This window comes from Planobispora rosea (assembly GCF_014648175.1).
Lineage (GTDB): Bacteria > Actinomycetota > Actinomycetes > Streptosporangiales > Streptosporangiaceae > Planobispora > Planobispora rosea.
Genome location: NZ_BMQP01000017.1, coordinates 1 through 57,671, shown reverse-complemented (window position 1 = coordinate 57,671; position 57,671 = coordinate 1). Strand labels below are relative to the sequence as shown.

General features: G+C 71.2%; 48 protein-coding genes and 1 tRNA gene (1 of these 49 running past the window's edge). 24 read left to right on the top strand and 25 right to left on the bottom strand.

Annotated features, from left to right (window positions below; genetic code table 11):
- The 4 genes from IEZ08_RS18475 to topA form a co-directional block, all read right to left on the bottom strand.
- Positions 1–876, bottom strand: the 5' portion of a protein-coding gene (locus tag IEZ08_RS18475) for a DNA polymerase III subunit delta' (protein WP_068928136.1). 315 nt of this gene lie to the left of the window's left edge; 876 of the gene's 1,191 nt are visible here — the first part of the coding sequence; its start codon is at positions 874–876; the stop codon falls past the left edge of the window.
- Positions 877–984: 108 nt separating this feature from the next.
- Positions 985–3,051: a dTMP kinase gene (gene tmk / locus IEZ08_RS18470; RefSeq protein ID WP_068928137.1), complete on the bottom strand. Its 2,067-nt coding sequence runs from the start codon at positions 3,049–3,051 to the stop codon at positions 985–987.
- 174 nt (positions 3,052–3,225) lie between these two features.
- Positions 3,226–4,569, bottom strand: a complete 1,344-nt coding sequence (locus tag IEZ08_RS18465; protein WP_229803251.1) for a metallophosphoesterase — start codon at positions 4,567–4,569, stop codon at positions 3,226–3,228.
- A gap of 199 nt (positions 4,570–4,768) precedes the next feature.
- The gene (gene topA, locus IEZ08_RS18460) at positions 4,769–7,540 is read right to left on the bottom strand and encodes a type I DNA topoisomerase (RefSeq protein ID WP_189242568.1); all 2,772 of its coding nucleotides are present in this window, start codon (positions 7,538–7,540) and stop codon (positions 4,769–4,771) included.
- Positions 7,541–7,654: 114 nt separating this feature from the next.
- Here topA and IEZ08_RS39620 point away from each other — a divergent pair, with 114 nt between their 5' ends.
- The gene (locus IEZ08_RS39620; protein ID WP_444544056.1) at positions 7,655–7,885 is read left to right on the top strand and encodes a DUF5703 family protein; all 231 of its coding nucleotides are present in this window, start codon (positions 7,655–7,657) and stop codon (positions 7,883–7,885) included.
- Between the two features lie 248 nt (positions 7,886–8,133).
- Here the strand turns inward: IEZ08_RS39620 and IEZ08_RS18455 are convergent, their stop codons facing one another.
- The 3 genes from IEZ08_RS18455 to IEZ08_RS18445 all read right to left on the bottom strand — a co-directional run bounded on the left by IEZ08_RS18455 (position 8,134) and on the right by IEZ08_RS18445 (position 11,905).
- On the bottom strand, positions 8,134–9,612 hold the full coding sequence (locus tag IEZ08_RS18455) for a chaplin family protein (RefSeq protein WP_189242567.1): 1,479 nt from the start codon (positions 9,610–9,612) through the stop codon (positions 8,134–8,136).
- A gap of 254 nt (positions 9,613–9,866) precedes the next feature.
- Positions 9,867–10,481, bottom strand: coding sequence for a hypothetical protein (locus IEZ08_RS18450; protein WP_229803275.1), 615 nt, complete (start codon positions 10,479–10,481; stop codon positions 9,867–9,869).
- 116 nt (positions 10,482–10,597) lie between these two features.
- Positions 10,598–11,905 (bottom strand): M20/M25/M40 family metallo-hydrolase, encoded by a 1,308-nt coding sequence (locus IEZ08_RS18445; protein ID WP_068928141.1) that lies wholly within the window; start codon positions 11,903–11,905, stop codon positions 10,598–10,600.
- Between the two features lie 164 nt (positions 11,906–12,069).
- On the opposite strand from IEZ08_RS18445, the gene IEZ08_RS18440 reads away from it, so the two are divergent.
- Positions 12,070–12,154: transfer RNA gene (locus tag IEZ08_RS18440), tRNA-Leu, on the top strand.
- A gap of 138 nt (positions 12,155–12,292) precedes the next feature.
- On the opposite strand, the gene IEZ08_RS18435 is transcribed toward IEZ08_RS18440, so the two are convergent.
- Both IEZ08_RS18435 and IEZ08_RS18430 read right to left on the bottom strand, forming a co-directional pair.
- Positions 12,293–12,976, bottom strand: coding sequence for a LuxR C-terminal-related transcriptional regulator (locus IEZ08_RS18435; protein ID WP_068928142.1), 684 nt, complete (start codon positions 12,974–12,976; stop codon positions 12,293–12,295).
- Positions 12,967–14,160, bottom strand: a complete 1,194-nt coding sequence (locus tag IEZ08_RS18430; protein ID WP_068928143.1) for a sensor histidine kinase — start codon at positions 14,158–14,160, stop codon at positions 12,967–12,969. The genes IEZ08_RS18435 and IEZ08_RS18430 overlap by 10 nt, the downstream gene beginning before the upstream one ends.
- Positions 14,161–14,448: 288 nt before the next feature.
- Here IEZ08_RS18430 and IEZ08_RS18425 point away from each other — a divergent pair, with 288 nt between their 5' ends.
- The 14 genes from IEZ08_RS18425 (at position 14,449) to IEZ08_RS18360 (ending at position 28,500) form a co-directional block, all read left to right on the top strand.
- On the top strand, positions 14,449–15,288 hold the full coding sequence (locus IEZ08_RS18425; protein WP_203863158.1) for a hypothetical protein: 840 nt from the start codon (positions 14,449–14,451) through the stop codon (positions 15,286–15,288).
- A gap of 248 nt (positions 15,289–15,536) precedes the next feature.
- Positions 15,537–16,991, top strand: coding sequence for an MDR family MFS transporter (locus IEZ08_RS18420; protein WP_229803248.1), 1,455 nt, complete (start codon positions 15,537–15,539; stop codon positions 16,989–16,991).
- A gap of 436 nt (positions 16,992–17,427) precedes the next feature.
- A complete protein-coding gene (locus IEZ08_RS18415) occupies positions 17,428–19,071 on the top strand; it encodes a TIGR04028 family ABC transporter substrate-binding protein (RefSeq protein WP_068928145.1) in 1,644 nt (547 codons plus the stop codon).
- Positions 19,072–20,007 (top strand): ABC transporter permease, encoded by a 936-nt coding sequence (locus tag IEZ08_RS18410; protein ID WP_068928146.1) that lies wholly within the window; start codon positions 19,072–19,074, stop codon positions 20,005–20,007.
- Complete coding sequence (locus tag IEZ08_RS18405; protein WP_189242566.1) at positions 20,004–20,912, top strand: ABC transporter permease; 909 nt, start codon at positions 20,004–20,006, stop codon at positions 20,910–20,912. Before IEZ08_RS18410 ends, IEZ08_RS18405 begins: the two co-directional genes overlap by 4 nt.
- A complete protein-coding gene (locus IEZ08_RS18400; RefSeq protein WP_189242565.1) occupies positions 20,909–22,462 on the top strand; it encodes a dipeptide ABC transporter ATP-binding protein in 1,554 nt (517 codons plus the stop codon). The genes IEZ08_RS18405 and IEZ08_RS18400 overlap by 4 nt, the downstream gene beginning before the upstream one ends.
- Complete coding sequence (locus IEZ08_RS18395) at positions 22,459–23,451, top strand: putative FMN-dependent luciferase-like monooxygenase (protein ID WP_068928148.1); 993 nt, start codon at positions 22,459–22,461, stop codon at positions 23,449–23,451. The genes IEZ08_RS18400 and IEZ08_RS18395 overlap by 4 nt, the downstream gene beginning before the upstream one ends.
- A 100-nt stretch (positions 23,452–23,551) precedes the next feature.
- The gene (locus IEZ08_RS18390; protein ID WP_141704316.1) at positions 23,552–24,145 is read left to right on the top strand and encodes a CMD domain protein; all 594 of its coding nucleotides are present in this window, start codon (positions 23,552–23,554) and stop codon (positions 24,143–24,145) included.
- Positions 24,142–24,711, top strand: coding sequence for an alkylhydroperoxidase domain protein (locus IEZ08_RS18385; RefSeq protein ID WP_068928149.1), 570 nt, complete (start codon positions 24,142–24,144; stop codon positions 24,709–24,711). The genes IEZ08_RS18390 and IEZ08_RS18385 overlap by 4 nt, the downstream gene beginning before the upstream one ends.
- 66 nt (positions 24,712–24,777) lie before the next feature.
- Entirely contained in the window at positions 24,778–25,425 is a 648-nt protein-coding gene (locus IEZ08_RS18380) for a VOC family protein (protein ID WP_068928150.1), read from the top strand.
- 55 nt (positions 25,426–25,480) lie between these two features.
- On the top strand, positions 25,481–26,038 hold the full coding sequence (locus IEZ08_RS18375) for an OsmC family protein (RefSeq protein WP_068928151.1): 558 nt from the start codon (positions 25,481–25,483) through the stop codon (positions 26,036–26,038).
- Between the two features lie 35 nt (positions 26,039–26,073).
- Entirely contained in the window at positions 26,074–26,598 is a 525-nt protein-coding gene (locus IEZ08_RS18370; protein WP_068929301.1) for a GNAT family N-acetyltransferase, read from the top strand.
- A 205-nt stretch (positions 26,599–26,803) separates the two neighbouring features.
- The gene (locus tag IEZ08_RS18365) at positions 26,804–27,661 is read left to right on the top strand and encodes an alpha/beta fold hydrolase (RefSeq protein WP_229803246.1); all 858 of its coding nucleotides are present in this window, start codon (positions 26,804–26,806) and stop codon (positions 27,659–27,661) included.
- A 161-nt stretch (positions 27,662–27,822) separates the two neighbouring features.
- Positions 27,823–28,500: a TetR/AcrR family transcriptional regulator gene (locus IEZ08_RS18360; RefSeq protein WP_068928152.1), complete on the top strand. Its 678-nt coding sequence runs from the start codon at positions 27,823–27,825 to the stop codon at positions 28,498–28,500.
- 105 nt (positions 28,501–28,605) lie between these two features.
- On the opposite strand, the gene IEZ08_RS18355 is transcribed toward IEZ08_RS18360, so the two are convergent.
- The 13 genes from IEZ08_RS18355 to IEZ08_RS18295 form a co-directional block, all read right to left on the bottom strand.
- The gene (locus IEZ08_RS18355; RefSeq protein ID WP_141704317.1) at positions 28,606–30,186 is read right to left on the bottom strand and encodes an RICIN domain-containing protein; all 1,581 of its coding nucleotides are present in this window, start codon (positions 30,184–30,186) and stop codon (positions 28,606–28,608) included.
- Between the two features lie 2 nt (positions 30,187–30,188).
- A complete protein-coding gene (locus IEZ08_RS18350; protein WP_068928154.1) occupies positions 30,189–30,941 on the bottom strand; it encodes a PilW family protein in 753 nt (250 codons plus the stop codon).
- A complete protein-coding gene (locus IEZ08_RS18345; protein ID WP_268249343.1) occupies positions 30,941–32,638 on the bottom strand; it encodes a putative Ig domain-containing protein in 1,698 nt (565 codons plus the stop codon). The genes IEZ08_RS18350 and IEZ08_RS18345 overlap by 1 nt, the downstream gene beginning before the upstream one ends.
- A gap of 6 nt (positions 32,639–32,644) precedes the next feature.
- Positions 32,645–33,220: a type IV pilus inner membrane component PilO gene (locus tag IEZ08_RS18340; protein WP_068928156.1), complete on the bottom strand. Its 576-nt coding sequence runs from the start codon at positions 33,218–33,220 to the stop codon at positions 32,645–32,647.
- Positions 33,220–33,924, bottom strand: a complete 705-nt coding sequence (locus IEZ08_RS18335; protein WP_189242564.1) for a PilN family protein — start codon at positions 33,922–33,924, stop codon at positions 33,220–33,222. The genes IEZ08_RS18340 and IEZ08_RS18335 overlap by 1 nt, the downstream gene beginning before the upstream one ends.
- Positions 33,924–34,952, bottom strand: a complete 1,029-nt coding sequence (gene pilM / locus IEZ08_RS18330) for a type IV pilus assembly protein PilM (protein ID WP_189242563.1) — start codon at positions 34,950–34,952, stop codon at positions 33,924–33,926. Before pilM ends, IEZ08_RS18335 begins: the two co-directional genes overlap by 1 nt.
- Before the next feature lie 56 nt (positions 34,953–35,008).
- Entirely contained in the window at positions 35,009–35,797 is a 789-nt protein-coding gene (locus IEZ08_RS18325; RefSeq protein WP_068928159.1) for a prepilin peptidase, read from the bottom strand.
- A gap of 83 nt (positions 35,798–35,880) precedes the next feature.
- Entirely contained in the window at positions 35,881–36,297 is a 417-nt protein-coding gene (locus IEZ08_RS40515; protein ID WP_068928160.1) for a prepilin-type N-terminal cleavage/methylation domain-containing protein, read from the bottom strand.
- A gap of 116 nt (positions 36,298–36,413) precedes the next feature.
- Positions 36,414–37,643 carry a type II secretion system F family protein gene (locus IEZ08_RS18315; RefSeq protein WP_068928161.1) on the bottom strand — a complete coding sequence of 410 codons (1,230 nt, stop codon included), beginning with the start codon at positions 37,641–37,643 and terminating at the stop codon, positions 36,414–36,416.
- Between the two features lie 2 nt (positions 37,644–37,645).
- A complete protein-coding gene (locus IEZ08_RS18310; RefSeq protein WP_189242562.1) occupies positions 37,646–38,851 on the bottom strand; it encodes a type IV pilus twitching motility protein PilT in 1,206 nt (401 codons plus the stop codon).
- 103 nt (positions 38,852–38,954) lie between these two features.
- A complete protein-coding gene (locus IEZ08_RS18305; protein ID WP_068928162.1) occupies positions 38,955–40,631 on the bottom strand; it encodes a GspE/PulE family protein in 1,677 nt (558 codons plus the stop codon).
- An 89-nt stretch (positions 40,632–40,720) separates the two neighbouring features.
- On the bottom strand, positions 40,721–41,212 hold the full coding sequence (locus tag IEZ08_RS18300) for a DUF5709 domain-containing protein (protein WP_068928163.1): 492 nt from the start codon (positions 41,210–41,212) through the stop codon (positions 40,721–40,723).
- Between the two features lie 88 nt (positions 41,213–41,300).
- A complete protein-coding gene (locus IEZ08_RS18295) occupies positions 41,301–42,605 on the bottom strand; it encodes a PP2C family protein-serine/threonine phosphatase (RefSeq protein WP_189242561.1) in 1,305 nt (434 codons plus the stop codon).
- 288 nt (positions 42,606–42,893) lie between these two features.
- Between IEZ08_RS18295 and IEZ08_RS18290 the strand changes: the two genes are divergently transcribed.
- Positions 42,894–44,564 carry a hypothetical protein gene (locus IEZ08_RS18290; protein ID WP_141704319.1) on the top strand — a complete coding sequence of 557 codons (1,671 nt, stop codon included), beginning with the start codon at positions 42,894–42,896 and terminating at the stop codon, positions 44,562–44,564.
- Between the two features lie 36 nt (positions 44,565–44,600).
- Here IEZ08_RS18290 and IEZ08_RS18285 read toward each other — a convergent pair whose 3' ends face one another.
- Positions 44,601–46,256, bottom strand: coding sequence for an SMI1/KNR4 family protein (locus IEZ08_RS18285; protein ID WP_189242560.1), 1,656 nt, complete (start codon positions 46,254–46,256; stop codon positions 44,601–44,603).
- A gap of 429 nt (positions 46,257–46,685) precedes the next feature.
- On the opposite strand from IEZ08_RS18285, the gene IEZ08_RS18280 reads away from it, so the two are divergent.
- The 5 genes from IEZ08_RS18280 (at position 46,686) to IEZ08_RS18260 (ending at position 53,204) form a co-directional block, all read left to right on the top strand.
- Entirely contained in the window at positions 46,686–47,840 is a 1,155-nt protein-coding gene (locus IEZ08_RS18280; protein ID WP_189242559.1) for a DUF8094 domain-containing protein, read from the top strand.
- A gap of 30 nt (positions 47,841–47,870) precedes the next feature.
- On the top strand, positions 47,871–49,565 hold the full coding sequence (locus IEZ08_RS18275) for a hypothetical protein (protein ID WP_189242558.1): 1,695 nt from the start codon (positions 47,871–47,873) through the stop codon (positions 49,563–49,565).
- Complete coding sequence (locus tag IEZ08_RS18270; protein ID WP_189242557.1) at positions 49,562–51,292, top strand: hypothetical protein; 1,731 nt, start codon at positions 49,562–49,564, stop codon at positions 51,290–51,292. Before IEZ08_RS18275 ends, IEZ08_RS18270 begins: the two co-directional genes overlap by 4 nt.
- A 119-nt stretch (positions 51,293–51,411) precedes the next feature.
- Entirely contained in the window at positions 51,412–52,458 is a 1,047-nt protein-coding gene (locus tag IEZ08_RS18265; RefSeq protein ID WP_084780829.1) for a MinD/ParA family ATP-binding protein, read from the top strand.
- Positions 52,458–53,204, top strand: coding sequence for a hypothetical protein (locus IEZ08_RS18260; RefSeq protein WP_068928172.1), 747 nt, complete (start codon positions 52,458–52,460; stop codon positions 53,202–53,204). The genes IEZ08_RS18265 and IEZ08_RS18260 overlap by 1 nt, the downstream gene beginning before the upstream one ends.
- 137 nt (positions 53,205–53,341) lie before the next feature.
- Here the strand turns inward: IEZ08_RS18260 and IEZ08_RS18255 are convergent, their stop codons facing one another.
- Positions 53,342–54,259 carry a hypothetical protein gene (locus IEZ08_RS18255; RefSeq protein ID WP_189242556.1) on the bottom strand — a complete coding sequence of 306 codons (918 nt, stop codon included), beginning with the start codon at positions 54,257–54,259 and terminating at the stop codon, positions 53,342–53,344.
- 372 nt (positions 54,260–54,631) lie between these two features.
- Between IEZ08_RS18255 and IEZ08_RS18250 the strand changes: the two genes are divergently transcribed.
- Positions 54,632–55,411 carry a glycoside hydrolase family 16 protein gene (locus IEZ08_RS18250; RefSeq protein WP_068928174.1) on the top strand — a complete coding sequence of 260 codons (780 nt, stop codon included), beginning with the start codon at positions 54,632–54,634 and terminating at the stop codon, positions 55,409–55,411.
- Between the two features lie 56 nt (positions 55,412–55,467).
- Here the strand turns inward: IEZ08_RS18250 and IEZ08_RS18245 are convergent, their stop codons facing one another.
- Positions 55,468–55,923 (bottom strand): GNAT family N-acetyltransferase, encoded by a 456-nt coding sequence (locus tag IEZ08_RS18245; protein WP_307815249.1) that lies wholly within the window; start codon positions 55,921–55,923, stop codon positions 55,468–55,470.
- A gap of 202 nt (positions 55,924–56,125) precedes the next feature.
- On the opposite strand from IEZ08_RS18245, the gene IEZ08_RS18240 reads away from it, so the two are divergent.
- Complete coding sequence (locus tag IEZ08_RS18240; RefSeq protein ID WP_229803244.1) at positions 56,126–57,526, top strand: LCP family protein; 1,401 nt, start codon at positions 56,126–56,128, stop codon at positions 57,524–57,526.
- Positions 57,527–57,671: the final 145 nt, after the last annotated feature.

The window sequence follows — 57,671 nt, the reverse complement described above, 5'->3', positions numbered from 1 at the left end:
GAGCGCCCCCGCCCCGCCCCGGACGAGCCCCTTGTTGAGCCCCTTTCCGGTGGAGCCCTCCCCGTAGACCTTGCGGAGCTCGGCGGTCTCCGCCTCGTCCAGCACCGAGGTGACCGCGGCTGCCTCCTCCTCGGCCGTCTTCACCAGCCGCTCGGCCGCCGCCACGCACTCTCCCACCCCGGTGAGCGAGGCCGGGATGGACAGCACCGACTCCCGCCGCCCGCGCGCGTCGGCGTCCAGGGCGAGCCTGCGGGCCCGGTCGAGGTGCCCCTGGGCCGCCCGGGCGGCGAAGGCCGCCATGTCCGGCGGCACGTTCTCACGCGTGGCCAGCACGTGGGCGACCGCCGCGACGGGCGGGGTGACGAGCGTGACCACCCGGCAGCGCGACCTGATAGTGATCATCATGTCGTCCGGGGAGGGGGCGCAGAGCAACCAGACCGTCCGCGGCGGCGGCTCCTCAATCGCCTTGAGCAGCGCGTTGGAGGCGCCCTCGGTGGCCCGGTCGGCGTCCTCGAACAGGACCACCCGCCAGCGGCCCAGGGTCGGCGCCCCGGCCGCGCGGAGGATGAGCTGGCGGGTGTCCTTGATGCCGTAGGAGAGCCCCTGCGGGCGCACGGTCTCCAGGTCCGGGTGCGAGCCGACCATCACCTGGTGGCACATGTCGCAGTGGCCGCAGCCCCCGTCGGCGCAGAACAACGCGGCGGCGAACGCCCGCGCGGCCTCCTCCCGCCCGGATCCGGGCGGCCCGGTGAACAGCCACGCGTGGGTCATCCCCGCTCCCGAACCCCCCGCCAGCACCTCCGCCGCCGCGGCGGCGGCCCGGCGGAGCGTCTGCGCGGCGCGTTCCTGACCCACGAGGTCATCGAAGACTCCCACGCGGTCAAACCTACCGTCGCGGTCGCCGAGGTCGGTCGTGGACGGCGGGTTCCGCCGGCCGTCGGCGGGCTCGGCGGGCTCGGCGGGCTCGGCGGCTCCGGCAGAGGATCAGTCGCGGATGGCCGGTATGGTCCCGGTGATGTCCTCGGCCTCCCGCGGTACCGGGTCGGGCAGGATCTCGTGGACCCGGTCCTGGATGAGCCGGGAGATCTGCTCCTGCTCCAGAGTGCCGTCGACGACCAGGTAGCGGTCGGGATCGGCGGCGGCCAGGGCGCGGAACTCACGGCGTACCCGCTCGTGGAACTCCAGCGGCTCGGATTCGATCCGGTCGGCGGCCCCGCCCAGCCGGGTCAGTCCGATCGACGGCGGGGTGTCGATGAGCACGGTCAGGTCCGGGACCAGCCCGCCGGTGGCCCAGGTGTTGATCAGCGTCACGTCCTCCTTCGCCAGCGACCGGCCCGCCCCCTGGTAGGCCAGCGAGGAGTCCACGTAGCGGTCGGAGATCACCATCGCTCCCCGGTAGAGCGCCGGGAGGATGACCTTCTCCACGTGCTCGGCACGGTCGGCGGCGTACAGCAGCGCCTCGGAGCGGGCCGACAGGCCCTGGTGGACGGCGTCCAGCAGGATGGCCCGCAACCGCATGCCCACCTTCGTCGAGCCGGGCTCCCGGGTCTGCACGACGTCGTAGCCCTGGTCACGCAGCCAGATCGCGAGCAGCCGCGACTGGGTGGTCTTCCCCGACCCCTCACCGCCCTCGAACGCGATGAAGACCCCGCGTGGCGGCTCGACGTGCCCGGTCGCGGGCCGCTCGCCCCGGACCGCCGCGATCAGGTCGGTGACGATCGGGACGCCCTTGCGGTCGTCCATGTGCCGCAGCGCGAGCAGGCCGACGCCGACCGCGAGCAGCGCACCGACCACCATCACCAGGTTGGAGCCGTCGAACCGGTAGACCTCCTCCCCGCCGAACACGACCTCGTGGGAGCCGTACAGGCCCGCCAGCATCGGCGCGGCCGAGACGACCGCCAGCAGCGTGACGCGGGCCAGCGACTGCAGGAAGGAGAACGTACGGCCCCGCAGGTGGTCCTCCACCTCCAGACCGATCATGGTGTAACCGATGATCCAGGCGATCCCGGCGCACGCGCCGAGCACCACGGTCAGCATGACCACGATCACCAGGTTGTGGACGAGCGCGACGGCGGCGAGGACCACACCGGCCAGGATGATCGAGAGCCCGAACAGCCGCCGCCGCGACAACCCCCGCAGCAGCCGGGTGCCGAAGAACATGCCGAACGCCATACCGGCGAAGACCGCGCCGAACACCACGCCGTAGGCCGCGTCGCCGCCGCCCAGCCCCTGCTGCACATAGATCTTGGCCACGCCGATCACCGCGCCGCCCGCGGCGAACGCGCCGAGCATGCCGATGACCAGGCCCCGCACCAGCTGGTCGCCGCCGACGAAGCGCCATCCCTCGATGATCTGCCGCAGCACCGACGGCGTGGCGACGCCACCGGTGCTGCTCCTGGGGATGTCCCGGAGCGTGAAGATGAGGAACGCCGAGATCAGGTAGGCGAAGGCGTTGACGAACAGCGCGAGGTGGGTGTCACGCTCGGCGAAGTAGGGGATGAGGTTGCCCAGGCCGTCGCCGGCGACCGACAACATCGCGAACAGCAGCGCCGCGACCGGGGCGGTGCCGTACGTGACCAGCAGGCTGAGCTGGTTGGCCGCCTCCAGCCGCTCCTTGGGCACCAGGTTCGGCACCGTGGCGTCCTTTGCCGGGACCCAGAACAGGTTGACGCACTCGACCAGGAGCGTGGCGATGATCAGCCACTGGTAGCTGGCGTCCGTCAGCGGGATCGACACCACCAGCGCGAACCGCGACAGGTCCGCGAAGAACATCGTCAGCCGCCGGTCGAACCGGTCGGCGAACGCGCCCGCCAGAGGGCCGAGCACGATCGCCGGGAGCAGTTTCACGACGAAGACGCCGCCGACGGCGAGGCTCTGCGTCCGGTAGTCCTCCTCCGCGGTGAGGTTGCCCGCCAGCGCGGTCAGTGCCAGGAGGTTCAGCCAGTCGCCCAGGCTGCACACGGACATGGCCGTCCACAACTTGCGGAACGGGGCGTTGGCCAGCACGTGGGGGGGCTTGCGACGCGCGGTGCCCCGGCCAGGGGAGGTCATGGTCTCAGCGTATCCAGGTGCTTGCCGGACTGGGGAAAACACGAGCCAGACTGATATGTCTGCGTGCTCACCGCATGAGGCTAGTACGTCGCGCTTGTTCCCGACAGGTACGGCGGGGACCGGTGTGGCGGCTCATGCACGCAGTACCGCCGCCCATGCACGCAGTACCGCCGCTCAGGCGCGGAGTTCGAGAAGAGTGATCTCCGGGGGCGCGCCGACCCTGACCGGAGGACCCCAGAAGCCCGCGCCGCGGGTGACGTAGACCCGCGTGCCGTCCACCTCGCCGAGCCCCGCGACGACCGGCTGCTGCACCGGGACGACCAGGTTGAAGGGGACCATCTGGCCGCCGTGGGTGTGCCCGGACAACTGGAGGTCCACGCCGTACCCGGCCGCGTCCCGCGCCTGGATCGGCTGGTGGGCGAGCAGGACCGTGGAGCGGGAGCGGTCCCGTCCACCGAGCGCCCGCTCGAAGTCGGGGCCCGCGTCGACCGTGCCGCCGGCGATGTCGTTGACCCCGGCGAGGTCGAGTACGGCCCCCGCGTGACCGATCTCGACCCGTTCGTTCTGGAGCGGGCGGATGCCGAGACCGCGGAGCTCCTCGATCCACTCGCCGGGGCCGTTGGCGGTGTAGTACTCGTGGTTGCCGGTGACGAAGTAGGCCCCGTAGCGGGACTCCAGGTCCGCCAGCGGGCGGGCCATCGAGCCGAGCTCGGCCACCGTGCCGTCGACCAGGTCGCCGACGACCGCGACCACGTCGGCCTCCAGCTCATTGATCATCCGGACGATGCGCTCGGTGTGCCTGATGCCGGTGAGCGGGCCGAGGTGGATGTCGCTGACCACGGCGAAGCGCAGGCCGGACAGGCGCGGGTCCAGCCGGGGCAGGGTGACCCCGACCCGCTCGATCACCGGGTCGCCCAGGGCGGTCCGGATGCCGGACCCGACCGTGACGAGCGCGCCGGCCCCGGCGACGGCCGCGGCCGTACGGGCGATGAACAGCCTGCGGCCGATCGCCGTCGGCGCGCCGTCGCGTGCTCCGGCCCCGGGACGGGGGGAGTCCTGCCCGGCGTCCTGTGCGAGGTTTCGCTGCCGGTCCCCGTTCCCCTCCCCGTTCCCGTCCTCGGCCTCGCTCCCGGCCTGCGTCCCGGTACCCGCCGAGGCGGCCGTGACGGGGGCGGCGACGCGGGCGCCGGAGCGCTGTGCGGCGGGTCCGGTGACGGCGCGGCGCTCCGAACGGCGTACGGCGAGCAGGGCCAGCGCCCGGGGGATCTCCAGGATCACCAGGAAGACGAACAGGTAGAACATCACGGCGAGCCAGAAGAAACCCGGCCAGGCCAGGAAGTGTCCCCAGTCGGTGCGCGAGCCGATGAGGGTCACCGGGACGAGCAGGCCCATGCCGACCAGGACCCAGGTCAGCACCCGGCGGGTCCGGCCCGGGATCGTGGTGGCACGGACCAGGCGGCGCCACAGGTAGTAGTGGACCAGCGCCACCACGCTGAAGACCATTGCCACGAATCCCACGACCGCCACCCTTGCCCCATTCGTACCCGCCCGCCGTGCCGCGCGCGTTGGACAGAACGCCGGGAACCGCGGATGCGTTCCCGGCGTTCTGAGAACCCTCTCAGGCTCCGGCGGTCCGAGCGATCAAGCCACGGACCTGCACGATCGAGGCACGGCCGGCCCGCCGGGTCCGGTCAGCCCGCCGGGTCCGGTCAGCGCGTCACGCCTTGGTGCCCTTGGTGGCGGTCTTGGTCGTCTTGGCGCTGGCGGCGGTCTTGGTCCCGGTGGCGGTCTTGGTCGTCTTGGCGCTGGCGGCGGTCTTGGTCCCGGTGGCGGTCTTGGCCGCCGCGGCGCGGGTGGTCCGCGGCTTCTTGGCCACCGGACCCCGGGCCCGGCGGTCGGCCAGGAGCTCGGCCGCCCGCTCGGTGGTGATCTGCTCGACCTCGTCACCCTTGCGCAGGGAGGCGTTGGTCTCGCCGTCGGTCACGTACGGCCCGAAGCGGCCCTCCTTGACCACGATCGGCTTGCCGGAGACCGGGTCCTGCCCCAGCTCGCGCAGCGGGGGCGCCGCGGCGGCCCGGCGGCCACGGGTCTTGGGCTGGGCGAACAACTCCTTGGCCCGCTCGATCGTGACCGTCAGCAGCTCTTCCTCCGAGGCCAGCGACCGTGAGTCCGTGCCCTTCTTGATGTAGGGGCCGAACTTGCCGTTCTGCGCCGTGACCTCCTCACCGTCGATCTCCCCGACCGTCCTGGGCAGCGAGAGCAGCTTCAGGGCGTCATCGAGCGTGACGGTGTCCAGCGACATCGTCTTGAACAACGAGCTGATGCGCGGCTTGGGGGCGTCGGCCTTCTTCGTCCGCCTCTTGGCCGCGCCCTCGGCGGGCGCCGGCTCCTCGGGGAGGATCTCCGTGACGTACGGCCCGTAGCGGCCGTCCTTGGCCACGATCAGGTGGCCGGTCACCGGGTCGCGGCCCAGCTCGCGCTCCCCGCTCGGCCGGGCGAACAGCTCCTCGGCCTTCTCGGCGGTCAGCTCGTCGGGCGCCAGGTCCTCGGGGATGTTCACCCGGGCGCCGTCGCGGTCCAGGTAGGGGCCGTAGCGGCCGACCCGGATCATGATGTCGGTGCCCCTGATCGGGAAGGAGCTGATCTCCTTGGCGTCGATCTCGCCGAGATCGGTGACCAGTTCCTTCAGGCCCTCGTCGCCCTCCTCGCCGAAGTAGAAGCGGCGCAGCTCCGGCACCCGCTCCGCCCGGTCGTTGGCGATGTCGTCGAGGACCTTCTCCAGGTCGGCGGTGAAGTCGTAGTCGACGAGGTGACCGAAGTGCCGCTCCAGCAGGTTGACCACCGCGAACGCCAGGAAGGACGGCACCAGCGCGGTGCCCTTCTTGAACACGTAGCCGCGGTCGAGGATCGTCCCGATGATCGACGCGTAGGTCGACGGACGGCCGATCTCGCGGTCCTCCAGCTCCTTGACGAGCGAGGCCTCGGTGTAGCGCGCGGGCGGCTTGGTGGCGTGCGAGAGCGCGGTGAGCTCGGCCGCGGTGAGCCGGTCTCCCTCGGTCAGCTCCGGCAGGCGCTTCTCGGAGTCGTCGCGGTCGGTCGCCGGGTCGTCCGCGCCCTCGACGTACGCCTTGAGGAAGCCGTGGAAGGTGATCGTCCGGCCGGAGGCGGTGAACTCGACCCGCTCGCCCGCGCTGGAGTCGCCGCCCGCCTTGACGGTGACCGACTCGCCGACCGCGTCCTTCATCTGGGAGGCGACGGTGCGCTGCCAGATCAGCTCGTACAGCCGGAACATGTCGCCGGTCAGCCCGGTCTCGCCCGGCGTGCGGAACTCCTCACCGGAGGGGCGGATCGCCTCGTGCGCCTCCTGCGCGTTCTTCACCTTGCTGGCGTAGACGCGCGGCTTGTCGGGGACGTACGCCGCGCCGTACAGCTTGATGGCCTGGCTGCGGGCGGCTGCCACCGCGGTCTCCGACAGCGTGGTGCTGTCGGTGCGCATGTAGGTGATGAAGCCGTTCTCGTAGAGCCGCTGGGCGATCTGCATGGTCGTCTTCGCGGAGTAGCCCAGCTTCCGGCTGGCCTCCTGCTGAAGGGTGGTCGTGCGGAACGGCGCGTAGGGCTTGCGGGTGTACGGCTTGCGCTCGACGGAGACGACGGCGTACGCCGTACCGGCCAGGCGGCCCGCCAGGGCGCGCGCGGCCGCCTCGTCCAGGTGGAGCACGTCGGCGCTCTTCAGCGTGCCGTTGGTGGCGAAGTCGCGGCCCTGGGCGACGCGCTTGCCGTCCACCCCGGTCAGCATGGCGGTGAACTCGCGCGGAACCTCGTCGCGGCCGGTGTCGAACAGCGCCTGCAGGTCCCAGTAGCTCGCGCTGGTGAACGCCAGGCGCTCACGCTCGCGCTCCACGACCAGCCGGGTCGCCACCGACTGCACGCGGCCGGCGGACAGCCGGGGCTTGACCTTCTTCCACAGGACCGGGCTGACCTCGTAGCCGTAGAGGCGGTCGAGGATGCGCCGGGTCTCCTGGGCGTCGACCAGCCGCAGGTTCAGATCGCGCGGGTTGGCCACCGCCTCCTGGATCGCCCGGGGAGTGATCTCGTGGAACACCATGCGGTGGACGGGCACCTTGGGCTTGAGCACCTCGCGGAGGTGCCAGGCGATCGCCTCGCCCTCCCGGTCCTCGTCGGTGGCGAGGTAGAGCTCGTCGGCGTCCTTGAGCAGCGCCCTGAGCTTCCTCACCTGCGCGTGCTTGTCCGGGTTGATGATGTAGAGCGGCTCGAAGTTGCCGTCGACGTTCACCCCCAGACGGGCCCAGGGCTTGTCCCTGTCCTCGTCGGGGATGTCGTCGGCCTTCTGGGGGAGGTCGCGAATATGCCCGATACTGGACTCGACGACGTAGCCACGGCCGAGGTACCCGGCGATGGTCTTGGCCTTGGAGGGCGACTCGACGATCACCAGGCGGGTTCCGCCGCCGCTGCCGTTCTTGGCTGGCACGCTGCTTCCTACCTCGCTGTTCGCATCCGTTCCCCGTTAACTTTCCCTCAGGGCTACCCGATACGGATCGGGGACACTCCCAAGGAAAGCCGCAAGGACGCAGAATAAAGCCCAATGAGTACCGACGTCCCCCAGCCCACCCCTCGGAGACTAACCGCTGTGCTCACCTACTCCTACTTGGTTCTCCATCTTCCGCGCGGCACCTCCAGGGATGTCGCACGGCAGATCCTGACCGAACACGCAGAATACGGCGGATGGGAGCTCGACCGTCTGCGGTTGCATCCAGACGGCCGCAGGGATGTACGGCTGCGCCGAAAGATCATACGTGCGGTCAAGACGATGTGACCCCGCCCCCACCTGTCCGGGATCGGACACAGGTCCCACCGGTCCGGCATAGTACACAGGCCCCGGCGGTCCGGGTTCTGACACGGCCGACAGCGGGAAGGTCCCGCGCCGGGGCCGGACGGCCGGCTGCCGCCCTGCCCGCCTGGCGCGGGACCGATCGATGCGCGTGTGCCTGCGGGCCGTCGTTTTCCCGGCCCACGGGTCTGTCCGCCGGTCCGGCCGGATCAACCGGCCGGTGACCGGACGCCTTACTTCTTGCCGAGACGCGCCCGGCGAGTGACCGAGAACATGGCGGCGGAGATGGTGGCCAGGCCGCCGAGCACCAGGGCGAGCAGGGAGCCGGAGTTCATCCCGGTCACCCCCACCGGCTGGGCGGCGCTCATCAGGCCTGCGCCCTCAAGGGGCAGGATGTCCGCGATCGGGGTGGAGTCCGCCAGATCGGTCACCGGCGCGGTGGCCTGCTGCAGTCCCGTGGCGGGCAGGTTGGCAACGCCCTGAACGTCACCCACGACGGGCAGAGCGGGGCCGTTCGCCTTGTGGGCGGTGGTCCCGGCCTGCTGGGTGTCGCCCTGCCCGGGGATGACGGGCAGCGCGGGCAGCATGCCGCTGGTGTGGTACTTGCCGGGCTTCGAGCCCCAGTGGCCGTGTCCGCCGGGCTTGGAGCCGACGTGCGCGCCGCCCAGGCAGCCGGCCGCGGCGTCTCCCAGGACGGCCGCGGCGTTGCCGCAGACGTTGATCGGAGCGGTGATCGGAGCCACCACCTGGTTCCCGCCCAGCACGGACGAGCGGCCCGACGTTCTGTTGCCGCCGGCGCCCTTGCCTCCGCCGGGGGCGAACGCGCCGCCCTTGCACTCGGCTTCGGCGTTGCCGATCGCGTTGCCGCAGACGTTCACCGGAGCGGTGATCGGAGCCACCACCTGGTTCCCGCCGCCGACGCTGAAGCGCCCGTCGGTACGGTTGCCGCCGGCGCCCCGGCTGTGCCCGCCGTAGTGGCCGCCACCGCCGGTGACCTCGGCGCCGCCCTTGCAGCCCGCGAACGCCTCACCGAAGAGCGAGACGGCGTTGCCGCAGACGTTGATCGGAGCGGTGATCGGAGCCACCACCTGGTTCCCGCCGCCGACGCTGGACCGCCCGTCGGTACGGTTGCCGCCGGCGCCCCGGCCGCTGCCGCCCTTGACGGACGCGCCGCCCTTGCAGCCCGCGTCGGCCTCACCAAAGAGCGAGACGGCGTTGCCGCAGGCGTTGATCGGAGCGGTGATCGGAGCCACGACCTGGTTCCCGCCCAGCACGGACGAGCGACCCGACGTGCTGTTGCCGCCGGCGCCCCGGCCGCCGCCGCCCTTGACGGACGCGCCGCCCTTGCAGCCCGCGTCGGCCTCACCGAAGAGCGAGACGGCGTTGCCGCAGGCGTTGATCGGAGCGGTGATCGGAGCCACGACCTGGTTCCCGCCCAGCACGGACGAGCGACCCGACGTGCTGTTGCCGCCGGCGCCGCCGCCGGAGCCCTCGACGGACGCGCCGCCCTGGGAGCCGGCGTTGGACTCACCCGCGACGCCCACGGCGTTGCCGCTGATGTCGATGGGCAGGCTGATCGGGAGGTCGAGCTGGTTGCCGCCGCCGACCGAGTGCTCGCCGTCGGTGTCGGCGAAGGCCGTACCGCCGCCGAGAGTCATGACGCCCAGCGCGAGCAGCGCCGCGGGAGTGGTCCTCTTAGCCCATGTACGCATGGTTTCAGTGCTCCTTGTAGCTCATTGGGGGGGTTACCTGACGTCTCGTGCACGGCACGCGAAGGCATGCGAGGCCTCAACGGAGACCGCACCGGTCTCGTCCGGAGACCACACAGCGGTGCCCTGCGCTGTCACGAGAGGGGGGAATTGATCATCACCCGCGTCCCGGAACGGGCGCCGCCGGGCGAGAAGACCCACGGCACGGTCCGGGGGCCGACCGGTCCATGGAAGGACAGGGCCAGCAGGAGACGGGATCAGTCAGGAGAGAAAGAAGGGTCGTCCGCCGCTGTGCGGACGACGGGAGGAAGCACAACGGCCCGCGGGGCGTTCTCCGCCCTCATCTGCGGGTCGTACACAAAACGTGCGACGTCTCCCACGCTCGGCCCGGAAGGGCCGGATCCACCGCCGGTCTGGGGCACGAACCCGTTGGCGCCAGCGTTGTGGTCGACGGTGGAGGGTGCCGGGACAACCGGGGACGACTGGCTGGTCAGCCCGTCAACACCCCGCCCGGCCATTGCCGCGGCGTTTCCCGCGGCCAAGAGATCGCCGCTCTCCGTGGGGAAATCATCGACCTGGAGGGCCGATTCGGAGGCGGCGCCGTCGAGGGAACCGGAGCCTGCCGCTCCTGTCACCGCGGTGGTTTCCGCGGTCGCCGGGGCGGAGCCGAGGAACCCGAAGACGATGGCGAGCAGCCACCCGGCGGCGACCACGCCGCCGATCACTAGGGCTCGCCTGGCGATCCGCCGGACGCCGGCCGCGAACCGCGCCATCCGGTCGCTCCGCGCGGAAGTCGCCTCGTCGGAGATGGCGGCCGCGGGCACGCAGTGCACGACGGCGGACGGCAGAGCCCTCCGCCACCTGTGCGGCATGCGTGCCACGCGACCTCCCGAAGCTCCGACAGGCCGTGCTCGCACGGCCCGTCCTCTCGACGGAGAGTTACGTTAGCACTACGTCGCGTCAGTGCAATGAGTTTCCGGAGAACGTCTCAGCAGCCGTCCAGGAAGCGGTCAAGGACCCGGACACCAAACTGGAGCGAATCGACCGGGACCCGCTCGTCCACCCCATGGAACAGGCCGGAGAAGTCCAAGTCGGCGGGCAGCCGCAGCGGCGCGAACCCGAACCCGCGCATGCCCAGCCTGCTGAACGCCTTCAGGTCCGTCCCGCCCGAGAGCGTGTACGGCACCGCCAGCGCACCCGGATCCTCCGCGACGAGCGCGTCGGCCATCGACCGCACCAGGGGTCCGTCGAACCCGGTCTCGATCGCGATGTCGTGGTAGACGAACTCCATGGCCACGTTGGGGCCGAGCAGTTCGTCGATCGTCTCGAAGAACTCGTCCTCGTATCCCGGCAGGAACCGGCCGTCCACGTGCGCGGTCGCCGTCTGCGGGATCACGTTGACCTTGTAGCCGCCCGCCAGCATGGTGGGGTTGGCGGTGTTGCGGAGCGTGGCGCCGATCATCCGGGCCAGCGGGCCGAGCTTGGCCACGGTCGTCTCGGGGTCGTCGAGGTCGAGCTCCAGGTTCAGGGCCTCGGAGACCTCGGTGAGGAAGGTCCGCACCGTCTGCGTCAGCCGTACCGGCCACTCGTAACGCCCGATCCTGCCCACCGCCTCGGCCAGCTCCGTGACGGCGTTCTCGGCGTTGAGCATGGACCCGTGCCCGGCGCGGCCGTTCGCGGTCAGGCGCATCCAGGCGATGCCCTTCTCGGCCGTCTCGATGAGATAGAGCCTGCGCGCATCGTCGATGGAGACGCTGAACCCGCCGACCTCGCCAATCGCCTCGGTGCAGCCCTCGAAGAGGTCCGGGTGCTTGTCGGACAGCCACTGCGCGCCGTACGTCCCGCCGGCCTCCTCGTCGGCGGTGAACGCCAGCACGATGTCCCGCGGCGGGCGCCGTCCCTGGCTGAGACGCTGCCGGACGACCGCGAGGATCATCGCGTCCATGTTCTTCATGTCGACCGCGCCGCGCCCCCAGATGCAACCGTCGGCGATCTCCCCGCTGAGCGGGTGGTGGGTCCAGTCGTCGGCGTGGAAGGGAACGACGTCGAGATGCCCGTGCAGGAGCAGGGCGTCCCGCGAGGAGTCCTCCCCCGCGATCCGGGCGACCACGTTCGCCCGCCGGCTGTCCGGCTCCAGGATCTGCGGCTCCAGTCCCACCTCGGCCAGCTTCTCCGCGACGTACTCGGCGGCGGCCCGCTCTCCGGGTCCCGCGTTGTCACCCGCGTTGGTCGAGTCGATCCGGATCAGATCCCGGCACAGCTCGACGACCTCGTCCTCACCATTGAGCGCGGTCATGTCGACTCCTTCGGTTTGGTACGGCTTGCACCCTCCATCCTGCCGTTGCCGCCCCCCGGAGGCATCTCCGCTGGACCCCGGCGGTTTCCGATATGACGCAGCTCCAAAGGTTTGCTAACCTAGGTCCGCCGACGAGGGATGACGGTCTCTCGTGCAGGCACCACGTCCGGGTGGCGGAATGGCAGACGCGCTAGCTTGAGGTGCTAGTGCCCTTTGCGGGGCGTGGGGGTTCAAGTCCCCCCTCGGACACAGGGTTACCCCATGAAGAGCTCGCTCTCCGGAGCGAGCTCTTCGGCGTTGAGCCGGGCTATCGTCCGCACCTCTGCCTCGCACACGGCCACCGGCTTCTCCACCTGCCACGTCGCGGCGGAGTCGTGAGTGCCGCCGTCAGGCTCTGAGGTAGGCGAGGACGGCGAGGACGCGGCGGTGCCGGGCGTCGTCAGGTTGCAGGCCGAGCTTGGCGAAGACGTTGCCGATGTGCTTCTCCACTGTGCTGGCGGAGACCACCAGCCGCTCGGCGATGGCCGTGTTGGAATGCCCCTCGGCCATCAGCGCCAGGAGCTGCCGTTCACGTGCGGTCAGCGACCCCAGGACGTCGTCCCGGCGCTGCCCGGCCAGCAACTGCGCGACCACCTGCGGGTCGAGCACCGTTTCGCCCCTGGCGACCCGATCCAGTGCGTCCAGGAACTCCTGGACCCTGGAGACCCGGTTCTTCAGCAGATACCCGACCGCGCCGGAACCGTCCGCCAGCAGATCGCCCGCGTAGGACGCCTCCACGTACTGGCTGAGCACCAGCATGGGGGCGCCGGGCACCCGTGAGCGGGCCTCGATCGCGGCGCGCAGGCCCTCGTCGGTATAGGTCGGCGGCATCCGCACGTCGACGATCGACACGTCCGGGTGATGCGAGAGCACCGCCTCGACCAGGGCCGGGCCGTCGCCGACCGCGGCCACGACGTGGTGACCGTCCTCCTGGAGCAACCGGATCAGGCCTTCACGCAGCAGGACGGCGTCATCGGCCAGGACGATCCGGAGCGGGCCGCGCGCCGCTGATTCGTGCGGGTTCAGCAGCACGGCAGTTCCGCGGTGATCGTCGTCGGTCCGTGGTACGGGCTGGTGACCAGCAACCTGCCGCCGGCCGCCTGCAGCCGCTCCTCCAGCCCCCGCAGGCCGTGGCCCTTGCTCACTGCCGCGCCGCCCACCCCGTCGTCGGTCACCCAGACGCGCATCGTTCCCTCCCTGTGGCGTACTCCGATGGTGCACCGGTCGGCGTAGCTGTGTTTGGCCACGTTGGTCATGGCCTCGGCGATCACGAAGTAGGCGGTCGCCTCGACGGCGGCGTCCAGGCGGTGCTCCAGGAGGTCGGCGTCGAACTCGACCGGCACGGTCGAGCGTGCTGCCAGAGCGGAGAGGGCCGCGTGCAGGCCGCGGTCGACGAGGATCGGCGGGGCGATGCCGCGCGACAGGGCCCGGAGCTCCTCCAGCGCCTCCTCGGTCTGAAGGAGCGCGTCGGCCAGAGCCGTGCGGACCAGCTCGGGCCTGCTGTCGAAGTTGTGCTGGGCGCGGCCCAGTTCGAGAGCCAGGCGGACCAGCCGCTGCTGGGGGCCGTCGTGGATGTCGCGTTCGAGCCGGCGCAGCGCCGCCGCCTCAGCGGTGACCGCGGCGACGGTCTGCGCGCGGGCGGTGTCACGTTCCCGTTCCAGCCCGCTGATCCTGCGGTGCAAAGGGGACGCGTCGGACAGCAGTGTCCGTCCCAGCCCGGCTTGTACGGCGACGCAGGCGCGGGTCACCAGCGGCAGGGCGCACAGCATCGCCAGGCCGGCCACGGTCCCGAAGGCCAACCGCTCGGCCGGCGACGTCAGGCCCAGGCTCAGGGCGACATGGGATTCGGCGTCGCCCATGGTCAGAGTCATCGGCCGCATCGATCCGGCGGGCCGGGCGGAACTGCGCAGGGCGGAGGTGGCCGCGGCGAGGCTGACGAACCACCACATCGCCGTCACCACCGAGGTGACCAGGGCGACGGGAAGCACCGCGACCGCGTGCGCCACGCCGAGCCACAGCCCCGGATCGGACGCGTCGGCCCTCTCCGCCGGTCGCCGGCCGACCGCGGCGGCACCCAGGCCGGCGAGCACCACCAGCAGCCCGGCCGCGGCGGTCACGGGGGCGGTGAGCAGGTAGAGCGAGTCCACGATCACGCGACGGCCGAGACGAAGGACAAACCTGACGCCCGGCCGCCGGCCTGTGGGCGTCTCGGTCATGGTCCCAGCCTAGTGCGGGTACCGGGACGAATCGGGCTCGGTCGCACACGGCGAGCGTCGGGCGCGCGCAGGTGCCGGCGGCGGTTCGACCCCGGGTCGGAAAGGCGGCTCTCCCGGGCCGGAACGGCGGCTTCCGCGGGCCCGGAAGGTGGGGCAGGCCACACCTTCAAGTGTCCGGCCCGCCCCGGTGACCGGGTGAGCGGTCGCGCGGAAGGGTGATCGGTACGGCACCGGCGCACCTCGCAGGTCCGCCCGCCACCCCACCGTTCGATCGAGTCGAGGAATCCCTTGCGCACTCCTCCAATCCAGCCGTCCGGCCGCCTGCCCGCCGTGCTCGCCACCCTCGTGGCGGCCCTCGCCGCCGCCTTCGTCCTCGCCCCGCACCCGCTGGCGGCCACACGGGCGACCGGCGGCTTCTCCGAGGTGAGCACTCTGCGCCGAACCCTCCGCCAGACGTTCGCCGAGTACTGGAGTGCAGGCGACCGCGCCCTGACCCCGGGCCTGCAGACGGTCGTCGATTACTGGTCCCGCTACCACCTGGCCAAGGCCGCGATCGCTTCGATCTCGCTGATCGTGCTCGTCGTCCTCGGGGTCGTTCTGTGGAAGGCGTTTTCGAGGTCCGGCGGTCTCCGGGCGGCCGTTTCCGCCTCGGCCGGTGCTCTTGTCACGGTGCTCGCGCTGTCCTCCGTGGTGCTGGTGGTGGCCAACATCCAGGGTGCTGTGGCACCCTTCGCCTCTCTGCTGCCGATGCTGGCGGTCGGCAACGACAACGGCAGCAGCGGCGGCGGAAGGCTCGGCGAGGCGCTCGGCCAGGTCAGGCAGGAGCTGGCCGGCTCCTCCGTCACCGGCCCCCTCGAGGTCATGATCAGCGATTTCGCCCGGTATCACGCGGCGGTGGCCGTGGCGGGCGCGGTCGTGGTGGTCGTCTTCGCGGGCCTGAGCGTGGCGTCGTGGAGGCGGTTGGCGAGGACACCGCGCTCCGACAGGCGCACCCGGCGCGTGCTGGGGTTCCACGGGATTCTCCTCGCGGTCTCGTCGCTGTTCATGGCGGTGGTCGCGGTGGCGAACACCGCCACCGCCATGGACCCGGCACCTGCCCTCCTGGCCTTCTTCGAGGGCGGCTGGTGACGCGACCCGCGCAGGGATGCCGCTCCCGACCCCGCACGCTGCGGCGGTCGGCTCCGGCGCCGTTCGGTGCGGAAGCCTCGGTGCGAAAATCAGGTGACATTTTGCGTAACTTGCCGGATGGTGGGACGCGGTCGACGAGTTTTGTCGGTGGGGCCCGGCACTCTGTTCATGACCGCAACTCCCTGTGGGACCGAGGGCTGCAGATGCCAGCCGCGACCACGTCCTGTCCGACGACCGATCGAGGTACCGTGTCCAGCCAACTGCTCGACTCACCCGCCAAGCCCGCGGCCGTTGCTCCAGGTCGCACGCCGACCGTGATCCGGCTGCTGGTGCTGGCCACATTCGTGGTCATCCTCAACGAGACGATCTTGATCAACGCGATCCCGCAGTTGATGGACGCGTTGCACATCACCGCGCAGACCGCGCAGTGGCTCTCGACCGCCTTCATGCTGACCATGGCCGCGGTCATCCCGATCACCGGCTGGTTCCTGCAGCGGGTGTCCACCCGCCGGGCGTACGCCACCGCGATGAGCCTGTTCCTGATCGGTACGGCGCTGGCCGCCGCCGCACCGTCCTTCGAGGTGTTGCTGGGCGCCCGCATCGTCCAGGCGTCCGGGACGGCCGTGATGATGCCGCTGCTGATGACCACGTTGATGCAGGTTGTGCCCGAGCAGGACCGGGGCCGGGTGATGGGCAACGTCACGCTGGCCATCTCGGTCGCGCCCGCGATGGGTCCGGCGGTCTCGGGGGTGATCCTCCAGTCCGGGTCCTGGCGCCTGCTGTTCGCCGTGGTGCTCCCCATCGCCGCCGTGATCACCTGGAGCGGCCTGAAGCAGCTCAAGAACGTCGGTGAGCCCCAGTTCAGCACCATCGACTGGTTCAGCGTGGTGACGGCCGCCGCCGGCTTCGGCGGCCTGGTCTACGGGCTCAGCCGGTTCGAGGGCGGTGACGCGGGCGTGGCCGCCGGGATCGTGGCGGGCGGCCTGGTCGTCATCGGCGTCTTCGTCTTCCGCCAGCTGTCGCTGCAGAAGCGCGGCGTGCCGCTGATGGACCTGCGCACCCTGCGCCACCGCACCTACACGGTCGCGCTGATCCTGATGGCTGTGGCCTTCATGGCGATGCTCGGCTCGATGATCCTGCTGCCGCTGTACCTGCAGAACCTCCGCGGACTCTCCCCCCTGGAGACCGGGCTCCTCGTGATGCCCGGCGGCCTCGCGATGGGACTGCTCGGCCCGGTCGTCGGGCGCCTGTTCGACCGGTTCGGCGGCCGGGTCCTGGTCATCCCCGGGGCGATCGGGATCACGCTGGCGCTCGCCGGTTTCACCCAGATCACGATGACCACTCCGTACTGGCAGCTCCTCGGTCTGCACGCGCTGATGATGGTGAGCCTGGCCGCGACCTTCACCCCGGTGTTCACCCTCGGGCTCGGGGCGCTCCCCCCGCACCTCTACTCCTACGGCAGCTCGATCCTGAGCACGCTGCAGCAGGTCGCCGCGGCCATCGGCACCGCGCTCGTGATCACCGTGATGAGTGCGCGCGCCGAGGCCCTGGAGGCCGCGGGAACCGCCGTGAAGCTCGCCACCCTCGACGGCATGCGGCTGGCCTTCATCATCGGCGCGGTGCTGTCCGTGGCCGTGGTCGTCACCGCTCTGCTCCTCCCGGCCCGGGCCGAGAACCCGGTCGAAGCCAACGGACACGGCTGACGGAGCCGGTGAGAGCAACACGGGAACGATCGCCACGCTGAGCAGCAGCAGGGCGTGGCGGACGCCGCCCGGAGCGGTGTCGGCGGCCGGGCGCGGCGAAGGTCGCCCCCTCCGCGCCTGAACGACGGCTCTGAAGCCCCCGGACCTGAGGCTCCGGGGGCTTCACGCTTGTAAGGCCAGCGGACTTCGAGACCTCCGAGGCTCTGGGGCCTCCGACTCTGCGACCTCCGGGACTCTGCGACCTCCGGGACTCTGCGACCTCCGGGACTCTGCGACCTCCGGCTCCGGGACCTCCGAGGATTCGGGACCTTCGAGGTTCCGGGATACCGTCCCCCTCTGTGATCGTCATCACATTCCCGTATTACCTAGTTTTCAGGTAGGTTATTAGCGATTTACCTCGCGGGAGATCCCGCACCCGTTCACGAAGGGCAACCCCATGTCACCATCCAGACTGCGATTCGCCGCCGCGAGCGCCGCCATGCTCGCCGTCGCGGGACTTCTCGGGGCCTGTGGGACGGGACCCGCCGAGGGCTCCTCGAACGGACCGGCGGCGGCCGACGGGAAGCCGGTGTACGGCGGCACGCTGACCTACCTGGAACACCAGCCCCCGACCTGCCTCTACCTGCCGGCCGCCGGCTTCTATCCGAACGGCGGCATCCTCAACCAGATCACCGACAAGCTCACCTGGCAGAACCCGAAGACGCTGGAGATCGAGCCGTGGATCGCCGCCAAGTGGGAGATCAACGAGGACGCCACGGAGTACACCTTCCATCTGCGTGACGGCGTGACGTTCAGTGACGGCACCCCGCTCGACGCGGAGGCCGTGGCGGCGAACTTCGACGTCTACGGCCTCGGCGACGAGAAGCTGAAGCTCCCGGTCGCGGAGTTCGTCAACAACTACGAGCGCAGTGAGGTCGTCGACCGGCTCACCGTGAAGTTCCACTTCACCAAGCCCTCGCCCGGCTTCCTTCAGGGCACCTCCGTCATCGGCGCGGGCCTGGTCTCGAAGAAGACCATCGCGCTGCCGTACGAGGAGCAGTGCCAGCTCAAGAACATCATCGGCTCGGGTCCCTTCACGGTGAAGAACCAGATCGTCGACAAGCAGGTCGACCTGGCCGTCCGGAAGGACTACGACTGGGCGCCGCCGTCCTCCCCCCATCAGGGGCGGGCCTACCTCGATGAGATCAAAATCATCGTGACGCCGGAGGACAACGTGCGCGTCGGCGCGCTCACCTCCGGGCAGGCCGACTTCGTCCGGTACGTGCAGGCGTACGACGAGGAGACCGTCAAGAGCGCCGGGTTCACCCTCTACGCCGAGCCGACCAGGGGTGTGAACAACGGCCTGTACCTGCGGCCGGGCAACAGCTTCCTGAAGGACCGCGACGTCCGCAAGGCGCTGCAGGCCGGGACGGACGCCAAGGAGGTCGTCGAGACCCTCTTCACCCCGAGCTACCCGGTGGCCACCTCGGTGCTGAGTCACCTCGCCCAGGGTTACGTGGACCTGTCGAAGGAGCTCGCCTACGACCCGGGCCGGGCCAATGCGCTGCTGGACAAGGCCGGCTGGACCCGCGGCACCGACGGCGTCCGGGAGAAGGACGGCAGGAAGCTCCAGCTCGGCGTGTTCGTCTCCGGCCCCCAGCCGCTGTCGAAGCAGACCCTGGAGCTGATCGGCCAGCAGTGGTCCGAGATCGGCGTCAAGCTGGAGATCCGCCCCGCCGACGCGGGCACCCAGGCGGTGGACATCAAGGACGCGGAGAAGACCGCCGTCTCGCACAGCATGGTGGGCCGCGCCGACCAGGACGTGATCAAGAGCCACTTCCACAGCCAGAACCGCGACGTCATCCTCTCCGACGACAAGGAACTGGACCGGCTGCTGGAGGAGGAGTCCGCCGAACCCGACACCGCCAAGCGCAACGCCAAGGTAGCCGAGATCCAGCGTTACGTGATCGACCAGGGGTACGCCATCCCGCTGTTCGAGGAGCCGCAGGTGTACGGCGGAGCGCCGTACGTCCACGGGGTCGCCTTCGAGGCGGTGGCCAGGCCCTGGTTCTACTCGGTCTGGAAGTCGGCGCGGAACTAGATGGCCAGGTACCTGCTCCTGCGGACCGGGCAGGCGACCCTCGTGCTGTGGGCCGCCTTCACCACCGCGTACGTCCTGCTGCAGCTGCTGCCGGGCGACTCCATCCTGATCAAGTTCCAGAACCCCGAGCTGGGGCTGTCCCCGCAGCAGATCGCGGAGATCCGCGCCCGCTACGACGGCGGCGCGTCACCCCTGGCCGCCTACGCCACCACCCTGCTCGGGTTCCTGCGCGGCGACTTCGGCTACTCGGTCGACACCGGCACCCCGGTGGTCGAGCGGCTGGCCGAGGCACTGCCCGCCACGGCCACCCTGGCCGGGGCCGGATTCCTGCTCGCGGTGCTGATCGCCGTGGTGATCGCGTTCGCGGCGGGCTACAGCAGGACCTCCTGGATCAGGGGCGCGCTGCTGGCGGTGCCGTCCCTGTTCGTCTCGGTCCCGGTGTTCTGGCTGGGCATCCTGCTCATCCAGGTGTTCTCCTTCCGGCTCGGCCTGGTGCCGGTCATCGGGGGGAGCGAGATCCAGCAGCTCATCCTGCCGGTGTTGACGCTGGCCGTGCCGATCGCCGCTCCGATCGCCCAGATACTGGCCCGGAGCATCGACCGGGTCCAGGCGCAGCCGTTCGTGCCCGTGGTCGCCGCGAAGGGCGCCTCGCGGTGGTGGATCCTCTGGCGGCACGTAGCCCGGAACGCGGCGCTGCCCGCGCTGACCGTGGCCGGGCTGACGTTCGGCGAGCTGATCGCCGGCTCCGTCGTCACCGAGACGGTGTTCGGCCGCAACGGCATCGGCAGGCTGACCGAGCAGGCCGTCAACGCCCAGGACACACCGGTGATGCTCGCCGTCGTGGTGCTCGCGACGGTGGTGTTCGTGGTGGTCAACCTCGCCGTCGACGTGCTCTTCCCGGTTCTCGACCCGCGACTGAGGACGGCGGTCGCATGAGCGGGATCCGCACCGGCAAACTCCTCGCCGGCAAGTTCCACGCGGGCGGGCTCCGGCTCCGCACAGTCGGACTCCGCACAGTCGGACTCCGCACGGGCCGGCGCCGTACAGGCAGGCCCGAGACCGGACTCGTCCTGGCCGTGCTGGTGATCGCGGTCGTCGTGCTCTGGGCGCTCGTACCGGGCCTGTTCACCGCGCACGACCCCATCGCGGGCGTGCCCGCGGAGAAGCTCCGGGCACCGGACGCGCGGCACCTCTTCGGCACCGACGCGGTGGGCCGCGACCTGTTCGCCCGGGTGGTCCACGGGTCCGTGCACTCGTTGTCCGGGGCGTTCGTCGCCGTCACGGTCGGACTGCTCCTGGGGACCCTGCTCGGGTCGCTGGCCGGGTCGGCCGGCGGCCTGCTCGACGACGCGATCATGCGGCTCGTCGACGTGCTCCTCTCGGTGCCCGGCCTGCTCCTGGCCCTCACCGTGATCATCCTTCTCGGTCCCGGGACGGTGAACGTGGCGATCGCGGTCGGTGTCGGCTCGGTCGCGGCGTTCGCCCGGCTCGCACGGTCCGAGGTGGTGCGGGTGCGCCGTACCGACTACGTGGAGGCCGCTTTCGGCAGCGGCGGCCGGTACCCGGCCGTGCTCTGGCGGCACGTGCTGCCGAACTCGCTCGGGCCCGTCGTCGCGCTCGCCGCCCTGCAGTTCGGCATGGCGATCCTGGCCATCTCGACGCTCGGTTTCCTCGGGTACGGCGCGGAGCCGCCCACACCGGAGTGGGGCCTGCTCATCTCGGAGGGGCGCAACTACCTGGCGACGTCGTGGTGGCTGACCACGTTGCCGGGGGCCGTGGTGGTCGCGGTGGTGCTCGCCGCCGGCCGGATCAGCCGCTCGATCGGAAGGGGCACGGAATGAGTCTGCTCGACATCCGCGACCTCGCGGTCTCCTACGGTGGCAGGCCCGCGCTCAGGGGAATCTCCTTCACCGTGGAGCCCGAGGAGGTCGTCGCCCTCGTCGGCGAGTCGGGATCCGGCAAGTCCACCACCGCGCACGCGATCACCGGGCTGCTTCCCCGGGGCGGGACCGTGGACGGCGGCCGGATCCTGCTCGGCGACGCCGACCTGGCGTCGTGGTCCCCCCGGCGTCTGGAGTCGGTGCGCGGCACACGGATCGGCCTGGTCCCGCAGGATCCGGCGAACTCATTGAACCCGGTCAAGACCGTCGGCGCCCAGATCGGCGAGGTGTTCCGTCTCCACGGGCGCGGTGACCGCCGTACCGTCCGGCGACGGGTCGTCGAGCTGCTCGCCCGCGTCGGCCTGCCCGACCCGGAGACGCGGGCCCGCCAGTACCCGCACGAACTCTCCGGCGGGATGCGCCAGCGGGTGCTCATCGCGATCGCGATCGCCCTGGAACCAGAGCTGATCATCGCTGACGAGCCCACCAGCGCCCTGGACGTCACCGTGCAGCGGCGCGTCCTGGACCTCATCGACGACCTGCGCGCCGAGTTCGGTACGGCGGTGCTGCTGGTCACCCACGACCTGGGCGTGGCCGCCGCCCGCTCGGACCGGCTGGTCGTCATGAAGGACGGCCTGATCGAGGAGCGGGGCCCGACCGCGGCCGTGGTCGCGGCCCCCGGAGCCGCCTACACCGCGCGGCTCCTGGACGACGCCCCGGCCCTGTCGGCTCGCGACTTCCGGACCGCCGGATCCGACGGCCGCGGCCCGGCCATCGTGGTCCGTGACCTGGTCAAGGAGTTCACGGTCGGCCGGCACGCGTTCCGGGCCGTCGACGGGGTCTCCTTCGAGGTCGCCCGCGGCACCACCCACGCGCTGGTGGGCGAGTCCGGCTCGGGGAAGACCACCACGGCGCGGATGGTGGCGCGCTTCGCCGATCCCGCCTCCGGGACGGTGGAGATCCCCGGCGCGGAGCCGGGCCGCCTGTTCCGCCGGCACGTCCAGCTCGTCTACCAGAACCCGTACGGCTCCCTCGACCCGCGGCAGTCCGTCGCGGAGATCGTGGAGGAGCCGCTGCGCAACTTCCGGCTCGGTGACCGGGCGGCCCGCCGTACCCGCGTCGCCGAGTTGCTCGACCGGGTGGCGCTGCCCGCCGGCACCGGCACGCGCAGGCCGCGGGAGCTCTCCGGCGGGCAGCGGCAGCGCGTGGCCATCGCCCGCGCGCTGGCCGCCGGTCCCGAGGTGCTCGTGCTCGACGAGGCCGTCTCAGCGCTCGACGTCACCGTCCAGGCGCAGATCCTCGGCCTGCTGGAGGAACTCCAGCGCGACCTCGGGCTGACCTACCTGTTCATCTCGCACGACCTCGCGGTGGTGCGGCAGATCTCGCACACCGTCTCCGTCATGAGCGAAGGACGCATCGTGGAATCCGGAACCACCCGGGAGGTCTTCACCGGCCCCCGCCATCCCTACACCCGGGAGCTTCTCGCCGCGATCCCGGAGCCGGTGCGATGAGGCTCGGCTTCTTCACCCGGCTCCTCGACGACGTGCCTCCCGGAGAACGCTACCGGCTGGCCGTCGAGCAGATCCGGCACGCGGAGAGCGCCGGGTTCGACACCGCCTGGGTGGCGCAGCACCACTTCGACGGCGCCGAGGGCGGCCTGCCGGCCCCGCTGGTGTTCCTCGCGTACGCCGCGGCCAGGACCAGCCGGATCCGCCTGGGAACCGGCATCATCACGCTCCCGCTGGAGGAGCCGCTGCGGACGGCCGAGGACACCGCCGTGCTCGACCTGCTCTGCGGAGGCCGCCTGGAGGTGGGAGTGGGCAGCGGGGGCACACCGACCTCCTTCGCCCCCTTCGGCCGCGACAGCGCCGACCGTTCGGCCGTCTACGCCGGGCACCTGGCCACGCTGGTCCGGGCCTGGTCCGGGGAGGACCTCGGCGGCGGCAACCGGCTCCACCCGCCCGCGCCCCGGCTGACCGGCGCGGTCTGGGAGGCGACGTTCTCCGTCTCCGGCGGCGCCCGTGCGGGCCGGGCGGGCAACGGGCTGATGCTCTCGCGCACCCAGCCCCGGCCCGCCGACCGGCCGCAGCTGACCCTCGCGGAGATCCAGCGGCCCATCGTGGACGCCTACCTGCAGAACCTGCCGCCGGGCGGTACGCCACGGATCATGGCCTCCCGCACCGCGTTCGTGGCCGACAGCCGGGCCGAGGCGCTCCGCCACGCCGAGCGCGGCCTCGGCCGGGGCCGGCTCCCGTTCGAGCTTCCCGACAGCGACCTCGACCGGCGGATCGCCGGGTTCGACGTGCACGTCGGCACCCCGCAGGACGTCGTCGAGAGCCTCCGGGCCGACCCGACCCTCGACCGGGTGACCGACCTGGTCCTTCAGGTGCACTCCGTCGATCCGCCGCACCCCCTCATCCTCCGCTCCATCGAGCTGCTGGCGACCGAGGTCGCGCCCGCGCTCGGGTGGACGCCCGCGACGGAGCCGGCGTCTCCATGACCAGGACAGGAACGAACCACCGCATGACCACGGAAGACATGTCCCCGACGAGCCCGACGACCCCGGCGACCCCGGCGACCCCGACAGGAGCGCACCCCGCATGACCATCGGCACCATCGACGTCATCGACCGGCTGGCCGGGATCGCACCCGGCTCCCCGCTCGATCTGCTCCGCCGCCGGCGGCCGGACGGCCGTGAGCACGCCCAGCGCGGTTTCGACGCGCTGTTCGCCCCCGAGACCGAGGGCGAGGTCACGCTCGTCGAGCGGGACGCGGTCGCCGCGTTCGTGGCGGGGGTGCACCGGGACGCCCCGGCGGCGGGCTTCTACGCGGGACGGCTGGCCGAACTCGCGCCCGGCCTGCTGGAGGCCGTACGGGCCGAGATCGAGGCGGGCAGCGCCAGCGGACCGTACGGCGCCTACCCCGCGAGCGTCGGCCTGGCGGGGGAGGACACCGAGGGTCCGCGCTACCGCGTCCGCGACCCCGAAGCGCTGGGCGTGCGGCTCACCGCGGCGTTCGAGCACGCGCATCTGCTGGTGTTCCGGCCCCGAGAGGCGAGCCGGGAGGCCCTGGACGCGCTGTCCCGGGCGGGCTGGAACACCCCGGGCATCGTCACGCTGTCACAGCTCGTGGCCTTCCTCAGCTTCCAGATCCGGGTCGCCGCGGGTCTGCGCCTGCTGGGGGCCGCCGCATGAACGGCTTCACCGGGGAACAGCTCGGCTGGACGCCGTGGCTGGAGCCGCTGGCCGTGGACGAGCTCACCGACGAGCACCGCGAGGCACTGGTCGACAAGGCACGCGCCGCGTCGCCGTACTTCCGGCTCCTCGCCCACGACCCGCACGTCCTCCACGCGCGGACGGTGACCGACAACGACATCTTCTACAACGCCGACGGCGGGCTTCCGCGCGCCGAGCGTGAACTCGCCGCCACGGCCGCCTCTCGGCGGAACGGGTGCGTGTTCTGCGCCTCGGTGCACGCGCGCTTCGCCGCGCACCACTCCAAGCGCCCGGACGACGTGCAGCGGCTGCTCGACGAGGGTGTCGGGGCGGACCAGGACGACCGGTGGCGGGCGATCGTCGACGCGTCGGCGGCGCTCACAGCCACCCCGGGCGGCCTCACTCCCGACCATCTCTCCGCGCTCCGCGCCGCCGGACTCGACGACCTGGCCATCAGCGACGTCATCCACGCCGCGGCCTTCTTCAACTGGGCCAACCGGCTCATGCTCTCCCTCGGGGAGCCCGTCAAGGAGGCTGACCGATGACCACCGGAACGACCGGGGAGACCGGCCGATGACCGCCGACACGACCACGACCGGGAGGGCCCGCCGATGACCGCCGACACGACCACGACCATCGATCCGCACCTCGACCACCTCGTCTACGCGGTGCCCGACCTGATCGCCGGCGTCGCCGCGTTCGCCGAGCGGACCGGGGTCACTCCGGTGGCGGGCGGCAGGCACCCCGGCGGCACGGCCAACTACCTCGTCGGCCTCGGCCCCACCGCCTATCTGGAGATCATCGGTCCCGATCCGGAGGCCGAGCCGGGTACCCGGCCGCGGGCCTTCGGCCTGGAAACCCTCCGCGAGCCGCGGCTGGCCGCCTGGGCCGTCCACCCCGCCGACATCGACGCCGCCGCGCGGCAGGCGCGGGAGAACGGCTACGACCCCGGTGACGTCCAGCCGCTGTCCCGGCGCACGCCCGACGGGACGCTGCTGGAGTGGCGGCTGACCCGGCGCGACGACCCGGCCGCGGTCAGGCCGGTGCCGTTCCTCATCGACTGGGGGCGGACACCTCACCCGGCCGCCTCCGGACTGCCGCAGCTGGGCCTGGACGTCTTCACCGCCGTCCACCCGGACCCCGCCGCGCTCCGCCGTGACCTGACCGCGGTGGGCGCCCGGCTCGACGTCGCCGAGGGCCCGGAAACCGTACTCCGGGCGGTGCTCAGCACCCCTCTCGGCCTCGTGACGCTGTCCTGAGCCTTACGACGACGACCTGAGCCTTACGACGACCTGAGACGAAAGATCCGACCGCATGAGCACCCTCCGCGGCTACCTGTCGCACAAGCGCACGGCCCTGCTGACCCGCCGTGCCGCCCCCGTCCAAGGGCCGGTCCCGCTGCACGCCCATGTCACAGCCGAGGGCCGCAGCGGGGTCCGGCGCATCAGGATCAGGGACTTCCAGATCCTCAGCGACAGCGGGCCCGACTTCGCGGGATACGACCTCGGCCCCGGCTCCCCCGAACTGCAGGCGGGCGTGCTGGGCAGCTGCGTCACGCACATCTTCCTGATCAAAGCGGCCGAGCTGGAGATACCGCTCGACTCGCTGGAGGTGGACGTACGCGCCGAGTACGACCCCAGAGCCCAGCGGCCCGACGAGGCCGACGAGGCCAGCGGGGCCGAAGGGACCGGCATCCCGGTGTATCCGCAGAACTTCCGGTACCAGGTGCTGATCGACTCGCCCGCCCCGGATGAGGACCTGGCCCGCCTGCACGCCGAGGTCGAGCGGGTGTGCCCGATCCTCAATCTGATCCGCCATCCCCAGGACATCAGCGGCTCGGTGGTGAGGGTCCGCGATGAACCGTCCGGGTGAGAGCGCCGGTCTTGCCGGTGATCTAGGGTGTGGGCATGCTGCGCGGAGAAAGAGTCTTGCTCAGGGCCATGGTCAGGGACGACCTGGCGGTGCTGCACCGGCTGCACGACGATGTCGGCACGGCCGTCCTGGCCGAGGTGGATCCCTGGACGCCGGAGACTCTGGAGCAGGCGCTCGCCCGGTACGACGCGTACACGCCGGACCCGGCCAACGTGCGCTTCACCATAGCCTCCCTCGCCGACGGACAGGTGCTCGGCCGCTGCGTCGTCTGGGGGATCGACGCCTTCAACCGCAACGCCCACCTGGGCATCTCCCTGCTGCCGCAGGCCCGCGGCCGGGGATACGGGCTGGACGCGCTGCGGGTGATGTGCGACTACGCCTTCCGCATCCGCGGCCTGCACCGGCTGGGGCTGGAGACGCTGGCGACCAACACCGCGATGATCGCCACCGCGGAGAAGGCCGGTTTCCGGCGCGAGGGCGTCCACCGCGAGCATGCCTGGGTGCTGGGCGCCTTCGTCGACGAGGTGCTGTTCGGGCTGTTGGCCACAGAGTTCTCCTGACCCCGGCCGCACCGCACCCCCGGAGAGAAGTCTTCTCGGCACGGTGACCGCTGTCCTGGGAACCCGCATTCCTTGACAGCCGGAAATCCATGCGAGAGGAACAGACCATGCAAAAGATCATCGTTTCTCAGTTCATGACCCCGGACGGGGTCATCGAGGGGCCCGGAGGGCTCGGCCGGGCGTTCCGGGGACCGGCCTCCCGCCGGTGGAGTCAGGCCCGGTCGGCCAGGTCAGCCGGGTCAGCCAGGTCGGGGGCACCGTGCTGACCGACGGTCCCGGGCCGCACATGGTGACCTCGGCCGACGGGACGGGCATCGCCTACGACCGCACCGGGGCGGGGCCGGCCCTCATCCTGGTCCAGGGCGCCTTCTCCACCCGGACGGATCCGATCATGGCGGGCATCGCGGCGGCGCTGGAGTCGCGGTTCACAGTGATCAACTATGACCGGCGAGGTCGCGGGGACAGCGGGGACACCGCGCCGTACGCGGTCCAGCGGGAGATCGAGGACCTCCGGAGCCTGATCGACGCGGCCGGCGGCAAGGCGATGGTGTTCGGCGGTTCCTCCGGTGGGGCGCTGGCGCTGGAGGCCGCCGCCGCGGGTGCGCCGATCAGCAAACTGGCGGTCTTCGAGCCGCCGTACGTCGCGGACTCCGTCATCTCGCCGATCCCCACCTACGAGGAGCTCAGCGCGCTGGTGGAGCAGGGGCGCCGGGGCGAGGCGGTCGAGGTGTTCCTGACCCGGGGCGCCGAGATGCCCGCCGAGGCCGTGGCCGGCATGAAGGCCCAGCCGTTCTGGGCCGGGATCGAGGCCGTCGCCCACACCCTGGCCTACGAGGCCGCCGTCGTCGGCCCCGGCCCGGTCCCGGCGCACCGGCTGGCCGCGATCTCCGTTCCCACTCTCGTCCTGGCCGGTTCCGGCAGCAGCCCTCGCATGCAGACGGCGGCGCAGGCGGTCGCCGACGCCGTCCCCGGCGCCCGCGTCCACCGGCTGGAGGGCCAGGCGCACGGCCAGCTCGACCCGGAGGTGCTCGGCGCCGCCCTGACCGGTTTCTTCTCCGGCTGATCCCGCCGGTCGCCACGGCGCGTCCACCGGCCGCAGCGGCGCATTCACCGGCCATCGCGGCGCGTCCCCGTCCGGGGTGCGCCGCGGTGGTGTTCCCCTGACCGCGCGAACACCGACTTGAACTTTGTGCAATACGGGCTCACGTGCCCTATCGTGAAGGGATGCCGCGCGACACGCTGACCCGGGAACAGATCATCCAGACCGCCGTCGAGCTCCTGGACGCCGAAGGCCTGGAGGGCCTGAACATGCGCAGCCTGGGCAGACGGCTCGGCTCCGCCGCGACGGCGGTCTACTGGCACGTCAAGAGCAAGGACAACCTGGTCGTCCTCGCCGGTGACCGGGTCTGGGACGAGATCAAGCTGCCCGACCCCGGCGCGGTCGGCTGGCGGGCCGCGGCCACGTCGATGGCCACCGACCTGTACGGCATGCTCACCCGGCACCCCTGGCTGATGCAGGCGATGCCCTCCTACCTCTTCCACGGCCCCGGCAAGGCGCGTCACGACGACCACAGCCTCGCGGTCTACGAGGCGGCCGGGTTCGTCGGCGCGGAGGCGGACCAGGCGGCGGCCACCGTCTTCACGTTCGTACTCGGCAACGCCCTGGGCGAGTCGGCCACGGCCTCGCTGACGAGGCGGCTGAGCCGGGACGGCGGCGATCCGGAGGAGCTGATCCGCGACACCATGGCGCAGGCGGCCGAGGTCGCGATGGGGTTCCCCCGGCTGCGCGCCCGCGTCCAGGCGATGGAGACCATCGACTACGGCGGAGCCCCGGACGACAGCTTCGAGTTCGGCCTCCGGGCCATCTTCGACGGGCTCGAAGCCCGGCTCGCCCTCCGCTGACAGGGGCCACCGGGGTCAGCTGATCGGGCAGACCCGGTTCCCGGTGGCCGCCGGCCCTCCGTTCCAGCTCACCACCCGCCCCCGCCGGTCAGGGCGGCTGGGCCCTCATGGCGTTTTCGCCTGCACCCCCGTCGTCTCCGTGATGTCCGTCAGCGGCAGCGGCTGGTTGAGGTTCGCCGGGGCGTTCCACTTCTGCAGCTCGGAGCCGGTGCAGGGGGCCACCTTGACCTTGCTGGTGCCGTCGCTGTGGGTGTCGGGCTTCAGCACGTCGAGGTCGGTCGGGGTCAGGCAGTTCCCGTAGTGGTCCATGATGCGGTAGCTGGTGGTGTAGTCGCCGGTTCTGCCGTACACCGTCCACTTGAGGTTGTCCGCCAGCGTGCCGGTGGCCGCGCAGGAGGTCACCGTGACGTACTGGTTGGACGCGGTGGAGTTGGGGCTGCGCAGGCAGTAGCCGGTCCCGTAGTTGGTCCGGATGCGGCCCTCCGCCTTGGTCGCGGGAGCGGTGACCGCCGGGATCGACCACTTCTGGTTCCAGCTGATGTTGCCGTCGGGCGCCTGCTTGCAGAACCAGGCGATCATGTAAGTCCGGCTCACGTTGTGGTCGGTGACGTCCAGGCACCGGCTGAACTGCTTGAAGTTCACCAGCTGCCCGACGGCGACGCCCGCCATGCCCGCGCCGACGCCGGGCTGCGGCCGGAAGACGTTCTGGTTCTGGGTGGCGGTGCAGCCGCCGAGGACGACCAGGCTGCCGGCCAGGCCGGGGTTCTTCAGGTTGAAGCAGAAGCTGTTCAGGGTGACACCGTTGGTGGTGCCCTGGAAGTTGGAGTTGTTGTTGAGGCTCCACTGCTGCTTCGGGGTGCGGAGGTCTTCACACGGCCGGAACACCACGACCGCACCCGACTGCTGCGACGAATCCGTGTCCAGGCACATGCCCAACCGTGCCACCGGGTTCTCCAAGCTCTCGGAGCCGATCAGCTTCAGCGTCAGGTCCTCGGTGTAGGCGAACTGCTGCTGGCTCAGGCCCGGCACGCATCGCTGCATCTTCAGCTGGGTGCCGGGAGTCGGCGTCTCGCGCTGACCGGCGTCCATGCAGAGCGGGGAGGTGGTGGGCTGGGCGACGGGGATCGCCCCGCCGTCGATGTTGGCGTTGGTGGTCTGGAAGGCGTACGTCGCCTGGATCGTCCGCGTACCCGCGGCGTCGGAGGCGAGAGGGACGTCCGGGTTCTCCGCGCCGGTGGCGATCAGCGTGGCGGAGGCCGGCACCTCCGTCGGGGGGCAGTTGCTCAGGGGTTTGCCGTTGACGTCCCGATAAGTGATCCGCACCTTGTAGCGGGGGGCGGTCGTACCGACCGGCAGCACGCTGCCCGTCATCTCGCACGACGGCAGCCGCTCCACCACGCCGTTGCCCTCGGCGTCCGCGGCGGCGCGGATCTGCCCGAGGGCGGCGTCGATGCCGGCCTCGGCGGCGTGCAGGGCCTGCGTCCGCTCCGACGCGGTGCGGGTGATGGCCGCCTGGTTGAGCACCACCGGGATCAGCAGCGCGCTGAGCGACATGCCGACCAGGGTGAGCAGCAGGGCCACCGGCATCGAGCCCCGGTCCGCGATTCCGGAGGGGAGACGCGGGTGCCGGTCCGCGGTCCCGGAGGCTCCACGTGGCGGGCGCCTGCGGGTGAGCATGGCAATCACGGTCAGGGCCTCCCTTCCTCGCAGGTGTTGTCGAGCTCGGTGTTCCGTGAGGTGTTGAGTGCGGTGAACGTGGCGTCGAGCTCCGTGGATCCGGCCTTGTCCCCGTCGCCCACCTCGGCGGTCAGATGGATCCTGAGCCGCTGGAAGTCCGGGACGAAGTCGGCGCCGACGGCCTCGGCGTCATCGGCCTCGGATCCGGCCAGAATCCGCTCGAAGGGAACGTTCTCCGCCTTCTCTTCGGCCGTCGCGGTCGCCGACCTTAGGACATCGGTCGCGATGTGCGAGGCCAGCGTCTCGCGTGACGCCTCCGGACCGGACGGCGAGCCGGGCGTCCAGCGCAGCAGCTGCAGAACGCCCCGGCCGAGGTCCAGCCGGAGCTGCCCGCACTTCTTCGTGAGGGTCGTCGCGTCCTTGTCGGGGAGCTCCGCGTAGGCGAACTCCACGTACCAGTAGTCGCCGTCGGTGCCGGGCTCGCCGATCCAGGACGCGTAGCGGATCTCCCTGTCCAGTCGCTGGAACGCGACGTGCATCTGCTCCTGCGCCGTCGCCAGCGACTCCGTCGAGCCGACGACGCGGTAGACCTGCACGATGCCGGCCGTGAAGATCGCCATCAGCACGCTCATGATGCCCATGGTCACGAGGACCTCGATCAGGGAGACCCCGGCGTCCCCGGTGGCCCGGACGGCTCGGGCCGCCCGGAGCCGGTCCGGGGGCGAGAGCCGCCGCGCCGCCCGCGGGTGCGTGGGCCCGCTCATCACCGCACCGTCCAGGTGAACATCAGGGTCGCCCACTTCTGGGCCGAGTCCACGACCTTCAGCTCGACCACGTAGGTGCCCGGGGTCGTGGGCGTCCCGGTGATCCTCCCGTCGTACTGGCCGGACTGGGCGATGCCGAGCCCCGGCGGCAGCCCGGTCGCCGACCAGGTGTTGTAGCCGCTGTTGCTCCCGCCCGACGCCCTGACGGTGAACGCGACCGGTTGACCGGCGGTACCGGTCTGGTCGGGGGCCGACGGGCTCGGCGCCGTCACCCTGAGGTCGTTCACCTGCCTCGCGAGGATGTCCCAGACGAACGTCCTGGAGACCTCGTCGCCCATCCTGTCCTTCACGTAGACCGTGCTCAGGTAACGGGTGCCCCACCTCACGGTCCCGGAGATCTCACCGGTCGAGGCGTCGATCTGCAGGCCGTCCGGCAGGTTCTCCGCGCGCCACGTGTACGGCGCGCTGCCGCCGGTCGGCGTGAGGCGTACCCCGCTGATCTGGTCCCGGATGTAGTCCGTCCTGGTTCCGGGGTCGGACAGCTTCAGCGTCAGCACCTTCCAGGTGAACGCCACCGAGGCCGTCTTGCCTCCCTTGTCGGTGACCGTCACGGTCACCGACCTGGTCTGGTAGGTCGTCGGGGTGCCGGAGACGACACCGGTCAACGCGTTGATCGACAGCCCGGTGGGCAGCCCGGTGGCCGACCAGGTCAGCGGGGTGCGCCCGCCGGATGCCGGGATCGCCAGCGAGACCGCGGTACCGATCTGCGTCACCTGGTCCTCGACGTCGGTCAGCTTCGGCAAGTCGTTGACGACCATGGAGAACTCGACGGTGTCGGTGTCGCCCCGGCGGTCGGTGACGGTGGCCGTGACGGTGGACGTGCCCAGCTGCGTCGGCGTGCCGCTGATCAGGCCGCTCTCCGACGCGCTCAGCCCCGTCGGTTGCCCGGTCACCTTCCAGGTCAGCGGGAGCTGTCCGCCGGACGCGGTGAGCTGCAGGTTCGTCGCGACCGTACGGTAGGCGTACGAGGTGCCCGGGTTGCCGATCAGGGGCGCGGGGCGCTTGATGTAGAAGACCGGGTCACCGACCGAGCTGATCAGGGTCGAGGTGACGTAGACGCACTGCCCGTTCTCGCACCCCTTGTGGGGCCAGGACACCGCGACCACGACGCGGTAGAACGGCACGTCCGCCGGGCCCGAGACCGGGCCGGGCTTGACGCAGGTCTGCTCCTGCGCCGACGCGGTCACGACCTGCTGCACGCAGTGTCCGACGTACCAGTTCTGCTCGTACTTCACCCCGTTGACCGTCACGATGTTGGGCTTGGTCGGCAGCGGGGCCTTGGCACCCGCGTTGAGGGCGGAGTCCTTGTCCCACGCGCGCTCCATCGAACCCAGGTAGGTGCTCGCCTTGGGGTGGGCGCTCTTCCACTGGTCCTCCGAGCTGGTCTTGCCGCGACCGGCCGCCAGGGAGGTGCCCTTCAGCGCGCGGGCCCGCTCGATGGCGTCGCCGGCCAGCTGGACGGCCACCTGCTTGCCGCGCTGCTGGCCGGCGAAGTTCATCGAGTTGGTGAAGAACACGGCGAGGGCGCTCATGACGACGCCGATCACCGCGATGGCGACCAGCATCTCAACCAGTGTGAACCCGGCGTCCGGCCGCGCCGGGACGCCCCGGTCACGAGGAGGGACGGGGGTTCTCACTGCTGCCTACTTTCCGGTCGGTGCGGCGACGAAGATGTTCATGTTGACCACGAGACTCCACATCTCAGACGTCTGGCTCTCCTCGCCGCGTCCGTCAATCGTGACGTTGTCGATCAGTACGGCCCGCGGCTGCACCCGCTGGAGCTGCTCGAAGAACGTGTCCAGCCCGGCGGTGCTACCCGTGGCGGTCACGGCGACGGGCAGGGCGTGCATCTTCACGTCACCGGCGGTGACCTCCGTGGCTCCGCCGATGTTGATCCCATCGACGGAGACGGTCGCGGCCTCACCCGCCTGCCGGAGCTGGTCCAGGAACCCCTCCGACTGCGCCGTCGTAGGCAGCGCCTGGCGGGCCGCCTTCAGTTCGGCCCGGTACTTCGGCAGGTTGACGTTCTCCTGGCTCAGCTCCGCGAGCCTGCTGCGCAGGGTGGCCGCCCGCACCTGCGTGCTCTCGGCCTCCGCCCGCATGGTGTCGGTCTCTTCGTGCTGGGGACTGATGAAGAAGAACCAGCCGACGGCGAGCAGGACGGCGGCGACGAGGATGCCACCGAGAATCCAGACCCGGTCTGCGCGTCCGGTGAGCATCAGTTCTCCTTCTTCACGTCAGCGGGGTAGCGGCTGTCGAGTGCGGCGTCGGTGATGTCGACCTGCACGGTGAAGTTCACGCCGCCCTCTTCCTCGGTCGCGTCGTTGAGCAGCGGGTTGCCCAGGCCGGAGACCTTGCTCAGCGCGCTGACGTAGTCGGCCACGACCTGCTTGCCGGAACCGACGCCCACGATGCTGAGCTCCCCGATCAGCTTCTTGCCGGAGGTGTTCGGAAGAGCGGACTTGCTCACCGCGGACCCCTCCGCGGAGAGCCCGCTGGCGACGCTGGTGATCCGCACGCCGCTCGGGGCCGCCGCGCGGATCGAGGAGAGCAGGCGGGACCAGCGCACGTCCCGGGCGAGCAGTGCGGAGAGCTGTGCGTTGATCATCTCCTCCTGTCCCCGGGTCGTGACGAGCTCGGAGAACTCTTTCTGCTTGCGGGTCCATGTCCGCACCTCGTCCTCGGCCTCGGCGAGCTGCTGCTCCGCCGCCGCCGTCTGCTGAGCGGTGATGACGTACCAGCCGGCCAGCAGCAGGGTGAACACCGTGAGGAAGGACAGGACGACGGTGCGGGCCCGGCGGCCCCGCCGGGCCGTCATGATCTCCGGCGGGAGCAGGTCGGCCGCGAGTGGGAGCGCCCGGAACGGGTCCTGGGCCGGTACAACGGGACCGGAGGAACCCTGGGGAATGAGTGTGGTGGTCATCAGGCTGCCGCTCCAAGGGCGAGGCCGACCGAGACCGCGGCGGCCGTACGGAACCGGTCGAGGTTGTCCTGCCTGTCGCGACGACCGCGCCGGGCGCGCACCGCGGGATCGGAGAGCGTCACCTCGATGCCGAGCTGGGTGTTCAGGTCCTCGACGAGGCCGGGCATGAGGGCACCGCCTCCGGAGAGGGTCACCCGGGAGACCCGGGTCGGCCGGTCACCGGAGCCGAGGTAGGCGAACGAGTTGCGGATCTCGTTGACGAGGGGCCGGACGGCGGCGCGGATCGCCTCCGCGGCCTCGTCCTCCCCGCCGTCACGGCGGAGGCCGAGGTCGCACTTGAGCGCCTCGGCCTGGCGCGGGTCGATGCCGAGCTGGGCGGAGACGGCCTGGGTGATCTCGGCGCCGCCCCGGGGAAGGGTACGGACGATCAGCGGCACGCCGTCGGTGTGCACGATGACGCTCGTGGCGGAGGCGCCGATGTCCACGATGGCCTCCACCTTGGCGTCCAGGCACGACACGGCGCGCATCAGCGCGAACGAGGCGAGGTCCACCCGGGCGACGTGCAGCCCGGCCTGCTCGGCGGCGTGCACGGCGGTGGTGACGACGTCCTTCGGCGCGGCGATCAGCAGTCCGCGCACGGTCTCCTTCTCGCCCGGGTTCTCCAGCGGGAAGAAGTCGAGCAGTGACCGCTCGACCGGGAGCGGCAGCGCGTCGCGCACCTGGAACGGCAGGGCCTGGCGCAGCTCTCGGAGAGGAAGGTTGCTCACGGACATCTCGCGGACCACGACCTGGGGGTTGGTCACGCCGAGCACGACCTTGCGGGTGCGGAACTTCGACGCCGACCAGAGCCGCTTCAGCTCGGCGGTGACGACCTTGGCGTCGTTGATGACGCCGCCCTGCACGGCGCCCGGCGGAAGGGGGACCATCCCGACGTTCGTGATGACCGGGCCTTCCTTGCCACGGGTGATCTCCACCGCGCGGATCGACATCGAACCGATGTCCAGTCCGATGGGGTTGACCGTGGCCATCAGGCGCTCCTCATCATCGAAGTCGTTGTAGTCGTGAAAAGTCAGGAAAGTTCGGGTCACACGGCCGGGGCCAGGAGGCCGCTGTACCAGGCGGCGATCGGCCCGGCGGCGAACAGCGCGAGCAGGGCGCCGGCGAGCATGGCCGGGCCGAACGGAATGGCGGTCTTGCGACCGGCCCGCCCCGTGGCCAGCAGCGCCACTCCGGCGACCCCGCCGAGCAGGAAGGCGGCGAACGTGCCGATGAGCACCGCGCTCCAGCCCAGCCAGCCGAGGTAGAGTCCGAGCAGCCCGGCGAGTTTCACATCGCCGAAGCCCATGCCATTCGGGTTGATCACGAAGAGCACGAAGTAGAAACCGAGCAGCACGGCCATCGCGGCCAGGCAGCGCAGGGCCGCCGTCCAGTCGGCGCCGGCGACCACGGCGGGGGTCAGCAGCAGGGCGCCGATGACGTACGACGGCTTGACGATGGCGTCGGGCAGCCGCTGCACATCGAGGTCGATCATGGTGAGGGCCACCGCGATCGCAGTGAGGTAGAGGTAGGCCGGAAGCTCCGGCGCGACCCCGATCCGGGCGGTCACCGCGGCGAACAGCAGCGCGGTGGCCAGCTCGACCAGGGGGTAGCGGGCGCTGATCGGCGCCCGGCAGGCGGCGCACCGGCCGCGCAGCGCGAGCCAGCTCAGCACCGGCACGTTCTGTCGGGGCCGGATGGCCGTACCGCAGTGCGGGCAGCGCGAGCCGGGCCGCACCAGCGACTCGGCCCGCGGCACCCGGTGGATGACCACGTTCAGGAAGGAGCCGACCACGAGGCCGAGCACGGCGGCCGGGGCGAGCACGAGCGCGTCCATCGGGGTCTCTCCTTTCTGTCAGTGGGTTGTGCGGAGGGGTCCGGCAAGGCGGCGCGGTTCATGCGCCGCCCCGCCGGGTGGGATCACGCCTTGCAGGTCGCGACCTTGATGGTCTTCTTGACGTTCGCGACCGCGCCGCCCTTGCTGCTGTCGTACATGTACACGTCACCCGAGCCACCGAGGTTGTTGGCGCAGATGAGGTAGCCGGTGCCCTCCTGGACGTAGGTCAGGGTGGTGCCCTCCGACTTCTTCGCGTCCGTCGGCAGTGCGGCCGGATACTTGTTGCCGTTCATCGTGTAGTAGCTCTCCACGGCGGTGATGGCGCTACGCACGTCGGACTGGGCCGCCTTGTCGGCCGCGCCCTCGCGGTAGTTCATGTACACCGGGATCGCGATGGCGACGAGGACGCCGATGATCACGACGACCACCAGCAGTTCGATCAGGGTGAAGCCGCGGTCGCCGTGCGCGCGCTTCTGCAGGCGGTCAAGCGCTGCCTTCATGGTGTTTCTCCTGTGACTCATTGAGGTGGGGTGACCTCCGGGCGGTCGCCCGGCTGCCGGTCCGGCCCGGTGGCCGGTTTTCCGTGGCGCGCACGGAAAGTTCTGGGAGGGCCGTACTAGCCCTGGATGTTCTGGTAGATCGTGAACATCGGGAGGTAGAGACAGACGACCATGCCGCCGACCACGACTCCCATGACGATCACCATGAGGGGCTCGATCGCCGCGGTCAGGGCCTCCGCCGCGGTGTCAACCTCTCTGTCATAGAAATCGGCAACCTTGTCGAGCATCTGACTGATTTGTCCAGATTCCTCGCCGACCTCGATCATCTGGGCGACCATGCGCGGGAAGACGTCGTGCTTGGCGAGCTGCGTGGACATGGGGAGGCCGTCGCGCACGGCCGACTGCAGGTCCTTCATGGCCTCGGTGATGACCGCGTTGCCGGTGGTGGCGCCGACCACGTCGATGGCCTGCATCACCGGCACGCCGACGCCCAGCAGGGTGCCGAAGTTGCGGGCGAACCGGCTGATCGCGATCTTGGCGAACAGCTTCCCGAAGACCGGCAGGCGCAGCTTGACCTTGTCGAAGGCCAGCCGGAGCTTCGGATTGCGCCGCAGCTCCCTCCGGAAGAGCATGATCGAGCCGGTGAGCACGGCGACGAACAGCGGCCCCGACCAGGCCAGGCTGTGGCTGGCCGTGACGAGGATCTGCGTCGGCAGCGGCAGCTCACCGCCGAACTGTTTGAACATGCCCTCGAAGACCGGGACGATGAAGGCCAGCACGCCGGCCACGAGCACCCCGGTGAAGAGCAGGACGATGACCGGGTACGTCATCGCTCCCTTGATCTTCCCGCGGAGGGCCGCGTCCTTCTCGAAGTTGACGGCGATGCGCTCCAGCGCGTTGTCGAGGAAACCGCCGGTCTCGCCGGCCCGCACCATCGCGACCATGATCGTGGGGAAGATCTTGGGATGCTTGGCGAGCGCCCCGGAGAGCGACAGACCCGCCTCGATGTCCACCCGCACCTCGCTGATCGCCTTCTTCAGCGAGGGTTTGGCCGCCTGGTCCTCCAGGACCGCGAGCGAGCGCAGCAGCGACATGCCGGAGGCGGTCATGGTCGCGAACTGGCGGGCGAAGACGGCCAGGTCCTTGAGCGTGGTACGGCCGCCCAGGCCCGGGATGGTCAGCTCCTTCTGGAGCAGCGAGCCGCCCTCGGTGATCGAGAGCGGGACGAGTCCCTGCTGGCGGAGGACCTGGACCGCGGCGGCCTCGTTGGGAGCCTCGACCTTGCCCTTGACCTGTTTGCCGTCGCGGCCGATGGTCCTGTACTCGAACTCCTTCGTCACCGGCATGGTCAGCTCCTCCCGACGAGACGCTTGAACTCCTCCGCCGAGTGGCAGATGTCGAGCGCGTGCTCGAAGCTGACGAGCCCGCTGCGGACCCGGTCGGACAGGTGCTGGTCGAACGCGATCATGCCGCCGCTCCCTCCGGACTGCATGAAGGACGGGATCTGGTGGTTCTTGCCCTCGCGGATCAGGTTGCGGATCGCGGGGGTCGCGATCATCACCTCGGCGACGACCACCCGGCCGGTGCCGTCCGCCCGGGGGGCCAGGGCCTGGGTGACGACGCCCTGCAGCGCCGTGGACAGCTGCGTGCGGATCTGCTGCTGCTGGTGCGGCGGGAAGATGTCGATGACGCGGTCGATCGTCTGGGCGGCGCTCTGGGTGTGCAGGGTCGCCAGGACGAGGTGACCGGTCTCCGCGGCGGTCAGCGCGGTGGTCGTCGTCTCCAGGTCGCGCAGCTCGCCGACGAGGATGATGTCGGGGTCCTGGCGCAGCGCGTGCTTGAGGGCCTCGGCGAACGAGGTGGTGTCCGCCCCGACCTCGCGCTGGTTGACGATGCAGCGCTTGTGCGGGTGGAGGAACTCGATCGGGTCCTCGATCGTGACGATGTGCCCCGAGCGGGTGCGGTTGGCCAGGTCGACGAGGCCGGCGAGCGTGGAGGTCTTACCCGAGCCGGTGGGCCCGGTCACCAGGACGAGCCCGCGCGGCAGGTGGGCGAACTTCGCCACCGTGTCCGGCAGGCCGAGCTCCTCCAGCGCCTTGATCTCGTGCGGGATGGCCCGGAAGGCGGCGCCGTACGATCCCCGCTGCTTGTAGAAGTTGGCCCGGAAGCGGGAGACGCCCTCGATGCTGTAGGCGACGTCGAGTTCCTGGTCCCGCTCGAAGCGGTTCCACTGGGCGTCGTTCACCGCCGAGCGCAGCAGCATCGCGGTGTCGGCCGGTTCGAGGCGGCCGTACTCCTTCAGCTGGAGCATCCGGCCGTCCACGCGGATCGCGGGCGGCGCCCCCGCCGTCAGATGCAGGTCCGAGCCGCGCTCGGTGACCAGGGACACGAGCATCGCGTTCAGGGTCTTGAGCGCCTCGGCGCGGCCGTCTCTCGGACGGTCGAAGGGACGTGCCTCGAACGGACGCGAGTCGACCGCGTGCAGGTCGAACGGGCGCGAGTCAGACGAATGCGGATCGAACGGGTGCGAGTCGAACGGGCGCGCTGGCTCCATCGGGGATCTTCCTGTCGTGTTCGTGGCGGCGGGGCGGCGGGGCGGCGGGGCGGCGGGTGCGGAGTGGGTACAGCGGGCGTGCAGCAGGCGTACGGCGGGCGGATCAGATCGCGACGCGCAGGACTTCCTTGATCGACGTCTGACCCTGGGCCGCCTTGACCAGGCCGTCCATGCGCAGCGAGCGCATGCCCTGGACCTCGGCGACCCGCTGCACCTCGGTGGCCGAGGCGCGCTGGATGGTGAGACCTTCGATCTCCGGGGACATCGGCATGACCTCGTGCAGCGCGATCCGGCCGCGGTAGCCGGTGTTGGCGCAGGAGCGGCAGCCCACCGGCCGCCACAGCACGCTCGGCCGGGGCAGCTCGGCGACCGGCCAGCGGGCGGCGGCCACCTCGGCCTCGGTCGGGACGTACTCCTCCTTGCACCAGTCGCACAACCGCCGCGCGAGTCGCTGGGCGAGCACGCAGTCGACCGAGGAGCCGACGAGGAACGGCTCGATGCCCATCTCGGTCAGCCGGACGACCGCGCTGGGCGCGTCGTTGGTGTGCAGGGTGGAGAGCACGAGGTGACCGGTGAGGGCGGCCTCCACGGCGAGCTGGGCGGTGGCCCGATCCCGGATCTCACCGATCAGCACCACGTCGGGGTCCGAACGCAGGATCGCCGGGAGCACGGCCGCGAAGGTCAGCCCGGCCTTGTGGTCCACCTGCACCTGGTTGATGCCGGGCAGGCGGTACTCGACCGGGTCCTCGACGGTGATGATGTTGACGGTGGGCTTGCTGATCGCCGAGAGGGTGCCGTACAGGGTGGTCGACTTCCCGGAACCGGTGGGACCGGTCACCAGCACCATGCCGTGCGGCTTGGTGAAGGAGGTGGAGAAGCGCCGGTAGTTGTCCTCGGTGAAGCCCAGGTTGTCGAGGGCGAGGTTGACCCCGCCGGTGTCGAGGACCCGCAGCACGATCTTCTCGCCCCACACCGTCGGCAGGGTGGCGGTCCGCAGGTCGACCTTCCGGCCGTTGATCATGACGGTGATGCGGCCGTTCTGCGGGATGCGGCGCTCGGTGATGTCGACGCTCGACATGATCTTCAGGCGGGAGATGAGGGCCGACTGCACGTGCCTGGGCACGGTGTCCACCTCGTGCAGCACGCCGTCGATGCGGTAGCGCACCCGCATGTCGTGCTCGGTCGGCTCCAGGTGCAGGTCCGAGGCGCGGTTCTGGATGGCCTGCTCCAGCAGCGAGTTGACGTACCGGACGATCGGCGCGTCCTCCTCGACGGAGTTCAGGTTCGACACCACCGCCTCGGCCTGCTGCTCCTCGCGGAGCATCTCCGCGATGCCGGCGAGGTCGTTCTCCTCGCGCTTGAGCCGGTCGATGATGCGGCGCAGCTCGCTCCGGGCCACCACGACGGGGCGGACCATCAGCCCGGTCGCCGCGCGCACGTCGTCGAGCGCCACCACGTCACCCGGGTCGGTGATGCCGACGGTGATCTCGTTGTCGTCCAGTGAGAGGCCGAGAACGCGGTGGCGCAGCATCAGGGTGAACGGAATCTTGGCCACGGCCACCGGGTCGATCGGGTAACCGACCAGGTCAACGCTCTTGATCCCGAAGGCGAGCGCGGACGCCTCGGTGAGCTGTTCCTCGGTGACGACGTTGTCGTTGATGAGGACCGCGCGCAACGAGCGCTCGGTGCGCTCGGCCTCCCCGGCCGCGCGCTCGAGCGCCTGCGGGTCTACACCCAGCTGCTTCAGCGCCTCGAGCAGCGGGGAGAAGGTCTGGTTCATGTGATCCCTAGAGCAGCCTGTCCCGGGACGGATTTCGTCCCGGGTTCCCCATCGGCTGTCAGGGAGGCGACATGAGCCTCATTCGGTTGCTACTCGGGTTCCACCCGCATGGCGGCCTCCTCGGCCGTGTAACCACCCGTGTCCGAACCCACGTCCTCGGCGACGAGATCGGCCTCGCGGTCCTCGTGCGCGCCCTCGTCCGGGGCGACCAGCCGTCCCGCACGGTACGGATCGGACGAGACGGGAGCCCCCGCGTCCAGGTCGTCCCGGGCGGGCCTGTCGGTGCCTTCCAGATCGTCCCGGTCGTCGGTCATCCTCGCCCCGCCGCCCGCCTCGTCGGCACCGAACATCGGCTGCTCCTCGGGGATCTCCCGGGCGAGGCGGCCCTCCAGGGACTCACCCTGGATCTGCTCGTCGACCGTGGTCCCGAAGTCGTCGACGGCCATGGGACGGTCCCCCGGCACCGGTGCCTCCTGCGGGTCCACCGCCCACCGCTGCTCCGGGCTGCCGTCCTGCAGGTCCGGAATACCTTCGTCCTCGAACGTCGAACGTGGATCACGCTCCGGTATGTGATGACTCATAGCCACTCCTGCCTGCGGTTATCTCCTACCACCCCTCGATGCCCCCACGGCCCCGGCCGTAACGGGCCGCCGTGGACGGGACCGGTCATCACCCGGTGGGTGAGACGCGCAGGGCGATCAGGGCGATGTCGTCGGCGGATCCGCCCAGCCCGGCGAGGATCCCGTCGCAGAACGCCTCCACGGGCTCCCGGGCCAGGGCGGCGGCGTGCTGGCGCAGCCGGGTCATGCCGTGGGTGAGGTGCTCCTCCGGCCGTTCGACCAGCCCGTCGGTGTAGAGCAGGAGCGTGGACCGCGGCGGCAGCTCGTCGAAGGCGTCCCGGCGCGGCACCCCGGGGTCCACGCCGAGCAGCAGCCCTTCGCCGCCCTCCAGGTAGCGGGTCTCCCCTTCGTGGGTGACCAGCAGCGGGGGCAGGTGCCCGGCGCTGGAGTGGTGGAAGCCCCAGGGGCCGCTCTCCGCCCCGGTGATCAGGCCGTACAGGCAGGTGGCGGTGCGCGTGCCGTACAGGGTCTCGTTGACCGCGTCCAGGCGGCGCAGGATCTCGCTCGGCGGTTCCCCCCGGTCGCAGGCCAGGGTGCGCAACATGTTGCGGAGCTGGCTCATGACCACCGCGGCGGGCAGGTCGTGGCCGGCCACATCCCCGATGATCAGCGCGATGTCGCCCTTGGGCATGACGAAGGCGTCGTACCAGTCACCGCCCACCTCGGCGGTCTCGTGGGCCGGGCTGTAGCGCGCGGCCAGCCGGAGCGCACCGGTCTCGGGGAGCCGGTCCGGCAGGAGCGAGCGCTGCAGCCGTTCGGCGATGTGCTGCGCCGCCCGGTACAGGCGCCCGTTGTCCACGGCCAGGGCCACCCGGTGTGCCAGGTCCTCGACGATCGACTGGTCGTCGGCCGTCAGCGGCCGGTCCTGGCCCGTCCGTACGATGGTCAGCGCGCCGAGGACCTGCTGCCGGGCGCGGAGCGGGGCGAGGATCGCGCTGTCGGAGCCCAGCCTCCGGAACATCTCAGCCTGTACGGCGTGCAACGGGTCGCCGGGCCACTCCGTGGACGAGACCGGGGTCAGCAGCAGCGGCCCGGCCCCGCGCAGCACCTGGGCCAGCGGGCCGGGATGCTCGTCGTGGATCGGCGGCAGCGGCCCCTCGAACCGGCCCTCGGGCAGCCGCTCGGGATCGCGGTGCGTCACCGCCACCCGGTTCGGGTGCCCCTGCTCGTCCAGCAGGTCCACCGCGCACCAGTCGGCCAGCTGCGGCACCAGGATCCGGCAGAGCCGACGCACCGCCTCCTCGGTCGACAACGTGCTGGACAGGGCCGCCGTCACGCCGCTGAGCAACGTCAGCCGGGACAGCGCCTGCTGGAGCACCTCGTCGATGTCGTGCTTCTCCGGCTTGCCGGTCATCACCCTCTCTTCCTCGCACACCTCCCCCGAAAAGATCACAACCGGGTGGGCGGGAGAGCGGGGACGCGGCCGAATCGATGAAGTTTTTCTCTTTCGCCGCCCTTCTCATGTCCGGGAACGCGCAGTTCCGGGACGGCAGCCGTACCCCGTCACGTGCCGCACCCCGTCACATGCCGCACCCCGTCACATGCCGAACACCTCATGCGGCGCGGCCGTACGGCAGCGGCGATCGCGGGCCGCCGATACAGTCGCGGTGTGGATGACGGCGTAGACGACGGTGTGGATGACATGCACGACACGGATGACATTGCCAGGAAAGTCGACGAGTGCCGCGCGTGGCGGGACGTGGACGCCGACGCCCTCACGCTCCTGCTCCGGACCCACCGCGAGGTGTGCCTGCGTGACGACCCCGCGCAGTGGAGCGTCTCCGACGTCGAGGCCGTGATGGAGGCGCTGACCGAACGGGAGCTGTCCCCCGGGCTCGCCGAGGCGCTCTCCGCGGCCTGGCTGACCTGGTTCGACTTCCTGGTCGAGACCTGCGGGCTGACCCCGCCCAGCTCCGCCCCGCGGGAGCTGCGCTCCCTCGTCGAGGGGGCCGGTGAGGCGCTGCGCGGCATCGGCGCGGCCCCCGGCGACTACGGCAGGGCGCGCAAGCTGGTGGCGGCGATGATGGCCGAGGGTGTCGATCCGGACGACGAGGACGCGGTCAAGGTCTGGATGGACCGCCTGCTCCGGGACCCGGCCCGGGTCGCCGAGGTCATGCGCGGTCCGGCCTCCCCCCGGCGGACCGTCGTCGACCGGGCCCGGCAGACGGTCGAGGCGCTCCCCCCGGTACGGCTGGCGCCCACCGCCGAGCTGGCCGCCGCCGCCCGGGCGTGCGAGCCCCTCCGGGCGGCTCTGGACCTGGCCCGATGGGTCGGGCAGGGACGCCCGCTGGCCGAGGGCGCCGACGGCCTCTCCGCGGCGGACGCCGAGGCGGCGGGCGTGGCCGACCGGCCGTGGGTGTTCGGCACCGCGGTGGACGCGGGTCTCCTGCGACTCTCCTACACGGAGGTCCTCCCCGGTCCGCGCCTGGGCGACTGGCCGGACGGCGACGACGACGCGGTGCTGGACGTGTGGGTGGGCGGGTTCGACGCCGCCGCCTCCGGCCCCGCCTCCCCGATGCTCGGCTCGATGCTGCTGACGAACCTGTTCCTGTCCGGCGTGCCGGAGCTTCCGCTGAAGGAGGTCACCGAGCAGCTGCGCTCGATGGCGCCCGAGATCGACGAGCTGGCCGTACCGGCGCTGGAGCGGCTGGCCGCCTACGGAGCCGTGAGGCCGCTGGACGGCGAGCGGCTCGCGATCACCCCGCTGGGCGTCTACGCGGTGGTCGAGCGGCTGCGCCGCAACGGCCAGCACGTCCGGGTCCTGCCGGACCCCGCCTCGCTCTCCGCGGGGGAGCTGGTCTCCGTGCTCGGTACGGCCCGCGCCGCCGACGTGGAGGAGCTGGCCGCCGGCTGGTTCGCCGCCCGGGATCCCCTCGACGGCGCCCGCGCGCTGCTGGCGGAGGTCGAGGCTCCGGAGGCGTACGTCGCCCGGAGCATGGTCGTGCACCTCGTCGGCGGTCTCGGCCGGGCCGCCGCGCCGCTCTGGCGGGAGCTGACCGGGCACCTCACGCTCGGCGGCTGGGCCCGCAGGGGTCTGCGGGATCTCGGCGAGACGTCCGAGGAGGACCGGACGGGTGATCTGTGGATGCTCCTGGACGCCTGGGGAACCAGCGTCGAGCAGGGCTATCCCGAGGAGGTCGCCGAGAACGCCGGCAGGCTCGGTGAGGAGGCCGGGTCGCTCCTGGAGGTGATCTGGCGGCTCGGGCACCCCGCCGCGGAACCGGTGCTGAACGCGATCAGCATGAACAGCAGGGACAAGAAGCTCGCCAAGGTCGCCCGCCGGGCCGTGTTCAAACTGGGCAGCTCCCGGTAACCGCGACGGCGCGGCCGGTCAGCCCCGGGCAGCCGGTCAGTCCCGAGCGGCCGGTGCGTCCTCGACCGGCTCCCAGTCCAGCTCGCCCTTGCGCACCGCCGGCCGCCAGCCGCGTACGGGCCTGCCGCTCTCCAGGGCTGCCGCCGTGGCCTTGAGCAGCGCGTAGTAGGACGGCCAGACGACGTCGCCCTCCATGTTCAGTCCGGTCTCGTTGAAGTAGTCGCCGGTCTTGCCGGTGCGCGTGTCGATGAACATGTTGCCCCCGTCGATGGTCGTCGCGAACGGGAGCAGATGGCCGTCCCACCAGTAACCGATCATCTCCCCGGGTCCGTCGAGGACGATGCCGCAGAGCATCTTCCACTCCCTGTACAGCGCCTTGGCCGACATGTACTCGTAGAACGGCGGAGGCCCGAAACCGCCCCAGTAGCGGGCGCCGTTGTGGCGCAGCAGGGAGGCGCGCAGGTCGTCGGGGAAGCGCATGCCCATCGCGGCCTCGACCTTGGCGATCTCTCCGGGCCGGGCGGGCCCGTACAACGTCCGGTAGGTGACCGGGGCCCTGCGGGCCAGCCAGCGCTCGATGCGCCGCCAGACCGCGTCGACCTTGGCGGTGACCGCCGGATCGGGGGTGCGGACGACGGGCGGGCGCCGGTCCGGACGGCAGCCGCTGGCGCGGATCTCCTCGTCCGTAGGCCGCTCCGGCTCCGGTTCCTCCGTCGGGGTGGGGGTCGGGGACGGCCGGGGGCCGCCCGCGCACCCGGTGGGAAGCGTGTCGGCGGGTTCGTCCGCCCAGCGCAGCTCGCATCCGGGGGTGACGGTGGGATACCAGTCGCGCAGCGCCGTGCCGCCCTCCAGGGAGGCGGCCACCGCTTCCAGCAGGTCGGGATAGGACGGCCAGCCCATCGGACCGTCGTAGCGGACGTTCCCGTCCCAGACCTTCTCGCCGACCCGGCCGGTGCGCGGGTCGACGAACAGCTCCCGGCCCTCACCGTCCGCGGCGAACGGCCACAGGCTGCCGTGCCACTTCCCGTGGTCGGGGTCGGCCGCCTCGGGCGGGCCTGTCATGACGAGATCCCGGCAGTTGGATTCCTGCATCCTGAAGTGGCTGTAGACGTCGGCCAGGCCGTGGGAGGGCGGCAGCTGGAACCCCTCTCCGAAATCGCCGTCGGCGCCGTCGTGGCGGAGCAACGAGGCGTACAGGCCGTCGGGGAGCCGGTTTCTCCCGTTGCCCTCCCAGGTGGCCAGGTCCTCCGGCTCGGCGGGATGCCCGAGCTTGCGCAGGGTCGCCGAGGCGTGGGTGCCCAGCCAGCGCTCGATCCGGTCCCACGCCCGGTTCACCCGGGCGGTGACCGCCGGATCCGGCGTCCGGGGGGAGGGGGTGGGTTCTGGCTCGTCCGTCGTGACGATCTCCGGCTCCGCAGGGGACGGCTCCGAGCCGTCGTCCCACTCGACCGGCTCGCACCCGGCGGCGCGTGCCTGCTCCGGGGTGAGCGCGTGGGCGCGGAGCTCCGCCTCGGCCTCCGGGTCCGGTGCCCCCGCGGCGTCGACGCAGGACATCGAGACCGAGTTGCCTACGGACATGGAGAAGCAGCGGCCGAACTCGTACGGCATCGGCGAGCTCGCCGCGGCTCCGCCCGCGAGTACCACGAGCGCGAGCGCCGGCCGTACGGTCCGCGCGCCACTCAACTTGATCACTTGCCGGACTTTATCGGAGTTCACCTCCCCTGCCTCAGCTCGGCCGGGTCAACGGCCTCGCCACGAGAAGACACCCCTCCTTCGTGCCGGTCAGCCCGTGTCCGCCCCATCACCGTTCACACCGAATAGCGCCTAACCGAAAGCCCAGATGTCAGGATGGCAAACAGTAAATGATCATTTAATTCATTCGGGGACCGGTAAGCCTCAAAAGAAAGGTTGTCAAGGACATATAAACAGCAGGCATCGCGGCAAGTCTCTAGAGAAGTGCTGGTACGGCCAGCACATCGACTACCAAAGATCGCCGGATCTTCCATTAGGGGCAGTCCGTATTCCAGAACACGCGTCGTTTCCAGGATGAGATCCCCGGCCGCAAATAACTTTTGTCCTTTACCTTCCCCCTAGATTATTGTCAGTCTAATATCGGGATCTATGTCGCGGAATGCATCAGATCCCCCAGACAAGGTCGTCTGGCGCTCTGAGCGCATCGCTCCCATCACTGGACGTGACATCGACGACGACGCAGAGCCCGAACGGCTGCCGGTGTTCACCGGGCGGAAGACCGTCCTGTCCGGAATCACCCTGTTAGCCGTGGGCGGCGTGCTGGTCTGGGTCGTCACGTCCGGCGCCTCCGAACCGGTGACCACCGTCGCCCGTTCCACTCCCGCGCCCGCCGTGACGGACGGGGAGCCGGTGGAGAGTCCTCCGGCGGAGTCCCGGCCCGTCGCACTCACCGTCCAGGACGCGCGCCGGGCACACGATCGTTACGCCCGTGACCTCTCCCTCGCCCAGCAGGAGATGGACGACCGCGCGCTGGGCAGGCTGGAGCGGGGACTGGCCCTGGAGATGTCGAAGGCGGCCTTCGAGACCGCCCGTACGCAGGGGACGAAGGTGGCGGCGGGGCTCTGGCCCAAGCCGGAGATCTGGGTCCCCCGTGACACCGCGGGCACCACGGACTGGTTCGTCGCCGTCGCGCACGAACCGGAGGTCGCCAGGGTCAGCAAGCTGCTGACCTCGACCCCCGACGGGTGGCGGCTGACGGCGTTCACCGCGGACACGCACGTCCCCGCCGCGCCGCTCCCCGAGATCGCGATCGACGCCGACGGGTACGCCACGAGCCTTCCGGAGGACGCATCCGGGCTGCTCGCCACCCCGCGCCAGGCCGTCCACGCCCACCTGGCGAGTCTGGAGAGCGCCACGCCGGACCGCCTCTTCGCCGACGGTCCCTGGACCGACCAGGCGGTGACCTTCTGGCGGCAGGAACGCGAGCAACTGGAGAAGGCCGGATGGGAGCTGTCGCTCTTCTACCGGCCCGTGGGGCCGGTGCGCTCGCTGATGACGAGCGACGGAGGCGCGCTGGTCTGGTACGGCGCCCGCTCCACCGACCTGCGCGAGGCCCGGCGGGCCGGCTCGACGGTCACCTTGAACGGATCGGCCGGTGTCCGCACCGGCGGTACGGCGTTCGCCCGCTCGGCGAGCGCGACATACGGCCGCATGTACGTGGCCTACATCCCACCCGCGAGTTCCGGCGAGCGGGTGCGAGTGCTCGGCGAGTGGTCCGAAGTTCTGGAGAGCCACGGCACCTGACGTCCAACCGGAAGGAGAGGAGCGTTCACGATGGCACCCTCACGTAAGCCCTCGCGCGCGACGGTGCTCACCGCAGGTGTCGCGGTCGGAGTGTTCGGGGCCGGCGCGGGGCTGGGGACCGTCGTCTCGATGCGGTCCCAGCCCGCCCAGGTGGAGACGGTGCGGCTGGCCGCGGGCACCTATCTCCTGAGTTCCGACGCCGCGGCCTGGACGACCCAGTCGGCACGGGCGGAGAACGACCCGATCTGCCTGACTCTCACCATTGACGGCCGCGTGGTCGACGGCGACCTGTCGGGCTGCATCACGCTGCCCATCATCGGCGACGCCCTGTCCGCCCTCAGCCCCGGCAATCCCAACGGCGCCCCGGCTCCGTCCAAGAAGCCGTCCGCTTCGTCCCGGCCGTCCGCGTCGTCCAAGCCCAAGGCGTCCAAGTCGAGCGCCGTCAAGCCGCCGGCTCAGCCGAAGCCCGTCCAGCCCCCGCCGGCCAACCCCGCGCCGCCGAAGCAGAAGCCCACCGCCAGCTCGAAACCGACCAAGGAACCCGCCCCCAGTTCGAAACCGACCAAGGAACCCACCGCCAGCTCGAAACCGAGCGAGAAATCCACCCCGAACCCGAAGCCGAGCGGGGAGAAGCCTCCGTCCGCGAGACCGGAGGGGGTCCACGTCAAACCTCTCCCGGAGGCGAGCGCCACCTTCAAGCGGCCGCCCTCCGGCACCCTCTCCCCTCCTCCTCCAGCACCGTCCCGGACGGTCGTCCAGCCCACACCCTCCGGCGTCCGGCCCACGCCCTCGGCCGACTCCGGCACACCCGCTCCGCCGGACGATCCCCGCAGCCACTCCCCCTCCGCGGAGGCTCCCAGGATCGAGCCGCCTTCCACGGAGACGCTCCGCCCGGTGGTCCCGTCCAGGCACGCCCAGAACCCGCCTCCCCGCGTCACTCCCACTCCCGACGTCTCCGGCCCGGAAGAGGATCCTGTTCCCGATCCCGGGGAGAGCCCCGACCCCGAGGAGACCTCCGGCCCCCCGAACCCGGGAGAGAGCCCCGGTCCCGAGGAGAGCCCGGCCCCGCCGCCCGTCCAGAACCCCGAGCCGAGCGGCTCCCCCGAACACGACACGTCCGCGGTCCCGTCCTCTCCCCAGGACCCGCGTCCCTCGGAACCCAGGGACTCCGTCCGGGGCGACCCCTCCCTGCCGATCTTCCAGGATCCCGAGCTGATGCGGCGCATCCAGAGAGAGCTGGGACTGGACAGGAACATGCGGTACACGGACTCCGAAGGCGTGTGGGACCTCACCATCGCCCCTCCCGGCACGCCTCCGTGCCGCAACTACACCGCCGAGGAGCTCCGCGCGCTGCGCTCTCCCCAGGACGGCGCGTCCGTCATGCGGCCCGTGGGGACCATCCCCCGCGACTCGTGCCAGTGGCCCGCCTTCATCCGCTGGCTCTTCGCCGAACCGGCCCCCGGGGAGGTCAGCAACTGGACCAAGTTCACCGGGCTGCCCGAGCGCGATCTGGAACTGGTGGTGATCGACCCGTCACCGCCCAGTTCCAGCACCGCGCCCCCGGAGCGGCCTGATTCCGAGCAGACGATTCCGGGCCGGCCCGAACAGGAACAGCCTCCTGGGGAGTCCACCGATCCAGGGCAGTCCGATCCAGGGCAGTCCGATCCAGGGCAGTCCGATCCCGGCGAGCCCTGGCAGGGCCCCGGCGAGTACACAGGCCCGTGAGCTCGCGCACCGGCACCGGGAACACCGTGCTCGGCCCCGGCCAGTGGGCGGCGTGGGTGAGCGAGCACGGTGCGCACCTGCTGGACTACGCCGGATACCACCTCGGAGCGGACCGTGCGCCCGGGGCGGTCGCCGCCGCCGTCGCCGCCTGCGCCGCCCGGACCGTCCCCGAGGGCATCTCGGCGCGCGCGTGGCTCCTGGCCGTACTGCGGCGGGATTGCTCCACCGCACCCGGTCACCGGGAGGGATACGTGCCCGGCACCGGGCCGGGAATGCCGGACGCCCTGCTGATCGAGCGGGCGTGGCGGCTGGTCGAGCCGCTGGGCGCGGAGATCCTCCGGCTGATGTTCCGCCACGGGCTGACCCCGGACGATCTCGTCCACGTCCTCGCACTGCCCGCGGAGGAGATCGACGGGCTCGCGACCAGGACCCAGGACGTCATCGAGACCCTCGTGAGCGCCCTGGACGCCCTCGCCCACGGGCGCGGGCCCTGCCCGGACCTGCCTCCGCTGGTGGAGGCGGCCTTCCCCGGCGAGCAGCGGCGGCAGACTCCCGCCGAGCGCGCCTGCGCCCGGACGAACCTGCTCTCCCACATGGCCAGGTGCCCGACGTGCACGCGGCCGATCAACATCCGCTACACGGTTCCGCAGATGAGTGCGCACCCGCCGATCCCACTCCTCACCGCCGAGGCGAGGCAGCGGCTCCTGGACACCCTGCCTCCGGCCGCTTCGCCCTCCACCGCGTCGGATCTGCCCGTCCCCGGAGCGCTTCCCCCGGAGGCGGGCCGGACCGGGCCCGTGCCACGGCGGGGTACCGCCCCGTACGCGATGACGGATTCCGGCCCGGTGAAGACGTCGCGCCCCCAGACATCACGCCCGCAGACGCCACATCCGCAGACGTCACACCCACAGACGCCACATGCGCAGACGTCACATGCGCAGACCTCGCGTCCCCAGATATCACGCGCCCCGGCGTCACGCCCGCAACCGCCTCCCCTGCCGGACGCGCTGCTCTCCCCCCGCTGGGCCCGCGCCGGCGAAACCTCCCCCGCGGAACGCGCGAACCTCGACATCCCTCCCACCATCCCCGACTCCACCGTGCGATTCCCCGGCGGCTCCGGGACCCGTGCCCACGATCCCGAACGCCCCCGCGGCGAGTCCCGGCTCGGCAAGGCGCTCGTGTCGGCCGGGGAACGGGCGCGGGCGACAACAGTCAAGATCGTCATCATCGCCGTCGCCGGTACGGCGGGCACCCTGACCGGGATGAACCTCCTGGGGCCCGCCCTCGGGAACGAACCGGGGCCCAGCGCGCTCCCATCCTCCCTGCCCCGGGCCGCCACGGCGGGCGAACCCTCGGCGTCTCTCAACGCCTCCGCTCCGGGAGGCGCCGGGGACCGCCTGGCGGCGCTGCTGCGCGTACCCGCCGAGGTGACCCTGGACGAGTACGGCAGGGGCAGCGTGACCCTGACCGCCACCTCGGAAGCCGAGCTCCGCGAGCCACGTGAGCCAAGTGAGCCACGTGAGCTGCGATGGCGCGTATCGGCTCCCGGCCTCGACGTGACCCCCTCGACGGGTGTCCTGAACCCGGGGGAGACGACCGTGCTCGCCCTGCGCGCCCTGCGGGTCCGGCACTGGTGCGGCGCACCCGCCCCGATGACCGTCCCGCTCACCGTCCACGGCCCCGGAAACGACTCGATCTCCACGACGGTTCGCTGGCGTACCTGTTGACAGGTCTCCCGTGTCACACCGTCCTGCGTGAAAGGACCCCGGTCATGACAGACCTCTCTCCCCGGATCCACCCCGTGTCGCCTGCCGGGTCCGCACCGTCCGGGTCCGGGTCCGCGTCCGTGCCCCCGTCCCCGTCCACATCCCCGCCCGGGTCCTCGTCCGGGTCCCCATCCGGCCTCCCGCCCGGGACACGCCCGGGAGAACGGCCCGAGGCCCAGACGGAGACGGGGCCCGAGACGATCCCGCTCACCGCGGAGCACCTGCTCACCAACCGGCGGCCGGAGCCCTCGGGCGGCTGGAGACGGCTCGTCTGGTTGCTGTCGGGCAAACGGTTCATCCCCGCCGAGTCCGCCGCGGAGATGGAGCGGCGGACCCTGATCGCCCACGCCCAGACGCCGGTGGCGAACGGGCACCACCGGATCGCGGTCATGAGCCTCAAGGGCGGGGTGGGCAAGACGACGACGACCGCCGCCCTGGGCAACACGCTGGCCTCCCTCCGAGGGGACCGGGTGATCGCGATCGACGCCAACCCCGATCGGGGAACCCTCGGACTGAAGGTCAGGTCGGAGACGGCAGCCACCATCCGCACCCTGCTCGCCGAAGCACCCCACATCGCCCGCTACGCCGAGGCGCGGGCCTTCACCTCGCAGTCCCCCGCACGGCTGGAGGTCCTCGCCTCCGACACCGACCCGGCCGTCAGCGAGGCCTTCGGCGCGGAGGACTACCGTACGGTGACCGGGCTGATCGAGCGCTACTACTCGATCTGCATCACCGACTGCGGAACCGGCCTGCTCCATGGGGCGATGGGCGCGACCCTGGAGCTCGCCGACCAGATCGTGCTGGTCACCATGGTCGCCGTGGACGGGGCGAACTCCGCCGGGGCCACCCTGGACTGGCTGAACGCCCACGGCCACGCCGACCTGGCCAGGAACGCCATCGTCGTGCTGAACGCCGTGGAGCCGAAGACCGAGGTGGACCTGACGCTTCTGGAACGCCATTTCGCCGCCCGCTGCCGTGCCGTGATCCGCGTGCCGTACGACCCCCACCTCAAAGAGGGCGCGGAAGTGGACCTGACCCGCCTGCGTCCCGCCACCCGGGGTGCCTATCTGCGCCTGGCCGCCGCGGCGGGGCAGGCGTTCGGCCTGCACTCCTCCCGGAGCCGCTGATGTCCCCGACCGTCGAGGAGTCCGTGCTCGACGTCGACCTGGGCCCTCCCGGCCGTGCGTTCCGGCGGAAGGTCGTCGTCGCCGCCGCGGCCGCCGTGGTCACCGCGACGGCGTTCGCGGGATGGTCCGTCCTGCGCGGCGGGGCGGAGCCGCAGCGGCCCGCCGCCTCCGGGAGCCCGGCCGGCATCACCCTCGCCACGCCCTCCGCCTACCACGGGGACGCCGGATATCCGATCGGGTTCCCGCGTACCGAGCTGGGAGCGGTCTCGGCGGCGGCTGCGGCCCTGGAGGCCGCCTGGACGCTCGATCCCGTCCAGGCCGAGCAGGCCGCAGTGCTGTACGCCCTGCCGGAGCACCGGGAAGCCGCCCGGGACGGCGCGGGCGCCACCGTCAGCGGCTGGCGGAAGACCATCGGCCTGCCCGTGGACGGACCGTTGCCCGAGGGGGCGGCCCTGCGGACCAGGACGATCGGCGTGCAGTGGCACAACCGCGCCGAGGACCAGGTGCAGGTCTCCCTCCTGGTACGGGTGACCGCCACCGAGGGCACGGGAGACGCCGCGCCGACGTACTCCAGTCCCTTCGCCATGAGCGTGCTCATGGTCTGGAGGCCCGGGATCCGCGACGGGACCGGGGACTGGTTCAACACCCCCGACCCCCTGCCCACCGTCGTTCCCCCGATCGCCGCTCCCGGCACCCCCGAGTTCATCGCGGCCGGGTGGAAAGCCGTCGCCGGTCCCACCCCGTAGCCTGAGGAAGGTCCCATGCCCGCACGCAGCCCCTCCCGGCGTGTCACCCCCGCCTCGCCCGGCTCCCCGCGGCGCGTCACCTTCGTCTCCGGCCTGCTCCTGGCCGCGATCTCGGCGACGACCAGCGCCGTCATCGCTCACCCCTGGACGGCCGCCGCGGAGCCGATGCCCATGCCCGTTCCCTCCGCCCCGGACGCTCCCGAGCCCACAGCCTCCGAGATCCCATCCGAGTCTCCACCGGAGAATCCCCCGGAACCTTCACCGGAGCCTTCGGCCGAGCCCTCCGCCGAGCGCTCGGCGGAGCCTTCGGCAGAGCCTTCAGAGAAGCCCTCAAAGGAGCCCTCAAAGGAGCCCTCAGAGGAGCCTTCGGCGGACAACCCGTCCCGCCCGACCGGTGGTCCCACGCGGCCGCCGCGTCCGAGTCCGCGCCCGACCGGCGATCGGATGAGGAAACCGTCCCCCACCCCCACCGCCAGCGAGAGGCGGGCACCCACTCCCACCGGAACCATCTCGGCCAGCCCGTCACCGTCGTCCACAACGGATCCCCGGCCTACGGCGACCCCCACCCCGTCCGCGTCGGAGAAGCCCACACCCGAGAAGCCGACGCCTTCCCCCACGAAGCCCACAACGGCCCAACCCACCATCGAACCAATCAAACCCACAGACAAGCCCACCGCCACCAAATCCCCCAAACCCACCACCAAACCCACCGTCAAACCCACCGCCACCAAATCCCCCAAGCCCACCGCGCGGCCGACCACCACCAAATCGGCCAAGCCCACGACCAAACCCACGGCCACCAAATCCCCCAAGCCCACCACCAAGCCCACCGCGCGGCCGACCACCACCAAATCGCCCAAGCCCACGGCCACCACGTCCGCCGAACCCATCCCACGGCCGACCCTCACCGATCCCCCCGCCACCGGACCGGCCGAGCCCACCGCACCGCCGACGGTCAGGCCCGGCGGCACGTCCACCGCCACCGCGGCTCCGCTCTCCGCGCCGTCCGCGAGTACGTCGGTGCTCGCGATGGCACCGCGATCGAAGCGGGTCATGCCGCTCCCGCCCCTGGCACGGCCCTCCGGAGGCTGCCGGTCCTCCGCCGACGCCATGTGCTGGGGTCTCGCCCCCTGGCGCGGCCGTACCACCGGATCAGCCGGTCCCGTCGATGCCCTCGCGGCCCCTCACGGCGCTCCGGCGACGGCGCAGCAGGACCCGTCACAGGGGTGGGGAGGCTCGTCACAGGAGGTTCCGCGGTGGGTCTTCATGCCGCCCTCGGCTCCCCCGGCGGGCACGCGCGTCAAGGCGGACAGCGGGACGGACCCCGGTGATCCTCCGGCGACCGCCGGGGAGCGCGTGATCCCGGACCGGACCGGGTGCTGGGCGTTCAGCCTGCCGTCGCTCTGCGCCAGAACCCAGGAGCAGCCATGATCTCCCGCTCTCACCTGCGGCTCGCCGTTCTCAGCGCCGTGGCGGCGATGGCGCTGACCACGCTCAGCACGGCACAGGGCGAGACCGCCCCGGCCTGCTCCGCCGCCCCGGACCCCGCCAGCGCCGCCGGGGTGCACGGCTGGGGCGTCCCCGCTTGGTGCGCCGAATTCGACGACGAGTATCTGGACCCGTCCGAATGGGTGTTCTACGACTCCCCCGGGCACGCGGGCAACGGCCGCCGTTCGTCCGGCCAGCTCTATCTGGGCGGCGGAGCGCTCTACCTGTACGGTCTCGCGGACGGGACCACCGCGGGGCTGGCCGCGCGCCACGTCCAGCCGTATGGGAGGTGGGAGGTCCGCGTCCGCCTGTATCCGGGGGCGGGTTCCTACCATCCCGTCGCCCTGCTGTGGCCGCAGGACGGCGGGGGGAACGTCCGCAGCGCCACGGGCGAGGAGATCGACTTCCTGGAGGTCATCGACGACCCCGAGAGGCAGCGGCCGAACTTCTTCCTGCACACCCCCCAGGGACAGGAACAGGCGCACGCGAACGTGGACATGACCACCTGGCACACCTACGCCGTGGAGAACGGGCCGGGCGGGGTCGTCGGCTACATCGACGGGCGGGAGTGGTTCCGCTCACCCAACGCCACGCACAGCCCGATGTCGGTCTGTCTGCAGCTGGACTGGTTCCCCGGCCAGGGCAGTTCCGGAGAGGCGTGGATGGAGGTGGACTGGCTCCGTATCTACCCGATGGACGCGGGGGCCTCGGCGGGCTGAGCCCCTGCTGACCATATCCGTCACCGGGCCCATCACCGGGCCGGGCACCGTGCCCGTCACCGGGCCAGGCGCATCTCCAGGAGCTGGCCGGGCCACTCACCGACCGTGAACGTCTCCGTCCTGGTGAACCCCTGGCTCTCGTAGTAACGCACCAACCGGCCGTCGTCCCCGGCGTAGCAGTCGACCCTGACCAGGGAAACTCCCCGCTCCGCCGCTTCGGAGGGAGCCAGTCCCAGCAGGGCGGAGCCGACGCCTCGGCCGTGGAAGCGCTGGTCGATGACGAGGGCCTGGACGTACAGCTCCGGCTCGGAAGCGGGGGCGACGTAGGGCATCGGCCCGCCGAAGACGACGCATCCGGCGGGTTCGCCGTCGATCTCGGCGATGCGCATCCCGCCGGAGGCGGCCCATCCGGTGATCCGCTCCGCGCGGGCGGGGTCGGCGGAGAACGGCTCACTGCCCCACTGGCCGGTACGGCCCTGCGAGACCAGCCACGTGACTGCGCTGTCGAACATCCTCAGAACAGCCTGAACATCACCGATACCACCATTGCGGATAATCATCGGCGGATCGTAACAGGGACCGTTTTCCTCATACGACACGATGCGCCACGCCCGCAGTTCTTACCCGCCTCTTATGAGGGATAAGTACACTCGGTCACGGCCGTAACGCGGTGTACACATGAGCGCGCTCCGGCCTGTCGTCGTCTGGAGTCACGTGAGCAGCGGTTCGATCGACGCGGTCCCCCGGACCACGCCCCGGCGTCGCCGCCGGTGGGTGTGGTGGCTGGTGGCGGCCGTCATGATCGTCGTGACGGCGGTGACCGCGACGGCGGTCGGTGCCTACGTCAAGCTGGCCGGGAACGTCAAGCACATCGAGGTCGGCGCGGAGGACCTGGGGACCCGGCCGGTCAAGGTCGCGACGAAGGCGATGAACGTGCTGGTCGTCGGCTCGGACCAGCGCAACGGCAAGAACGCGAAGTACGGCAGGTTCGCCGGTGAGCGGACCGACACGATCATGCTCGCGCACATCTCCCCGAAGCGCGACAACGCGATGGTGATCAGCTTCCCGCGCGACTCGATGGTCCAGCTCCCGGCCTGCCGGGCCCGGCAGGGGCTCCCCGGGCAGCAGCCCCACATCGGAATGATCAACGAGTCGTTCAACTCCGGCGGCATCACCTGCACCTGGAAGACGATCGAGGCGCTCACCGGCATCCACATCGACCACTTCGTCAAGGTCGACTTCACCGGGTTCAAGGGCATGGTCGACGCGATCGGCGGGGTCGAGGTCTGCGTTCCCGAGCCGATCGACGACACCAGGGCCCTGCTCCGGCTGCCCGCGGGGCGGCAGACACTCAAGGGCGAGCAGGCCCTCGGCTACGTCCGCGCCCGATATAGCCTGGGGGACGGCTCCGACATCGGACGCATCCAGCGGCAGCAGATGTTCATCGCCTCGATGGTCAAGAAGGTGATGAGCGGTGAGACGCTGACCGACCCGACCAAGCTCTACGGATTCCTGGACGCGGCCACCAAGTCGGTGACCACCGACCCCGGGCTCACCCCCGGGGTCGTGAAAGACCTCGCGACCAGCGCCCGGGGCCTGGCCGCCGGGCAGATCCACTTCATCACGACCCCGTGGCGCTACTCGCTCACCCATCCGGGGAGGGTGGAGTGGGTGGAACCGCTGAGCACGCAGCTGTTCAAGATCGTGGCGAGCGACAAGCCGATCGCCGACACCGGGATCAAGGGCGGGCAGGCCAAGGTGGCGCGATCCAAGATCCACGTCGAGGTGCGCAACGGCACCTGGAGGTCCGGTCTGGCCACCTCGGTCGCGGCCGTGCTGGAGGAGCGGGGCTATCACATCGCCAAGATCGGCGACACCGCGCGCAAGCCGTACCCGAAGACCACGATCGCCTACTCGCCCAAGGGCGCGACCAAGGCGCCGACGCTCTCCCGCGACCTGGTGAGCTCCGCCGGCCGGCTGGTGCCCGCGGCGACGACCGGCCGGCTCGTGCTGACGATCGGCGACGACTGGCAGGGGCTCAAGGAGCTGAACAAGGCCGGCGCCGGCGGCCTGGAGAGCTTCGACGCCACCAACGACTCCTGCGCGAGCGCCTGACCGCCCGGCTCCGGAGTCCGGGACGGTCACCCGGTCACCCAGTCACCCGGTCATCCGGACACCCGGCTACCCGGCGCTCACCCGTGTCAGGCGGTGGGGAAGGGGCCCTGGTACTCGGTGTAGTCGGAGACGCCGTCGCCGTTGA

Coding starts and splice junctions, on each gene's coding strand:
- tmk (WP_068928137.1), bottom strand. CDS start 3,051: ATGACCTCCCCTGGCCGGGGCACCGCGCGTCGCAAGCCCCCCCACGTG.
- IEZ08_RS39620 (WP_444544056.1), top strand. CDS start 7,655: ATGAGTACCGACGTCCCCCAGCCCACCCCTCGGAGACTAACCGCTGTG.
- IEZ08_RS18455 (WP_189242567.1), bottom strand. CDS start 9,612: ATGCGTACATGGGCTAAGAGGACCACTCCCGCGGCGCTGCTCGCGCTG.
- IEZ08_RS18450 (WP_229803275.1), bottom strand. CDS start 10,481: ATGCCGCACAGGTGGCGGAGGGCTCTGCCGTCCGCCGTCGTGCACTGC.
- IEZ08_RS18445 (WP_068928141.1), bottom strand. CDS start 11,905: ATGACCGCGCTCAATGGTGAGGACGAGGTCGTCGAGCTGTGCCGGGAT.
- IEZ08_RS18430 (WP_068928143.1), bottom strand. CDS start 14,160: ATGACCGAGACGCCCACAGGCCGGCGGCCGGGCGTCAGGTTTGTCCTT.
- IEZ08_RS18415 (WP_068928145.1), top strand. CDS start 17,428: ATGTCACCATCCAGACTGCGATTCGCCGCCGCGAGCGCCGCCATGCTC.
- IEZ08_RS18410 (WP_068928146.1), top strand. CDS start 19,072: ATGGCCAGGTACCTGCTCCTGCGGACCGGGCAGGCGACCCTCGTGCTG.
- IEZ08_RS18405 (WP_189242566.1), top strand. CDS start 20,004: ATGAGCGGGATCCGCACCGGCAAACTCCTCGCCGGCAAGTTCCACGCG.
- IEZ08_RS18400 (WP_189242565.1), top strand. CDS start 20,909: ATGAGTCTGCTCGACATCCGCGACCTCGCGGTCTCCTACGGTGGCAGG.
- IEZ08_RS18395 (WP_068928148.1), top strand. CDS start 22,459: ATGAGGCTCGGCTTCTTCACCCGGCTCCTCGACGACGTGCCTCCCGGA.
- IEZ08_RS18390 (WP_141704316.1), top strand. CDS start 23,552: ATGACCATCGGCACCATCGACGTCATCGACCGGCTGGCCGGGATCGCA.
- IEZ08_RS18385 (WP_068928149.1), top strand. CDS start 24,142: ATGAACGGCTTCACCGGGGAACAGCTCGGCTGGACGCCGTGGCTGGAG.
- IEZ08_RS18380 (WP_068928150.1), top strand. CDS start 24,778: ATGACCGCCGACACGACCACGACCATCGATCCGCACCTCGACCACCTC.
- IEZ08_RS18375 (WP_068928151.1), top strand. CDS start 25,481: ATGAGCACCCTCCGCGGCTACCTGTCGCACAAGCGCACGGCCCTGCTG.
- IEZ08_RS18370 (WP_068929301.1), top strand. CDS start 26,074: ATGCTGCGCGGAGAAAGAGTCTTGCTCAGGGCCATGGTCAGGGACGAC.
- IEZ08_RS18360 (WP_068928152.1), top strand. CDS start 27,823: ATGCCGCGCGACACGCTGACCCGGGAACAGATCATCCAGACCGCCGTC.
- IEZ08_RS18350 (WP_068928154.1), bottom strand. CDS start 30,941: ATGAGCGGGCCCACGCACCCGCGGGCGGCGCGGCGGCTCTCGCCCCCG.
- IEZ08_RS18340 (WP_068928156.1), bottom strand. CDS start 33,220: ATGCTCACCGGACGCGCAGACCGGGTCTGGATTCTCGGTGGCATCCTC.
- IEZ08_RS18335 (WP_189242564.1), bottom strand. CDS start 33,924: ATGACCACCACACTCATTCCCCAGGGTTCCTCCGGTCCCGTTGTACCG.
- pilM (WP_189242563.1), bottom strand. CDS start 34,952: ATGGCCACGGTCAACCCCATCGGACTGGACATCGGTTCGATGTCGATC.
- IEZ08_RS18325 (WP_068928159.1), bottom strand. CDS start 35,797: ATGGACGCGCTCGTGCTCGCCCCGGCCGCCGTGCTCGGCCTCGTGGTC.
- IEZ08_RS40515 (WP_068928160.1), bottom strand. CDS start 36,297: ATGAAGGCAGCGCTTGACCGCCTGCAGAAGCGCGCGCACGGCGACCGC.
- IEZ08_RS18315 (WP_068928161.1), bottom strand. CDS start 37,643: ATGCCGGTGACGAAGGAGTTCGAGTACAGGACCATCGGCCGCGACGGC.
- IEZ08_RS18310 (WP_189242562.1), bottom strand. CDS start 38,851: ATGGAGCCAGCGCGCCCGTTCGACTCGCACCCGTTCGATCCGCATTCG.
- IEZ08_RS18305 (WP_068928162.1), bottom strand. CDS start 40,631: ATGAACCAGACCTTCTCCCCGCTGCTCGAGGCGCTGAAGCAGCTGGGT.
- IEZ08_RS18300 (WP_068928163.1), bottom strand. CDS start 41,212: ATGAGTCATCACATACCGGAGCGTGATCCACGTTCGACGTTCGAGGAC.
- IEZ08_RS18295 (WP_189242561.1), bottom strand. CDS start 42,605: ATGACCGGCAAGCCGGAGAAGCACGACATCGACGAGGTGCTCCAGCAG.
- IEZ08_RS18290 (WP_141704319.1), top strand. CDS start 42,894: ATGCACGACACGGATGACATTGCCAGGAAAGTCGACGAGTGCCGCGCG.
- IEZ08_RS18280 (WP_189242559.1), top strand. CDS start 46,686: ATGTCGCGGAATGCATCAGATCCCCCAGACAAGGTCGTCTGGCGCTCT.
- IEZ08_RS18275 (WP_189242558.1), top strand. CDS start 47,871: ATGGCACCCTCACGTAAGCCCTCGCGCGCGACGGTGCTCACCGCAGGT.
- IEZ08_RS18260 (WP_068928172.1), top strand. CDS start 52,458: ATGTCCCCGACCGTCGAGGAGTCCGTGCTCGACGTCGACCTGGGCCCT.
- IEZ08_RS18255 (WP_189242556.1), bottom strand. CDS start 54,259: ATGACCCGCTTCGATCGCGGTGCCATCGCGAGCACCGACGTACTCGCG.
- IEZ08_RS18250 (WP_068928174.1), top strand. CDS start 54,632: ATGATCTCCCGCTCTCACCTGCGGCTCGCCGTTCTCAGCGCCGTGGCG.
- IEZ08_RS18245 (WP_307815249.1), bottom strand. CDS start 55,923: ATGTTCGACAGCGCAGTCACGTGGCTGGTCTCGCAGGGCCGTACCGGC.